Annotated in this window: 50 protein-coding genes (2 of these 50 running past the window's edge); 20 read left to right on the top strand and 30 right to left on the bottom strand. The window is 66.0% G+C overall.

What is annotated here, in order from left to right:
• The 5 genes in view from ctaD to ACIGJG_RS18805 are tightly spaced (at most 24 nt apart) and all read left to right on the top strand, a layout consistent with a single transcriptional unit that may run on beyond the window.
• Positions 1-1,254, top strand: partial view of a cytochrome c oxidase subunit I gene (gene ctaD / locus ACIGJG_RS18785; protein ID WP_011299758.1) — the 3' portion only. 504 nt of this gene lie to the left of the window's left edge; 1,254 of the gene's 1,758 nt are visible here — the last part of the coding sequence; its start codon lies beyond the left edge, outside the window; its stop codon occupies positions 1,252-1,254.
• Complete coding sequence (locus ACIGJG_RS18790) at positions 1,251-1,898, top strand: cytochrome c oxidase subunit 3 family protein (RefSeq protein WP_011299759.1); 648 nt, start codon at positions 1,251-1,253, stop codon at positions 1,896-1,898. The genes ctaD and ACIGJG_RS18790 overlap by 4 nt, the downstream gene beginning before the upstream one ends.
• A gap of 24 nt (positions 1,899-1,922) precedes the next feature.
• Positions 1,923-2,618 (top strand): heme-copper oxidase subunit III family protein, encoded by a 696-nt coding sequence (locus ACIGJG_RS18795; protein ID WP_011299760.1) that lies wholly within the window; start codon positions 1,923-1,925, stop codon positions 2,616-2,618.
• A gap of 8 nt (positions 2,619-2,626) precedes the next feature.
• Positions 2,627-2,992: a cytochrome C oxidase subunit IV family protein gene (locus ACIGJG_RS18800; RefSeq protein WP_011299761.1), complete on the top strand. Its 366-nt coding sequence runs from the start codon at positions 2,627-2,629 to the stop codon at positions 2,990-2,992.
• 9 nt (positions 2,993-3,001) lie between these two features.
• Positions 3,002-4,225, top strand: a complete 1,224-nt coding sequence (locus tag ACIGJG_RS18805; RefSeq protein WP_011299762.1) for a DUF2252 domain-containing protein — start codon at positions 3,002-3,004, stop codon at positions 4,223-4,225.
• Between the two features lie 15 nt (positions 4,226-4,240).
• Here the strand turns inward: ACIGJG_RS18805 and ACIGJG_RS18810 are convergent, their stop codons facing one another.
• On the bottom strand, positions 4,241-5,668 hold the full coding sequence (locus ACIGJG_RS18810) for an NAD-dependent succinate-semialdehyde dehydrogenase (protein ID WP_011299763.1): 1,428 nt from the start codon (positions 5,666-5,668) through the stop codon (positions 4,241-4,243).
• Positions 5,669-5,967: 299 nt separating this feature from the next.
• Here ACIGJG_RS18810 and ACIGJG_RS18815 point away from each other — a divergent pair, with 299 nt between their 5' ends.
• Complete coding sequence (locus tag ACIGJG_RS18815; protein WP_140949642.1) at positions 5,968-7,017, top strand: patatin-like phospholipase family protein; 1,050 nt, start codon at positions 5,968-5,970, stop codon at positions 7,015-7,017.
• Between the two features lie 27 nt (positions 7,018-7,044).
• Here ACIGJG_RS18815 and ACIGJG_RS18820 read toward each other — a convergent pair whose 3' ends face one another.
• The gene (locus ACIGJG_RS18820) at positions 7,045-7,659 is read right to left on the bottom strand and encodes an HD domain-containing protein (protein ID WP_011299765.1); all 615 of its coding nucleotides are present in this window, start codon (positions 7,657-7,659) and stop codon (positions 7,045-7,047) included.
• 25 nt (positions 7,660-7,684) lie between these two features.
• Positions 7,685-11,101: an adenylate/guanylate cyclase domain-containing protein gene (locus ACIGJG_RS18825; protein ID WP_483673735.1), complete on the bottom strand. Its 3,417-nt coding sequence runs from the start codon at positions 11,099-11,101 to the stop codon at positions 7,685-7,687.
• Positions 11,102-11,238: 137 nt separating this feature from the next.
• Between ACIGJG_RS18825 and ACIGJG_RS18830 the strand changes: the two genes are divergently transcribed.
• From ACIGJG_RS18830 to ACIGJG_RS18845, 4 genes are all read left to right on the top strand, one after another.
• Positions 11,239-12,729: an MATE family efflux transporter gene (locus tag ACIGJG_RS18830; protein ID WP_140949640.1), complete on the top strand. Its 1,491-nt coding sequence runs from the start codon at positions 11,239-11,241 to the stop codon at positions 12,727-12,729.
• Between the two features lie 423 nt (positions 12,730-13,152).
• Complete coding sequence (locus ACIGJG_RS18835; RefSeq protein ID WP_483673736.1) at positions 13,153-13,614, top strand: tripartite tricarboxylate transporter TctB family protein; 462 nt, start codon at positions 13,153-13,155, stop codon at positions 13,612-13,614.
• Between the two features lie 12 nt (positions 13,615-13,626).
• Complete coding sequence (locus ACIGJG_RS18840) at positions 13,627-15,129, top strand: tripartite tricarboxylate transporter permease (protein ID WP_011299769.1); 1,503 nt, start codon at positions 13,627-13,629, stop codon at positions 15,127-15,129.
• Between the two features lie 212 nt (positions 15,130-15,341).
• Positions 15,342-15,635: a helix-turn-helix transcriptional regulator gene (locus ACIGJG_RS18845; RefSeq protein WP_011299770.1), complete on the top strand. Its 294-nt coding sequence runs from the start codon at positions 15,342-15,344 to the stop codon at positions 15,633-15,635.
• 81 nt (positions 15,636-15,716) lie between these two features.
• On the opposite strand, the gene ACIGJG_RS18850 is transcribed toward ACIGJG_RS18845, so the two are convergent.
• From ACIGJG_RS18850 to ACIGJG_RS18885, 8 genes are all read right to left on the bottom strand, one after another.
• Positions 15,717-16,511: a DUF4397 domain-containing protein gene (locus tag ACIGJG_RS18850; protein WP_011299771.1), complete on the bottom strand. Its 795-nt coding sequence runs from the start codon at positions 16,509-16,511 to the stop codon at positions 15,717-15,719.
• A gap of 268 nt (positions 16,512-16,779) precedes the next feature.
• Positions 16,780-17,814 carry a response regulator gene (locus tag ACIGJG_RS18855; protein ID WP_041680394.1) on the bottom strand — a complete coding sequence of 345 codons (1,035 nt, stop codon included), beginning with the start codon at positions 17,812-17,814 and terminating at the stop codon, positions 16,780-16,782.
• A 92-nt stretch (positions 17,815-17,906) separates the two neighbouring features.
• Positions 17,907-18,932 (bottom strand): chemotaxis response regulator protein-glutamate methylesterase, encoded by a 1,026-nt coding sequence (gene cheB / locus ACIGJG_RS18860; RefSeq protein WP_011299773.1) that lies wholly within the window; start codon positions 18,930-18,932, stop codon positions 17,907-17,909.
• Positions 18,929-21,220 (bottom strand): hybrid sensor histidine kinase/response regulator, encoded by a 2,292-nt coding sequence (locus ACIGJG_RS18865; RefSeq protein WP_011299774.1) that lies wholly within the window; start codon positions 21,218-21,220, stop codon positions 18,929-18,931. Before ACIGJG_RS18865 ends, cheB begins: the two co-directional genes overlap by 4 nt.
• Positions 21,217-21,894, bottom strand: coding sequence for a chemotaxis protein CheW (locus tag ACIGJG_RS18870; RefSeq protein WP_011299775.1), 678 nt, complete (start codon positions 21,892-21,894; stop codon positions 21,217-21,219). The genes ACIGJG_RS18865 and ACIGJG_RS18870 overlap by 4 nt, the downstream gene beginning before the upstream one ends.
• A 2-nt stretch (positions 21,895-21,896) precedes the next feature.
• A complete protein-coding gene (locus ACIGJG_RS18875; protein WP_011299776.1) occupies positions 21,897-23,147 on the bottom strand; it encodes a CheR family methyltransferase in 1,251 nt (416 codons plus the stop codon).
• On the bottom strand, positions 23,144-23,632 hold the full coding sequence (locus ACIGJG_RS18880) for a chemotaxis protein CheW (RefSeq protein WP_011299777.1): 489 nt from the start codon (positions 23,630-23,632) through the stop codon (positions 23,144-23,146). The genes ACIGJG_RS18875 and ACIGJG_RS18880 overlap by 4 nt, the downstream gene beginning before the upstream one ends.
• 27 nt (positions 23,633-23,659) lie before the next feature.
• The gene (locus ACIGJG_RS18885) at positions 23,660-25,330 is read right to left on the bottom strand and encodes a methyl-accepting chemotaxis protein (RefSeq protein ID WP_181184397.1); all 1,671 of its coding nucleotides are present in this window, start codon (positions 25,328-25,330) and stop codon (positions 23,660-23,662) included.
• 203 nt (positions 25,331-25,533) lie between these two features.
• Between ACIGJG_RS18885 and ACIGJG_RS18890 the strand changes: the two genes are divergently transcribed.
• On the top strand, positions 25,534-26,862 hold the full coding sequence (locus ACIGJG_RS18890) for a putative bifunctional diguanylate cyclase/phosphodiesterase (protein ID WP_011299779.1): 1,329 nt from the start codon (positions 25,534-25,536) through the stop codon (positions 26,860-26,862).
• 261 nt (positions 26,863-27,123) lie between these two features.
• Positions 27,124-29,871 carry a DUF6600 domain-containing protein gene (locus ACIGJG_RS18895; protein ID WP_483673738.1) on the top strand — a complete coding sequence of 916 codons (2,748 nt, stop codon included), beginning with the start codon at positions 27,124-27,126 and terminating at the stop codon, positions 29,869-29,871.
• 105 nt (positions 29,872-29,976) lie between these two features.
• On the opposite strand, the gene ACIGJG_RS18900 is transcribed toward ACIGJG_RS18895, so the two are convergent.
• Genes ACIGJG_RS18900 through ACIGJG_RS18920 form a run of 5 tightly spaced genes read right to left on the bottom strand, consistent with a single transcriptional unit; the run spans position 29,977 to position 34,568 of the window.
• Positions 29,977-31,158 (bottom strand): ABC transporter substrate-binding protein, encoded by a 1,182-nt coding sequence (locus ACIGJG_RS18900; protein WP_011299781.1) that lies wholly within the window; start codon positions 31,156-31,158, stop codon positions 29,977-29,979.
• 59 nt (positions 31,159-31,217) lie between these two features.
• Positions 31,218-31,925, bottom strand: coding sequence for an ABC transporter ATP-binding protein (locus ACIGJG_RS18905; protein WP_140949633.1), 708 nt, complete (start codon positions 31,923-31,925; stop codon positions 31,218-31,220).
• On the bottom strand, positions 31,912-32,676 hold the full coding sequence (locus ACIGJG_RS18910; protein WP_483673739.1) for an ABC transporter ATP-binding protein: 765 nt from the start codon (positions 32,674-32,676) through the stop codon (positions 31,912-31,914). Before ACIGJG_RS18910 ends, ACIGJG_RS18905 begins: the two co-directional genes overlap by 14 nt.
• Positions 32,669-33,694 (bottom strand): branched-chain amino acid ABC transporter permease, encoded by a 1,026-nt coding sequence (locus tag ACIGJG_RS18915; RefSeq protein WP_011299784.1) that lies wholly within the window; start codon positions 33,692-33,694, stop codon positions 32,669-32,671. The genes ACIGJG_RS18910 and ACIGJG_RS18915 overlap by 8 nt, the downstream gene beginning before the upstream one ends.
• 10 nt (positions 33,695-33,704) lie before the next feature.
• Positions 33,705-34,568 carry a branched-chain amino acid ABC transporter permease gene (locus tag ACIGJG_RS18920; RefSeq protein WP_011299785.1) on the bottom strand — a complete coding sequence of 288 codons (864 nt, stop codon included), beginning with the start codon at positions 34,566-34,568 and terminating at the stop codon, positions 33,705-33,707.
• 573 nt (positions 34,569-35,141) lie between these two features.
• Between ACIGJG_RS18920 and ACIGJG_RS18925 the strand changes: the two genes are divergently transcribed.
• The 3 genes from ACIGJG_RS18925 to ACIGJG_RS18935 all read left to right on the top strand — a co-directional run bounded on the left by ACIGJG_RS18925 (position 35,142) and on the right by ACIGJG_RS18935 (position 37,956).
• Entirely contained in the window at positions 35,142-36,071 is a 930-nt protein-coding gene (locus tag ACIGJG_RS18925) for an IclR family transcriptional regulator (protein ID WP_483673740.1), read from the top strand.
• A 33-nt stretch (positions 36,072-36,104) separates the two neighbouring features.
• Positions 36,105-36,917: an SDR family oxidoreductase gene (locus tag ACIGJG_RS18930; RefSeq protein WP_011299788.1), complete on the top strand. Its 813-nt coding sequence runs from the start codon at positions 36,105-36,107 to the stop codon at positions 36,915-36,917.
• A gap of 64 nt (positions 36,918-36,981) precedes the next feature.
• Complete coding sequence (locus ACIGJG_RS18935) at positions 36,982-37,956, top strand: Bug family tripartite tricarboxylate transporter substrate binding protein (protein WP_483673742.1); 975 nt, start codon at positions 36,982-36,984, stop codon at positions 37,954-37,956.
• 25 nt (positions 37,957-37,981) lie between these two features.
• Here ACIGJG_RS18935 and ACIGJG_RS18940 read toward each other — a convergent pair whose 3' ends face one another.
• The 3 genes from ACIGJG_RS18940 to ACIGJG_RS18950 all read right to left on the bottom strand — a co-directional run bounded on the left by ACIGJG_RS18940 (position 37,982) and on the right by ACIGJG_RS18950 (position 43,537).
• The gene (locus tag ACIGJG_RS18940) at positions 37,982-39,382 is read right to left on the bottom strand and encodes an MFS transporter (protein ID WP_011299790.1); all 1,401 of its coding nucleotides are present in this window, start codon (positions 39,380-39,382) and stop codon (positions 37,982-37,984) included.
• A 110-nt stretch (positions 39,383-39,492) separates the two neighbouring features.
• Positions 39,493-42,882 carry an ATP-binding protein gene (locus ACIGJG_RS18945; RefSeq protein ID WP_140949630.1) on the bottom strand — a complete coding sequence of 1,130 codons (3,390 nt, stop codon included), beginning with the start codon at positions 42,880-42,882 and terminating at the stop codon, positions 39,493-39,495.
• A gap of 7 nt (positions 42,883-42,889) precedes the next feature.
• Positions 42,890-43,537 carry a response regulator gene (locus ACIGJG_RS18950; protein ID WP_011299792.1) on the bottom strand — a complete coding sequence of 216 codons (648 nt, stop codon included), beginning with the start codon at positions 43,535-43,537 and terminating at the stop codon, positions 42,890-42,892.
• A 443-nt stretch (positions 43,538-43,980) separates the two neighbouring features.
• Between ACIGJG_RS18950 and ACIGJG_RS18955 the strand changes: the two genes are divergently transcribed.
• On the top strand, positions 43,981-44,145 hold the full coding sequence (locus tag ACIGJG_RS18955; RefSeq protein WP_041680120.1) for an FmdB family zinc ribbon protein: 165 nt from the start codon (positions 43,981-43,983) through the stop codon (positions 44,143-44,145).
• A 132-nt stretch (positions 44,146-44,277) separates the two neighbouring features.
• Positions 44,278-44,529, top strand: coding sequence for a hypothetical protein (locus tag ACIGJG_RS18960; RefSeq protein WP_041680121.1), 252 nt, complete (start codon positions 44,278-44,280; stop codon positions 44,527-44,529).
• 23 nt (positions 44,530-44,552) lie between these two features.
• On the opposite strand, the gene ACIGJG_RS18965 is transcribed toward ACIGJG_RS18960, so the two are convergent.
• The 3 genes from ACIGJG_RS18965 to folE all read right to left on the bottom strand — a co-directional run bounded on the left by ACIGJG_RS18965 (position 44,553) and on the right by folE (position 46,231).
• Entirely contained in the window at positions 44,553-44,846 is a 294-nt protein-coding gene (locus ACIGJG_RS18965) for a nicotinamide mononucleotide transporter (RefSeq protein ID WP_011299794.1), read from the bottom strand.
• Positions 44,847-45,024: 178 nt separating this feature from the next.
• Complete coding sequence (locus tag ACIGJG_RS18970) at positions 45,025-45,468, bottom strand: BLUF domain-containing protein (protein WP_011299795.1); 444 nt, start codon at positions 45,466-45,468, stop codon at positions 45,025-45,027.
• A 19-nt stretch (positions 45,469-45,487) separates the two neighbouring features.
• Positions 45,488-46,231, bottom strand: coding sequence for a GTP cyclohydrolase I (gene folE / locus ACIGJG_RS18975; protein ID WP_011299796.1), 744 nt, complete (start codon positions 46,229-46,231; stop codon positions 45,488-45,490).
• A 259-nt stretch (positions 46,232-46,490) separates the two neighbouring features.
• Here folE and ACIGJG_RS18980 point away from each other — a divergent pair, with 259 nt between their 5' ends.
• Positions 46,491-46,646 (top strand): CAP domain-containing protein, encoded by a 156-nt coding sequence (locus ACIGJG_RS18980; RefSeq protein ID WP_235679908.1) that lies wholly within the window; start codon positions 46,491-46,493, stop codon positions 46,644-46,646.
• A 26-nt stretch (positions 46,647-46,672) separates the two neighbouring features.
• Here ACIGJG_RS18980 and ACIGJG_RS18985 read toward each other — a convergent pair whose 3' ends face one another.
• From ACIGJG_RS18985 to ACIGJG_RS18995, 3 genes are read right to left on the bottom strand one after another with little or no spacing between them, the layout of a single operon-like run.
• On the bottom strand, positions 46,673-47,932 hold the full coding sequence (locus ACIGJG_RS18985) for an arsenic transporter (RefSeq protein ID WP_483673743.1): 1,260 nt from the start codon (positions 47,930-47,932) through the stop codon (positions 46,673-46,675).
• Between the two features lie 55 nt (positions 47,933-47,987).
• Positions 47,988-50,027, bottom strand: coding sequence for a penicillin-binding protein 1A (locus tag ACIGJG_RS18990; RefSeq protein WP_140949628.1), 2,040 nt, complete (start codon positions 50,025-50,027; stop codon positions 47,988-47,990).
• Positions 50,028-50,037: 10 nt separating this feature from the next.
• Entirely contained in the window at positions 50,038-50,928 is an 891-nt protein-coding gene (locus ACIGJG_RS18995) for an alpha/beta hydrolase (RefSeq protein ID WP_011299799.1), read from the bottom strand.
• Positions 50,929-51,102: 174 nt separating this feature from the next.
• Between ACIGJG_RS18995 and ACIGJG_RS19000 the strand changes: the two genes are divergently transcribed.
• Positions 51,103-51,345, top strand: coding sequence for a hypothetical protein (locus ACIGJG_RS19000; protein WP_011299800.1), 243 nt, complete (start codon positions 51,103-51,105; stop codon positions 51,343-51,345).
• Positions 51,346-51,426: 81 nt separating this feature from the next.
• On the opposite strand, the gene ACIGJG_RS19005 is transcribed toward ACIGJG_RS19000, so the two are convergent.
• The 4 genes from ACIGJG_RS19005 to ACIGJG_RS19020 all read right to left on the bottom strand — a co-directional run bounded on the left by ACIGJG_RS19005 (position 51,427) and on the right by ACIGJG_RS19020 (position 55,067).
• The gene (locus ACIGJG_RS19005; RefSeq protein ID WP_011299801.1) at positions 51,427-51,837 is read right to left on the bottom strand and encodes a DUF779 domain-containing protein; all 411 of its coding nucleotides are present in this window, start codon (positions 51,835-51,837) and stop codon (positions 51,427-51,429) included.
• 8 nt (positions 51,838-51,845) lie between these two features.
• Entirely contained in the window at positions 51,846-52,874 is a 1,029-nt protein-coding gene (adhP, locus tag ACIGJG_RS19010) for an alcohol dehydrogenase AdhP (RefSeq protein WP_011299802.1), read from the bottom strand.
• Positions 52,875-52,990: 116 nt separating this feature from the next.
• Complete coding sequence (adh, locus tag ACIGJG_RS19015) at positions 52,991-54,511, bottom strand: aldehyde dehydrogenase (RefSeq protein WP_220630474.1); 1,521 nt, start codon at positions 54,509-54,511, stop codon at positions 52,991-52,993.
• Positions 54,512-54,749: 238 nt separating this feature from the next.
• Positions 54,750-55,067: a YnfA family protein gene (locus ACIGJG_RS19020; protein ID WP_011299804.1), complete on the bottom strand. Its 318-nt coding sequence runs from the start codon at positions 55,065-55,067 to the stop codon at positions 54,750-54,752.
• Between the two features lie 149 nt (positions 55,068-55,216).
• Here ACIGJG_RS19020 and ACIGJG_RS19025 point away from each other — a divergent pair, with 149 nt between their 5' ends.
• On the top strand, positions 55,217-56,212 hold the full coding sequence (locus ACIGJG_RS19025; protein WP_011299805.1) for a Vgb family protein: 996 nt from the start codon (positions 55,217-55,219) through the stop codon (positions 56,210-56,212).
• Positions 56,213-56,245: 33 nt separating this feature from the next.
• On the opposite strand, the gene ACIGJG_RS19030 is transcribed toward ACIGJG_RS19025, so the two are convergent.
• Positions 56,246-56,435 carry the 3' portion of an MFS transporter gene (locus tag ACIGJG_RS19030; RefSeq protein WP_220630472.1) on the bottom strand. 1,055 nt of this gene lie beyond the right edge of the window, so the window shows 190 of its 1,245 coding nt (coding positions 1,056-1,245); its start codon lies off the right edge, out of view; it ends in the stop codon at positions 56,246-56,248.

Here is a 56,435-nt window from a genome sequence, read left to right on the forward strand (position 1 = left end):
ATCTTTATCGTCGCGGCGACGATGGGCGGCCTCAACTACGTCACCACCGTGCTGCAGGCCCGCACCGAAGGCATGACGCTGCTGCGCATGCCGTTGTCGGTATGGGGCATCTTCATGGCGACCATCCTGGCGCTGCTGGCATTTCCGGCGCTGTTCGTCTCGGCCGTGATGATGCTGCTCGACAGGACGCTCGGCACGAGCTTCTTCATGCCGGCAATGGTCTCGATGGGCCAGCAGCTGAACTACAAGGGCGGCAGCCCGCTGCTGTTCCAGCACCTGTTCTGGTTCTTCGGGCACCCGGAGGTGTATATCGTCGCGCTGCCGGCGTTTGGCATCGTCTCGGACCTGGTCAGCGTGCATGCGCGCAAGAGCATCTTCGGCTACCGCACCATGGTGTGGGCCATCCTGGCGATCGGAGTGCTGTCGGTGGTGGTGTGGGCGCACCATATGTTCGTGAGCGGCATGAACCCGTACTTCGGTTTCTTCTTCGCGACGACCACGCTGATCATTGCGATTCCGACCGCCATCAAGGTCTACAACTGGGTGCTCACGCTGTGGCGCGGCGATATCCATTTCACGGTGCCGATGCTGTTCGCGATTGCGTTTATCAGCACCTTCGTCATCGGCGGATTGACCGGGCTGTTCCTCGGCAACGTGAGCGTCGATATCCCGCTGTCGAACACGTATTTCGTGGTCGCACACTTCCACATGGTGATGGGCGTGTCGCCAATCCTGGTGGTGTTCGGCGGTATCTACCATTGGTATCCGAAGGTGACGGGCCGCATGCTCGACGACACCATGGGCCGCGTTCACTTCTGGACGACGTTCATCGGCACCTACGCGATCTTCTTCCCGATGCACTACCTCGGCGTGCTAGGCATGCCGCGGCGCTATTACGCGTACGAGAACTACGCCTTCATTCCCGAATCGGCGCACGTGATGAACATGTATATCTCGATTGCCGCCTTCATCGTGGCAGCTGCCCAATTGCTGTTCGTCTTCAACCTTGCGTGGAGCCTGTGGCATGGGCGCAAGGCCGATGGCAATCCGTGGCGCGCGGCGTCGCTCGAATGGCAGACGCCCGAGACGCCGCCTGCGCATGGAAACTGGGGTCCGCACCTGCCGGTGGCGTACCGTTGGGCCTATGCCTACAGCGTGCCGGGTGCGAAAGAGGACTTCATCGCGCAGAACGCGCCGCCCGAAGCGGGCGGCGCCGAGCCTGAACCGCATGCAAGCCGTGGAGCCGTGGCATGAACGCCGAAGCCGTCTACAAGGTCAGCCGCGATGATTTCGGCGGCAATCCGTCGGGAGGCGGACATACCCGCAACGGGCAGGCAGGCGGCGCGCCCGCGAGCATTGGCCTGTGGGTCTTCATGGGCGTGGTCACGGTCTTATTCGCACTGTTCCTGACGGCGTATGCGATGCGCATGGACAGTCCGGACTGGCAGCGCATTGCACTGCCGTGGCAAGTATGGCTGTCCACCGCGCTGCTGACCGCCGGCAGCGTGGCCATGCAGGCTGCAGTACGCCTGGCACGCGCGGGCCGCATGGCCGGGGCGCGGCAGGCGATGCGTCTGGGCGGACTCGGTGCGGCAGCTTTTGTTGCGTCCCAGTTATGGGCGTGGCTGGCGCTGCACGCGGTCCATGTCGGTCCGGCGAGCAACCCCGCAGGCAGCTTTTTTTACCTGCTGACCGCCATGCACGGGCTGCACGTGCTTGGCGGCCTGGCGGGCTGGGCCTATGCGGCGGGATTCCGCGGCAGCGGTGAAGGTGCCGTGCTCCGCATGACGCTGTGCGCGCGCTACTGGCATTTCCTGCTCGCCGTGTGGGTGGTGCTGCTGGCCGCGCTGGGCTGGCTCACGCCCGAGATCGTGCGCTATATCTGCGGTACCGCGTAGCTCCCGGTGCCGAGGAGGATTCTCATGTCATCGAACGTCTCGACACAGCCCGACGCGCCAGGTGCCGTGGCCACGGGCCTGCGCGGCCTGGTGGCGGACTGGTCGTCGGACCAGCGCGCCTTCAAGGTGTCGTGGGGCAAGGCGATGATGTGGATCTTCCTGCTGTCCGACACCTTCGTGTTCAGCTGCTTCCTCACGGGCTACATGACGGTGCGCATGGCGACCACGGTGCCGTGGCCCAACCCCAGCGAGGTCTTTGGCCTGCGTATCGGCGGGCACGACGTGCCGCTGCTGCTGATCGCAATCATGACGTTCGTGCTGATCACCAGCAGCGGCACCATGGCCATGGCGGTCAACTTCGCGTACCGGCGGCAGCGGCGGCAATGCGCGCTGCTGATGCTGGTGACCGCGCTGTTCGGCGCTACCTTTGTCTGCATGCAGGCCTTCGAATGGACCAAGCTGATCGTCGAGGAAGGCGTGCGCCCCTGGGGCAACCCGATGGGCGCGCCGCAGTTCGGTTCCACCTTCTTCATGATCACCGGCTTTCATGGACTGCATGTGAGCTGCGGTGTGATCTACCTGCTGATCGTGGCAACCAAGGTGCTGCGTGGCCGGTATGAAGTCACCGGCAATTACCAGATCGTCGAGATCGCGGGCCTGTACTGGCACTTCGTGGACCTGGTCTGGGTGTTCATCTTTGCATTGTTCTACCTCTGGTGAGGCTTGCCATGGCTTCGACTCCGACTTCCGCCGCCCCGGCTCCCGCACACGGCCACGAAGACACCGCGCACACCGGCCAGCAGCATCCAATCGGCCTCTACCTGAAAATCTGGCTGCTGTTGTTCGTGCTGTCCACGCTCTCCTACATGGTGGACTATGTCGGTTTCACCGGCTACCTGCGCTGGACGCTGATCCTGCTGCTCATGGTGTTGAAGGCAGGGCTAATCGTCGCCGTCTTCATGCATATGGCCTGGGAGCGCATGGCGCTGATCTGCGCGATCCTGGTGCCGCCGCTGTGCCTGCTGATCCTTGTGTGGCTGATGGCGGAAGAGGCAAACTACACGTTCCTGACGCGCGGTATCTTCTTCCACTGACCATCACGCATGCATCCTGCCACCGAAGCCATCCTGCGTTTCAACCAGGGCAGGGACCCTGAGCGCTTCACGCGCAAGCTCGCCGCCATCGCCGCCGACCCGTTCGCATTCTTTCGCGGCACCAACCACCTGTACGTCGCGTCGCTGCGCAATGAGGACGCGCTGCTGGACGCGCCGACCACCTACGTTTGCGGCGACCTGCACCTGGAGAACTTCGGCAGCTTCAAAGGCGACAACGGCCTGGTCTACTTCGACCTCAACGACTTTGATGACGCGCTGCTGGCGCCACTGACCGTGGATGTGGTCCGCGTGCTGTCCAGCGTGATGGTCGCGGCCGGGCAGATCGGCTTGTCTGACGAGGATGCGCAGCGGGCCAGCGAGGCGATGCTGGCCGAGTATGCGGCGGTCCTGCAGCGAGGCAAGCCGCGCTGGCTCGAACGTGCCACGGCCATCGGCATGGTGGCGACGCTACTGCGCCGGGTCAAGCGGCGACGGCGCGGCGAACTGGTGGCGGAACGCGCGCAGATGCGAAAGGGGCGGCAGCGGCTGGTCTGCGATGGGCGGCACGCGCTGCCAGCCGACAAGGCGGCGCGTCAGCGGGCTCTGCAAATCCTGTCTGCCTATTCCGGGCAGGCACATGGCCACCGTTTCCGCGCCGAGGACGTCGCGCGGCGCGTGGCCGGCATTGGCAGCCTGGGACTGGAGCGCTACGTAGTGCTCGCGCATGACGAACGTGCGGGCGGCATGCCGCGCCTGATCGACATCAAGCGTGCCGCGCCATCTGCTTGGGATAACTTGCCCAACCGCGCGCAGCCACGCTGGAGCAGTGATGCACAACGCGTGGCGACTGTGCAGCAGATCATGCAGGCCGCATCGCCAGCATTGCTATCGCCGGTGGAAATGGGGAAGGCGTCGTACCTCGTGAAGAGCCTGCAGCCGACTGCGGACCGGGTCAACCTGGCGCACTGCGACAGCGCTGCGGCGCTGCGCGAAGTACTGGAAACCATGGCCCATGCCGCGGCCTGGGCACACCTGCGCGGGTGCGGGCACCACGCTGCCGATCGTATCGAGCAACTTCAGGAATTTGCCGCGGGAGCCCGCTGGCGCAAGTCGGTGCTGCGACTGGCGCGGCATGGCCATGCGGTGTCGCTGGCCCAATGGAAGGCCTATGCGGAGGACTATCGCAAGGCCATCAGCGGCGCCGCCCCGGAGTCGGCGGGCGGCGCGCAGTAGGTCGCGGGCGGGGCGTCAGACCTGAGTGATGAACTTGGTGACCAGGTAGCCGTCGAACGTCTCCTGGCCGCCTTCGCTGCCAATGCCCGAGTCCTTGATGCCGCCGAACGGCGTTTCGGCCAGCGCCATGCCGAAATGGTTGATGTTGACCATGCCGGCTTCCAGGCCGTTGGACACCTCGGTAGCCGTCTTCAGCGAATTGGTGAAGACGTACGAAGCCAGACCGAACGGCAGGCTGTTGGCGCGGCGCAGCACCTCGGCCGTGTCCTTGAATCGCGTGACTGGCGCGACCGGGCCGAACGGCTCGTCGACCATCAGCTTTGCGTCATCCGGCAGGTCGGTCACCACGGTCGGAGCGAAGAAGTAGCCTTTGTCGCCAATGCGCGAACCACCGGCCACGACCTTGCCGCCGCGCTGGTTTGCGTCGTCCAGGAATTGCTCCATCGAGAACACCCGGCGCTCATGCGCGAGCGGGCCCATCTGCGTGCCGTCTTCCAGCCCGTTGCCGACCTTGATCGAGCCGATCACCTCGGTGAAGCGTGCCAGGAACTTGTCATAGGCCTTTTCCTGCACGTAGAAGCGGGTCGGGGACACGCACACCTGGCCCGCGTTGCGCAGCTTGAAGCGCGCCAGCATTTCGGCGGCGGGTTCGATATCGGCATCATCGAACACCAGCACCGGCGAGTGGCCGCCCAGCTCCATCGTCACGCGCTTCATGTGCGCGCCGGCCAGTGCGGCCAGCTGCTTGCCCACCGGCACCGAACCCGTGAACGAGATCTTTCGCACGATTGGCGATTCGATCAGGTAGGTCGAGACCTCGCTCGGCACGCCCCAGACGATGTTCAGCACGCCCGGAGGCAGGCCGGCATCATGGAACAGCTGCGCCAGCGCGACCACGGCGCTCGGTGAGTCTTCCGGTCCCTTGAGGATCAGCGTACAGCCCGCGCCCACAGCCGACACGATCTTGCGGATGGCCTGGTTGAACGGGAAGTTCCACGGCGTAAAGGCCGCGCACACGCCGATCGGCTCGCGCACGACGATCTGGCGCACATTGGGCTGGCGCGGCGGAATCACGCGGCCGTAGATGCGGCGGCATTCCTCGGCGTGCCAGTCGGCATGCTCGGCGCAGACCAGCACTTCGCCGACCGCTTCGGCCAGCGGCTTGCCCTGGTCGAGCGTGATATTGCGGCCGATGTCCTTGGCGCGCTCGCGCGCCAGTTCGCCGACGCGGCGCAGGATCTTCGAGCGCTCCAGCGGCGAGGTTTTCTTCCAGCTTTCAAAGGCACGCTGAGCGGCGGCCAGCGCACGGTCCAGGTCGGCGCGGCTGGCGTGCGGCAGCTTGCCCAGGACTTCCTGGGTGGCGGGGTTGAGCACGTCCTGCTCTTTCCGGTCGCCGCCCTTGATGAATTCCCCGTCGATATAGAGGGCAAGATCCTGGTACATGCGTGTTCTCCTGGTAGTCGTGTCTGACGTTCCGGCCGCGCGTCGGTACGCGCGGCCAAGTCCGCTAGCTTAACGCGTCGGCGCGGAACGTGCTGACCACCGATGTCGGCACGGGGGTGGCACAAGCCGCAAGGGTGCAGGAGCGCCCGCAAACATACGGCGACAGGGCCACATCTTCACTACACTCTACGAAAACGGGTCGCGTCGGAGCCACGTCCTCCGGCGCATTGCCGGAACCCCGGGGCGAGGCAGGGCAGCAGGGTACCTCCGTGCCCCGGCCGCATACCAGGAGCCACGCCATGGATGGAAACACGGGCAGTCGTGCCGGCGGCGAACGGAAACCGATCGCACTGGCTCTGCAGGGCGGTGGCATGCACGGTGCGTTCACCTGGGGCGTGATTGACCGGCTCCTGGAGGATGGCAGGCTCGAGATCGAAGGCATCAGCGCCACAAGTGCCGGCGCCATGAATGCCGCCGTGCTCGCCTACGGCATGCTAAAAGGGGGGCCAGACGGCGGCCGCCAGGCGCTACATGACTTCTGGGAGGCCATCGCGAGTTCGGCCGAACGCTACAGTCCGTTTCGCTGGGTGCCGTCGTGGATGAAGGGCGGCCATAGCTTCGGCCTGGACAGTTCGCCGCTGTATGCGATGGCGGACATGGTGCTGCGCATCATGTCGCCATACCAGTTCAACCCGCACAACATGAACCCGCTGCGGGACGTACTGGCCAGCCAAGTGGATTTCGAAGCATTGCGCCGCCAGTGCCCGTGCCATCTGTTCCTGTGCGCGACCAATGTGGAGACGGGGAAGATACGCCTCTTCACCGGCCCGGAACTGTCCATCGAGGCCGTGCTGGCGTCCACCTGCCTGCCCACGCTGTTCCAGTCCGTGACCGTGGATGGCCAGCACTACTGGGACGGCGGCTACGTCGGCAATCCGGCCATTTTTCCGCTGATCTACCAGTGCAAGACGCACGATGTCGTGATCGTCCATATCAATCCGATCGTGCGTCCGGGCGTGCCGCGCAGCGCCGCTGATATCCTCAACCGCGTCAACGAGGTCAGCTTCAATTCGTCGCTGATGCGCGAGATGCGCGCCATTGCCTTCGTGACGTCGCTGATCCAGCAGGGCAAGGTCGACCGGGCCGAGATGAAGGAGATGCGCATCCATTCGGTCCGCAATGACGAGACCATGGCCGCGCTCAGCGTTTCGAGCAAGTACAACGCGGACTGGAAGTTCCTGTGCTCGCTGCGCGACAAGGGGCGCGACCATGCCGGCACGTGGCTCGAGCACAATTACGAGCACGTCGGGCAGCGGTCCAGCGTGGACATCAGCGGAGAATTTCTCTGAGCGTTTGCCTCGGTGCGTTTGCACTGCTCAGCCCGGCGCGGGCTGCGCCAGCCGCAACGCAAGATTGCGCCGCGCCGCCGCCTCGTAGCGGTCGTGGAACAGGTCGGTGTGGTAGAGGCGAGGGCGCGTCAGCAGCCTGCTCAGGTACTTGCGCTCGGCCTTGTCGTAAGCGGTGTCGTCCAGGTCGGGACGTTCGGCGCGCAGCAGCTTCGCGTTGCGGCGAAAGCGGGCGTTGTGGCTGCCCAGGGTCGCCAGGTCGATGTCCACCGTAAAGCAGCCGGCAGGGTCGGACGGTACGCGCATGTGCGTGGTGTCCAGGATCATGGCGGCAATGCGATCCGCCTCGGCGATCTGGCCGTCGGCCCGGCCCAGGAACCATTGCGCGCTGCGCGCCTCGTTGTCGGATGCACCCGGTACATAGATCACGTCATGGCACCAGAGTGCCAGCTCCACCGTGTCGACGTCCGGAATCCGCGTGTGTCCCCAGTCGAGGTCGCGCAGGCAGCGGCGCACGTGGTACAGGGTGTGGTAATACCTTCCCGGTCCCTCGTAATACTGTGCCAGCTCTTGGTACGTATCCTGCGCGCGGCGGCCGCCGCAGCGCGACCACAATGATTCGAAGCGGGTCTGGATCCGGTTCATGCGCGTTCTCCGCGGCGGCTGCCGTTCAGCCGACCTCGTCCAGAAAGGCCCGGGCCTGTTTCAGATCGAGCGTATCGAAGCCTTCGCGGAACACGCCATAGATGCCGGCTAGCACCTGGCGCGCGGCATCGGCCTTTCCCTTGCGGCGCCACAGCCGCGCGAGGCTTAGCGCCGCGCGCAGTTCGAGCGACCTGGCGCCCTGCTGGCGCGCCGTGGCGATGGCCTTGTGGAAGCAGTCTTCCGCCTCCTCGCAGGCCAGCGTGCCGTCGCCGGACTCGGCCAGGACCAGTTCTCCCTTCTGGCGCAGCAGGCCGGAAGCGTCGAGCCGTTCGCCGGTCTGTTCGGTGATCGACATGGCTTCATCCACCAGCGCCAGGCCGGTCCGGAAGTCGCCGGCCATGCTATGCGCATCGGCCAACAGCCCCAACAGGCTGGGTCTGGCCAGCGACGCGCCGGTGGCGGCGTAGGCGTCCAGTCCCTCCAGCATCAGGGCGATGCCCGCCTGGTGGATTCCGCGCTCGGCCATCGCCCAGCCCTGCAGCACTTTGCCCCATGCCAGGTAGATCGGAAAGCCCTGCTCGCCGGAAATGTCGGTGGCGGCTTCGGCGAACTCGCGTACCTGCTGCACCTCACGCCGGCACACGTGCACCTCGGCCGCAAAGATCAGGCAAAGGGCAAGGTTGAATGCGTCAGGGCGCTGCCGCGACAGCGCCAGGGCTTCCAGCGAGCGTGCGCGCGCCAGGTCCGGCAGACCCTGGTACCACAGGATCCACCCCAGCGTGGCCATGGCATGCACGGCCGGGTCGCGCCCATAGCCCAGCAGGAAATCATAGGAGGACTGGTCCGGCCGCTGTACGGTCAGCACCTGTTCCATGTGGTCGCGCGCAGCGCTGATCTGGCCCAGGCGGAAGGTCGTCGATCCCTGCACGCGATGCCCTTCGGCGAGCTGATCGGGCTTCTGCGAGCGTATGGCCATGCCGAGCAGCCGTCTGCCGAGCGGCAGCGACACGTTGTACTGCGCGCGCAGCTGGTAGAACGCCCATAACCCGAGCTGCGCGGAAAAGACCTGTGGCGTGGGCTCGCCCTGTTCGCACAGTGCCAGCGCGCGCCGGTAGTTGGCTTCGACCTCGGTGGCGGCCTGCCCGCGTGTCGCGATCAGCGCCGGTCCCAGCGTCAGCAGCAGCGAGAGTTCCTGCCGCAAGCGCTCGGGCGTGTCGGGCAGCCGCTTGAGCAGCGCAATGGCATCGCCAAGGTGGCCGATGGCTTCGGGCAGGGCAGAGCGTTCCAGCGCCTGCTGGCCGGCGTAGTGCAGGTATTCGATCGCCTTCGGCACATTGCCGCTGAGGCTGTAGTGGTGGGCGAGCTCGCCGCAGTAATCCTTGAGCCGGCCCGGAAACAGCGACTCGATCGCATGCGCGGTGCGCTCGTGCAGTGCGCTGCGCCGCTCGGTCAGCAGGCTGTGGCCAGCGACTTCCTGCGTCAGCCCATGCTTGAACGCGTATTCCACATCGGGGAAGGCCGGTTGCTCGTAGATGAAGTCCGCCGCCTGCAGTGCGGTCAGTAATGGCCGCAGCGCGTTGTCGTCTGCACCGGTGACATGGCGAATGAGGCTCAGCGAGAATTCCTTGCCGATGACCGCGAGCGTCTGCAGCAATTCCTTCTGCGCCACGGGCAAGCGGTCGATACGCGCGGCCAGCACGCCCTGCACGGTAGTAGGAATATGCAGCAGCGCGGGCGCCTGTTCGATGCGGAAACTGCCGGACACGCCCAGCAGTACCCCTTCCTCGGTCAGCGTCTGGACCACTTCCTCCATGAAGAACGGGTTGCCTTCGGTCTTGTCGAGGATCAGCCGCTTGAGCGGCACCAGGCTGCGATCGTCGCCGAGCAGCGCAGTCAGCAGTCCCTGTGCCTCGGCGGGGCCCAGTGGTTCGAGATGAAGCTGCGTATAGGCGCCCCGGCCGTGCCACTCGTGCGCATACTCGGGTCGGTAGTTCACCTGCAGCAGGATGCTGGCGGCTGGCACATGATCGACGAGGATATTGAGGAAGCCTTCGGTCTCGCTATCGAGCCACTGCAGGTCCTCGAAGATCAGGGCGAGCGGCTGGTTCTGGCTTTCGCGCACCAGCAGCTGCGCGATGGCTTCGAAGGTGCGCTGGCGCCGGATCGTGGCATCCATGGTCGGCAGCGTCGAGTCGGGATCGCTGCTGCCGAGCAGGTAGAGCAGGTAAGGCAGATGCGGTTCCAGCGAACGATCCAGCGTCAGCAGCCTGCCTGTGACCTTCTCGCGGCAGACGCGGTCGTTGTCCTGTGCCGCGACCTGAAAATAGTTCTTCAGCAGTTCGATTAGCGGCAGGTAGGCAAAGGCCTTGCCGTGCGAGACCGAGAACGTTTCCAGCACCAGGCAGCCTTGCCGCGATCTAGCCTTGAATTCGTGGAAGAGCCGCGACTTGCCTACGCCGGCCTCTCCGACCACGCCGACGATCTGCCCGCTGCCGGCCTTCGCCAGGTCGAGCGCGGCGTGCAATTGCTCCAGCTCTGCCTGGCGGCCCACGAACCGGGCCAGCCCGCGGTGCGCGGCCACCTGCAGGCGCGTGCGCAACGGGCCGAGTCCCAGTACCTCGTAGACTGGCAAGGGCTCGCGCACGCCCTTGACATGTGTGGTGCCGAGCGCCTTGAACTCGAAGTAACCCTCGGTGAGCTTGTGGGTCGACTCGCTGATCAGGATCGACGCCGGCGTGGCCACGCCTTCCATGCGCGAGGCGATGTGGATGGTATGCCCCACCGGGTCGTAGTCGGTGTGCAGGTCGTCCTTGCGGATCGAGCGCACCACGACTTCGCCGGTATGAATGCCAACCCGGATTTGCAAAGGGATGCCCAGCTCGAGCCGGACACGGTCGCTGTGGCGACGCATCGCCTCCTGCATGCGCAGTGCCGCATACAGGGCTCGCAGCGCGTGGTCCTCGTGAGCAATCGGCGCGCCGAACAGCGCGAGGATGCCGTCGCCGAGAAACTTGGCGACGTAGCCCTCATAGTGGTGCACGGCCTCCATCATCAGCGTGGCGACCGGGTCGATCAGGCGCCGGGCTTCCTCCGGGTCCAGGTCTTGCGTGAGTGCCGTGGAACCAGCCATGTCGGCGAACAGCGCCGTGATCGTCTTGCGTTCGCCCGCGGCTCCCCCGCGCGCTTCCATGGCCGCGCGTTCGGCAAGAATGCGCTCGGCAAGGTGGGGTGGGGTGTATTGGACCGGGGCGGCAACCTGGGCAGAAGCGGAAGGCTGCGAGGCGGCCAGGCCGGCCAGCGCGGCGCCGCAGCCGCGGCAGAATTTTGCAGTCGGGCCGGCGGGCTCGCCGCATTGCGGGCAGGTCCGTGGCAGCCCGGCACCGCACTCCTCGCAGAAGTTGGCCTTTGCGAGGTTCTCGAACCCGCAATTTGTGCAGCGCATATAGCCTCCTGCCGCCCTGGTCTGCCCGAGCCCGGCTTTATCCATTAGACGCGCGATCCGGGCGGTTGGCAAGGCACGCAACGCGAGCCGTCGGGATCGCGTATGCTGGCAGGCTAACCTGTTTGCGCAAGGACGCTATGAAGCCTGATGCCAGACTCACCACCGGCCCTATCGGCCGGACCCTGCTGATGTTTTCGCTGCCGGTGCTTGGCAGCAACATCCTGCAGTCGCTCAATGCTTCGATCAATTCCGTCTGGGTCGGGCGCTATCTTGGCGAAGCCGCGCTCACCGCCACATCAAACGCCAACATCATCCTGTTCTTCCTGCTGGGCGTGGTGTTCGGCATCAGCATGGCCAACACCATCATGATCGGGCAGGCGGTCGGCGCGCGCGACCTGGGTGAGGCGCGTGCGATCGTCGGCACCAGCACCACGTTCTTCGTGCTGTTGTCCGTGGCCGCATCGATCTTCGGCTTCATCTTCACCCCGGACATCCTGGCGGCGATGCAGACCCCGCACGATGCCGCGCCGCTGGCCGTGACGTACCTGCGCATTATCTTCGTTGCGCTGCCGTTCATGTACTTCTACAACTTCGTCATGATGACGCTGCGTGGCGCCGGCGATTCGCGCACGCCGTTCTACTTCATGCTGTTGTCGGCGGTGCTCGACGTGGTGCTCAATCCGTTGCTGATTTTCGGCGTGGGACCGCTGCCTGCGCTCGGCATCGCGGGCTCGGCGCTGGCCACGCTGATCGCGCAGCTCACGAGCCTTGTCGCGATGATTGCGTTGCTTTATCGCCGCCGCCATTTCCTGCTGCTGCACCGCGAACAACTGGCGCTGCTGAAGCCGGACCCGGCCATCATCCGCGCGCTGGTGGCCAAGGGCTTGCCGATGGGTTTGCAGATGGTGGTGATCTCGTCGTCGGCGATCGTGATGATGTCGCTGGTCAATGCCTACGGGTCGCAGACGACTGCTGCATACGGTGTGGCATCCCAGCTTTGGACGTACGTGCAGATGCCAGCGCTGGCGGTCGGTGCGAGTGTTTCATCCATGGTCGCGCAAAACGTCGGCGCGGGCCTGTGGCATCGCGTCACGCGCATCACGCGCGTGGGTCTGCTGTTCAACCTGGCAATGACTGGTGCGCTGGTCGGTCTCGTCTACCTGTTCGACCGCAACTCGCTCGGCCTGTTTCTCGGCACGGACAGCGTGGCCATCGGCATCGCGCAGCATATCAACCTCATTGTGCTGTGGTCGTTCATCCTGTTCGGCTTCACCATCGTGATCTTCGGCACGGTGCGCGCCACGGGTGCCGTCATGGCGCCGCTGGTCATCCTGTTCCTGTCGATGTGGGTGATCCGATTGCCGTTTGCATGGAGCGTTGGCAAGAACTGGGGTGCCGATGCGATCTGGTGGAGTTTTCCGCTGGGTTCCGTCGTGTCGGTCGCGCTGGCGGCTGGCTACTATCGCTTAGGCAACTGGCGCGCGAGCCATATCCTGCCCGTGCCGGCCCATGCGCCTGAGGCAGTGGGGCAGGCGCCTGATACCAGCATGGGCACGCCGTGCGAGGACGCCGGCCCGGTATCCGAAGCGGACGACATGCCGCCCCGAACCGTGGAAACCGTACGTTGAAAGGGAATCGAAAGATCGGCATGGCATCGTTGCGTCCGCTGCCGTTTTCCGCGGCACGGATGCACTCGTTCGCTGGTCCGCCGGTGGCATTCGCACCTACACGTTTTCCTTCCTGATACCGCGCCGATGCCGCATGGCAACGGCGCGCGTCTGTTGTTGTTCCTGTCTTCCTTCTTCGCTGTTTCTGCTGCCACACGAATGCATCATGGCGTGATGTATTCGTGTGCGAACTCGCATGCCTGGTTGGTTTCATCGTGGCGCATCGGTGAATACCCCTAATCCAACACAAATGAAAGGAGGCTGAAAGATCCCGTCTTTAAGGTTCCGATCAACCGTCGGGGCATGCGTTTGCATGCAGCACTCCGCGACTGAGCCAAGGCGCGGCACCGGCACGGCATTTTGTGAACTTTGAGGAGAATCGTTTTGCGCATACGTAGCCAAAAGGACTTTGCCTCCGGCCTGATGTTTATTCTGGTCGGTCTGGGCTTTTCCTGGGTCGCACGCGGCTATTCCATGGGAACCGCCGCGAAAATGGGGCCCGGATACTTTCCATTCCTGCTCGGGCTGGTCCTGGCCGTGCTCGGCGCGCTGGTGCTGATCTCGTCGCTGTCGAGCAAGGGCGAGCAAGACCACCTCGCACGCTGGGACCTGAAGACGCTGCTGTGGATTCTCGGCTCGGTCGTGCTGTTCGGCCTGCTGCTCAAGCCGCTCGGCATGGTGCTTTCCGTGTTCGTGCTGGTGCTGGTGTCGTCGATGGCCAGCCACGAGTTCAGCTGGAAGGGGGCGCTGCTAAACAGCGTCGTGCTGGTCCTGATCAGCCTCGCTGCCTTCGTGTACGGCATCAACCTGCAGATGCCGGTGTGGCCTGCATTCATCACCGGTTAAGGGAGCGCCGAGATGGAATTGATTGAACACCTTTCACTGGGATTCTCGACGGCGCTGTCGCTGCAGAATCTCGCCTATGCGTTCCTGGGCTGCGTGCTCGGGACGCTGATCGGCGTGCTGCCGGGCCTGGGGCCGCTGGCCACCATCGCCATGCTGCTGCCGGTGACGTACACGCTGCCGCCGGTGGCCGCACTGATCATGCTGGCCGGTATTTATTACGGCGCACAGTACGGTGGCTCGACCACCGCGATTCTGGTGAACCTGCCCGGTGAATCGTCGTCGGTGGTGACCACCATCGATGGCTACCAGATGGCACGACGAGGACGAGCAGGGGTGGCGCTGGCCACATCCGGCCTCGGCTCGTTCTTCGCCGGCTGCGTGGCCACGCTGATCCTGGCCGCGTTCGCCACGCCGCTGTCGGAACTGGCGTTCAAGTTCGGCCCCGCCGAGTACTTCTCGCTGATGGTGCTGGGCCTGATCGGTGCCGTGGTGCTGGCTTCGGGCTCGCTGCCCAAGGCGGTCGCGATGATCGTGCTGGGCCTGCTGATGGGCCTGATCGGTACCGACGTGAACTCGGGCGCGGCGCGCTTCTCGTTCGACGTGCCCGAACTGACTGACGGCATCGACTTCGTCGCGCTGGCAATGGGTATGTTCGGTTTCGCGGAAATCATCGCAAACCTCGAGCAGAAGGAAGCCCGCGAAACCTTCACCGACGCGGTGACCAATCTCTGGCCGACCAAGGACGACTTCAAGCGCATGGCGCCTGCCGTGCTGCGCGGCACGCTGCTGGGCTCGGCACTGGGTATCCTGCCAGGCGGTGGTGCGGCGCTGGCTTCGTTCGCGGCTTACTCGCTGGAGAAGAAGACCTCGAAGTACTCGCACGAGTTCGGCAAGGGCGCCATTGAAGGCGTGGCAGGTCCGGAATCGGCCAACAACGCCGCGGCACAGACCTCGTTTATCCCGCTGCTGACGCTGGGCATTCCGCCGAACGCGGTGATGGCGCTGATGGTTGGTGCCATGACCATCCACAACATCCAGCCCGGCCCGCAGGTGATGACCAGCAACCCGGCGCTGTTCTGGGGCCTGATCGCCTCGATGTGGATCGGCAACCTGATGCTCATCGTCCTGAACCTGCCGATGATCGGCATCTGGGTGAAGCTGCTGACCGTGCCGTATCGCTTCCTGTACCCGGCCATTCTCGTGTTCTGCGGCATTGGCGTGTACTCGGTCAACAACCAGACCTTCGATGTGTTCATGGCTGCCGGCTTCGGCGTGATCGGCTACCTGTTCCTGAAGCTCAAGTGCGAACCCGCTCCGCTGCTGCTGGGTTTCGTGCTGGGACCGATGATGGAAGAGAACTTCCGCCGTTCGCTGCTGTTGTCGCGTGGTGACTTCACCGTGTTCGTAACCCGTCCGCTGTCGATGGGCCTGCTGATCGCTGCTGCGGCACTGGTCGCTGTGGTGGCCCTGCCGTCGATCAAGGCCAAGCGCGAGGAAGCGTTCCAGGAGGAGTAGCCCCCCAAGCGCTCCGGAGCCGCGCCGCCCGACGGTGGCGTGCATACGCAAGCATTCGGGGTGCCTTCGTGCACCCCGTTTTTTCTTGCAGCGGAGCAAGTCTCCGCGACGATGGACCAAGAAGAGAGTGCCCGACTGCGGTTGCAGTCATGGGCCGCGCAAGATGAACAGTGACTCCGCTCCGTGACGGGGTGGGAGCTTCGCCAGCGCCCATGAAATCGCCTTCCCTTGACCGGGTCTTTTCCCGGATTTTTATCCTCAAGCTCGTACATGCGAGCCCGTCGACCGTGATGAACCTGGTCGACCGCTTGCGTGAGTATGGGATCGAACTGAACATCCGCTCGCTGCGGCCGATCCTGCGCAGCCTGATGATCGCGCGCGCGATTACGGCTGAGTTGGTGGAAGGCAGTGGCCGGGTGTATTGCATCACTGACAGCGGTCGCGACGAGCTTGATCGCTATCTGTCGCATCTGGATGTTCTTAAGAGGGATGGTGGGGTGGAATGATTGATCCGACCCGCAGTTCGGCGAGGCACCACAAAAAAGAGGCCCGCATTCGCGGGCCTCTTGCTTTTCAAGTCAACAACATCACTGCGATGGCTGCGTCACCAGTTCCAACCCAGCCTGCGACTCATCATCACCGCGTGCAACCAGCACCTTGATGCGGTTCGGCAGCGTGGCCTTGATGCCGTCCACCGGAAGCGTGGTAATCAGCCAGTCGGCATTGTTAGCCAGCGTCAGCGTGCCGGAATCGAAGATCACCGTCTTGCTGCCCGCCGTCGTGATACGCAGACGGTAGGTGCCACCGTTCAGGTCGATGGAGTCCTGGCCGGATGCCGGCACGGCAGACTTGAACGCGACAGCCGCGAACGTCGGCGTTACCGAGTTCAGGTCGACAGCCGGTGTCGTCAGGTAGATATCCACGTTCTGCGCATTGAACGATGCGTTGAGCGCGCGTACTCGTGCCTTGTCCGAAAAGAGTCCTTTCTCGAACGGATCATCGATCTGCACGACGTCCGCGGCGCTTTCGCTGCCCGGCATGGCTACCGCAGTGTACTTGTGGCCCGTATGGGTGTTGATGGTTGCCCGGCCGAGTTCAGTGCTCGTGCCGGCCACGTTGAACGAAAAGAGCTGGTTCCCTTCGTCAACGCTGCGGTAGGTCGACACGAACTTGTAGGGCTCGTTCAGCAGATTGGTCTTCGCGCCGTTCTGCAGAACGTCGACATTCGGGCCTCCCGGTATGGCATGGATCACTCGCACAGTCGGCTTGCTGAGGCCAACGCGGGCGGCCACACCATCATCGCCGCCTCCACCGCAAGCCGAGAGGGCTGCCGTAGCGGCAATCGCGAGGCTGAGAACAATACTGGTCTTTAAGCGGAACATAGTGTCACCTCTTCCGTTGCGTTGTATCAGGAGCGAGAGGCAGCACGGCCGCGCCAATGCGGCGGCTGCAGGAGGCAGGGCGTGCCAACAGGCCGATGAGACTTTTGCTTAATGCGTGTGGCCTTATTGCAACGATAGGAAGGAACTTTGGGAGGAGGCAGGCGCGGACCTCCGAAATCGGTGTCGGAGGATTCCGACAGGAGGATCGGCTAGCGGTGTTCCTGCCGGGCGACAGGAACAGCGAATCAATAAACGGCTCAGCGTCCCGCTATGCTCTGGGCCACGCCATGACCACCTGGTTGCGCCCGTTCCGCTTGGCTTCGTACAGCCCCGCATCCGCAACTTCCACCAGCCGGCTGCTCGGTTGGCCGTCTTCCGGCACGAGCACCGCGGCGCCGATGCTGACGGTCAGGAAGCCGCCGGTGTCCGCGCCGCTGTGCGCGATGCCGAGCGATTCAATCGCGCGCCTGACTTTCTCCGCAAACAGTCGCGCACCGCCTGGCGACGTGGACGGAAGGACCATCGAAAATTCCTCGCCACCAAAGCGCGCAGGCAGGTCGGCCGGGCGCGAACAATTGTCGCGCAGCACAGCGGCCACGCGCCGCAGGACTTCGTCGCCGGCTACATGCCCGTACGTATCGTTGTAGGCTTTGAACGCGTCCACGTCGATCATCAGCAGCGCGAGCTGGCTCTGCTCGCGCTGGGCTCGCTTCCATTCCGCGTTCAGGTACTCGTCGAAATAGCGCCGGTTGGACAGCCCCGTGAGCCCGTCCGAGTTGGTGAGCCGCTGCAGTTCGAGATTGGTTTCGAGCAGTTGCTGCTGGCTTTGCCGCAACGCGCGATAGGCCTCGTCACGCTGCAGCAGGTTCAGGTACGAGCGCGAGTGATAGCGGATGCGCGCAACCAGTTCGATGCTGTCCGGCAGTTTCACCAGATAGTCGTTGGCGCCAGCGGAAAACGCCGCGCTTTTCATCGCCGCTTCTTCCTTGGTGGATAGCACGATGATCGGGATGTCGCGCGTGGCCGCGTTGTCGCGGTAGCGGCGCACCAGTGTCAGGCCGTCCACGCCTGGCATGACCAGATCCTGCAGGATCACGGTCGGGCGGGTGCGCTCGGCGACGGCGACAGCATCGTCCGGCGTCGCACAGTAGTGGAAATCGATGTCCGGCTCTGAGGCCAGTGCGCGGCGTACGGCCTCGCCAATCATCGCCTGGTCGTCCACCAGCAGCACCATGACGGGATAGCTGTTGGCTGCGGGGGTGTCGGTGATAGCGGTGATGGCTGTGTTATCGGGTTGTTGCATGCTGGCTTCCTTGATGGCTCGGCCCCAAACGTCCTGGTTGAGCATCGGCGATCTGTGTCGTCTCGTTGATATCGGTTTTCTTGCTGCGCCTGTCAGCCCGGCGGCGGGCGCACGCTGCAGCAGGCCTGCACCAGGCGCGGCGCAATGGCCGTGAGCGGCAGGATCTCGCTGGCGGCGCCCATCGCTGCGGCTGCCTTGGGCATGCCATAGACGGCGCTGGTGGCCTGGTCCTGCGCGATGGTCAGGCAACCATGGTCCCGCATGGCCTTGAGGCCGCTGGCGCCGTCGCGGCCCATGCCGGTCAGCAGTACGCCGATGGCCTGTCCGCGCCAGTACTCCACCACGCTTTCGAAGAACACGTCGATGGACGGCCGATACAGATATTCGCTGGGCTGTTCGGTATAGGCCATGCGGTTTGACCCTAGCAGCCGCAGATGATTGTTGGTGCCCGCGATGAGTACCGTGCCGGCCTGTGGAGTTTCGCCCGGCGCCGCCACGCGTACCGGCAGCGCGCACTGGCTGTCGAGCCAGTCGGCCATGCCGGGAGCGAACGCTTCATCGACGTGCTGGACGGCGACCACCGCCGCGCAAAAGTCGGCGGGCAGGGCGCCAAGCAGCTTGGCCAGCGCCGCCGGCCCGCCTGCCGAGGCGCCGATGGCTACCAGGCGCGATGCCGCCAATGTGCCCGGCATTTCCGTGATGGCAGGGCGCGGTGCCGCACGGCCGGCGACCAAGCGCCCGATATTGCGCATCTTGCGCAGCAGCGGCCCCGCGGTCAGCTTGGCGTCGGACTCGGTCAGCGTGGGGGTGTCCACGGCGTCGATCGCGCCGTGGCCCATGGCGTCGAACACCTGCGTGGCGTTGCGGCCGAGGTCGGTCGTGACCACGACGATGGGGCACGGCGTGGCCGCCATGATGCGGCGCGTGGCTTCGACGCCGTCCATCACCGGCATCAGCAGGTCCATCAGGATCACGTCGGGCGTATGGGAGGCGGCGAGCTGTACCGCCTGCTCGCCATCGCCGGCGACCCAGACGATCTCGAACGCCGGGTCCAGCGCAATCGCGCGGCGCAGCGCGGCGACAGCCAGTGCCGAATCGTTGACGATGCCGACTTTCATGTGCTTGCCTCGCCGATCAGGTCGTGCACTGCGTCGAGCAGCGCAGCGTCGTGGAAACTGCCTTTGGCCAGGTAGTAATCCGCCCCGGCTTCCAGGCCGCGCTGGCGGTCCTGTTCGCGGTCCTTGTACGACACGACCATAACCGGCAACTGCTGCATGCGGGGTTCCTTGCGGATCAGTGTGACAAGCTCGATGCCGTCCATACGCGGCATGTCGATGTCCGTAATGACGAGATCGAATGGCTCGGCGCGCAGCACGTTCCAGCCGTCCATGCCATCGACGGCGACCGCGACGTCATAGCCGCGGCTGGCCAGCAGCTTGCGCTCCAGCTCGCGCACGGTGAGCGAGTCGTCGACGACCAGCACGCGCTTGCGCCGAACTTGCGCGATTGCCGTGCCGGTCTGGCGTACGTGCTCGATGCGCCCGTCGGTGACGAGTTTCTCCACCGAGCGTACGAGATCGTCCACATCGAAGATCAGCACTGGCGTGCCGTCGTCGGTCAGCGCACCAGCGGCGATGTCCTTGATCTTGCCAAGCGCCGGCGCAAGCGGCTGGACCACCAGCAGGCGCTCGCCGAGCATGCGGTCCACGGCAATGCCATAGACGCGCTCCTGTTCGCCGATGATGACGACGGGGATGTGGTCGCCATCGAGCGGATGTTCCGGACGCTGCAGCACCTGCGCGGCGCTGACCAGCCCTACCGCGCGGCCGGTGTACTGGAAATGCTGGTGGCTTTCGGTCTGCGCCACGTCGTGCCGGGGTACCGATGCCGCGCTCAGCACATGGCCGAGCGGAAACGCATACGCTTCGCCGGCCACTTCCACGAGCAAGGCGCGCACGACTGACAGCGTAAGCGGCAGTTCGAGGTGAAACTGCAGGCCGCCGCCCGGCGACTGCGCCAGCCGCAGGCTGCCGCGAACGCGGCGCACCATTTCCTGCACGGCATCCAGTCCGACGCCGCGTCCCGATACTTCGGACACGGTCTCGCGCATGCTGAAGCCGGGCAGCAGCAGGAACTCAAGAAGTTCAGCCTCTGACAGCCGCGCCGCGGTGTCCTCGCTGGCCAGGCGCCTGCGCACGATGGCCTGGCGCAGGGCGGCGAGATCGACGCCGGCACCGTCGTCGCCAATTTCGATCACCAGCCGGCCTGCATTGTGGCGCGCCTGCAGCAGGATGCGCCCCTCGGCGGGCTTGCCCTGCGCGACACGGACATCGGATGGCTCGATGCCATGGTCGACAGCGTTGCGCAGCAGGTGCGCCAGCGGCGCATCCAGTGCTTCAAGGATGTCGCGGTCGACCTGCGTGCCGGCGCCGACCAGTTCGAGGTGCGCCGCCTTGCCGAGCGAACGCGCGAGGTCGCGCACCATGCGCGCATAGCCGGCCAGCCCATCGGACAGCGGCCGCATGCGGCAGGCGAGAGCGGTGTCATAGAGCCGCCGCGCGAGGCGCGCGGTGCGGTGCTCGTACTGGTCCAGTTCTTCCTGCCGTTGCGACAAGTGTTGCGCGCCGTCTTCGAGCAACTGCCGTGCATCGGACAAGGCCGCCATGGCGCCTGCATCGGCGCCGCTGCCGGCCAGCGCATCGCGCAGTGTGTCGAGTGCCTGCAGCGCGCGCGCCTGTTGGCGACGCGCCTGCAGCATGGCCTTGGCGAACGGGCGCAGCCAGTGCGATTCGACCATGGCTTCACCGGACAACGCGAGCAACTGGTCGAGCGATTCGGCGCCGACGCGCAGCATGCGCTCCTGTTGCTCGGGGCCGGTTGCCGCCGATGGCATCGATGGCGGCGAGGGTGCCAGCGCGTCGGCCACAGGAAGCACAGGAAGCGACGGCGGTTCAGGCTCTGCGACGGATACGGGCGGAGCAACGGGTGCTGTGGGCAAGTTTCCGCCCGGCAGCGCCTGCAGGCGTTGCACCACGGCATCGATCTGGGTACGTCCTTGACGATCCGCCCAGGCCGGATCGCCATCGGGTGGCTGGCCGATGCGCTGCAGCAGGTCGGTGCCTTGCAGCAAGGCGTCGATATGCGCGGCGCTCAGCGGCATGCCGCCCTGCGCGGCTACCAGGCAGTCTTCCATCGCATGAGCAAGGCGCACACCGCCGTCGAGCCCGACAATGCGCGCCGCGCCCTTGATGGAATGCGCCGCACGCATGCAGGCATCGAGATGGCTTGCCGCAGCGGGGTCGCGCTCCAGCGCGAGCAGGCCTGCATTGAGGACTTCGGCCTGGGACTCGGCCTCTAGCGCAAACAGTTCCAGCAGCGAGGCGTCGCGCAACTGGTCGGCATTCATGCAAGGCTCCGTGTCAGTGCCTGGCGCACCAGCGCGGCGTCAAGCAGGCCCACGTTGCGGCCCTGGTCTTCGAACAACGCCTGGCTGTAGCGCGTGGACGCCCTGGCCAGCGTGGCCGGCAGCGGCAGCAGCGCGTTGTTGCGCAAGCGGCGTACGCCACTGACTTCGGCCACTGGCAGTGCAATGGCACCGCGGCCTTGCCCCAGCACCAGGAAGCGCTGCCCTTGCCGGGCGCCTGCCTGCGTATCGGATTCCTCCCCGGTGCCGAACAACCGAGCCAGCGACAGACAGGCCAACAGGCTGCCGCGCACGCTCGCCACGCCCAGCACGGCGGCGTCGCGGCGGTGCGGGAGCGAGTGCACGGGGCATGGCGCTGTGACTTCGCCAATGGCCTCTGTGGGCAGGGCCAGCCATTCTTCTCCGACGCGGAAGATCAGGCAGGACAAGCCCGACCCTGCAGGCTCGGCGTCCGGCTCGCTGTGCGGGCGGGCGACGGGAAGCCCGGTCATCGCCTGCCCATCGAGCAGCGCCGTGGCGGCGCGCGAATAGGTCGGGCAGTTGCGGCAATGGATATGCGTCGCGAGCAGCGTGCAACTGCCGTCGCCACGGACGCCGATGCGGCGCCAGCAATCGTCGATCTGCACGTTGGCGGGAAGGGTTTGAGCGTCGGCCATGGCTAGGCGGTACGGGTATGGCGCTGCGCGCGCTGGCGCAGGCGCGCGGCGCCGGCGTGGTCGCCCTCGGTATCGAGCAGCGCGGCCAGATGATGGAGGGCTTCCTGATGGCCCGGGTCAAGGTAGATCGCGCGGCGATATGCGTCGCGCGCGCTCGACGTGAGGCCGGCCGCGTCGTGGAGCACGCCGAGCATGCAGCAGGCATCGGCGCTCGGGCCCTGGCTGGCAATCAGTGCTTCGCACGCAGCGGTGGCGGCTGCGAGGTCGCCGCGGTCGGCAAGCGCCGAGATGCGAGCGAGCGGGGTAGGCGTCGGGGCAGCGGCGCGCGGCGCGCGAACCGGCGCAGGCTCGCGCACGGCCGGCGCTGGTTGCACACGCAGCGAAACCGGGCGCGGCGGCATGCCGGCAGGCGCCGGTGCGGCGCTGGCTTGCAGCGGTTGCTCGCTCCGTGCTTCGCCAGGCGTTGCCTTGCGAAACGCAAAGGCCAGCGGCACGCCGGCGGAGGGCAACCCTTGCGCGCTCAGCAGGCTCGCTTCAGCAGGGCCGACGAAGATCATGCCGTCGCTCGCGGTCAGCCGCGCCAGCGTTTGCACGGCACGCCGCTGCACGTCGGCATCGAAATAGATCAGCAGGTTGCGGCAGAACACGAAATCGTACGGTGCCTCGCCGGCCAGCAGGTTTGCGTCGACGATGTTGCCGAGCCGCAGCTGCACCAGCTCGCGCACGCGCGCATCCAGCGCATATCCTCCCGGACACGGCGTGAAGTAGCGCTCGCGGAAATCGAGCGGCGCGCCGCGAAACGCGTTGCTGCCGAAAATGCCGGCGCGCGCGCGGGCCAGCGCGCGCGCGCTGATATCCAGCGCGTCGATGCGAAAGCGCGCCGCCGGAATGCCAGCATCGAGCAGGGCCATCGCGATGGAATACGGCTCCTCACCGCTGGCGCAGGGCAGGCTCAGCACGCGTAAGTGCCGCGCGTGGTCGCCAAACACGCGCTCGGCGGCAAAGCGGCCAAGGGCCATCAATGCTTCTCTGTGCCGGAAGAACCAGGTTTCCGGAACCACCACGGCTTCGATCAGCGCCTGGAACTCGTCCGGCTGGCTGTGGAGCAGGTTCCAGTAGGCCGCCTCGTCGTGCGCCTGCAGCGCGGCCTGGCGCTCGCGCAGTGCGCGTTCGAGCGCGCCGGGTCCGATGGACCGCGCGTCAAGTCCGATGCGGGCCCTGAGCAGTGCTTCGATATGGGTGGCCGTGCTCATGGCGCGGATGCCTGGCAGACGTCGCGCGCCGCATCGAACAGATTGGCGTGGACGTCATCGGGCAGCAAGGCGTTGACGCGCACCCATTGCACCAGGCCGCGCTGTTCGTCGTGGCGTACCGGCCCGAGGTAGCGCGCCGTGCCGGCATCGATGCCGGTGTCGACGAACGACTCCGGCTCGCAACGCAGGGTCTCGGTGGCGTGCTCGAGGCGCAGCCCGAGCAGGCGTGGCGCGTCACAAGGTGTGCGGCGGTAGTGGACCAGCACGGTGCGCGTACTCGTGCGCAGTGCCGCGGGCACGCCCGTGGCGAGCGCGCGCAGGTCGATCACCGGCACGGATTGACCCTGGCGCGACAGCACCCCCGCCACCCATGCGGGGCTGCCGGGAATCTGCTTGAGCGCGGTCAGGGGCAGGACCTCGGCGACCTCGGTCGCATCCAGCGCATAGTGGTCATGGCCCAGCCGGAACAGCAGGAACAGTTTCATCGGCGCGTGGCCTCCCGCTCCACGGCGCTAGACCTTGAAGCGCGACACGCCGCTGCGCAGCTCGTTGGCCACCAGCGTCAGCTCGTCGATGGCCTGGCTCGACTGGCGCAGCGACTCGACCGTCTGCTGCGCGGCTTCGGAAAGCTGCATGAGCGCCTGGTTGATCTGCTCGGCGCCGCCAGCCTGTGCCTGCATGCCTTCATTGACCATCAGCACGCGGGGCGCGAGCGACTGCACCTGCCCGATGATCTGCGACAGCTGGTCGCCGACCTGGGTCACGTCGGACATGCCGCGGCGCACCTCTTCCGAAAACTTGTCCATGCCCATCACGCCCGCGGCGACGGCGGACTGGATCTCGCGCACCATCTGTTCGATGTCGTAGGTGGCAACAGCAGTCTGGTCGGCCAGCCGGCGGATTTCGGTGGCGACCACCGAAAAGCCGCGCCCGTATTCGCCGGCCTTTTCGGCCTCGATGGCGGCGTTGAGCGAAAGCAGGTTAGTCTGGTCCGCCACCTTGGCGATCGTCGTGACCACCTGGTTGATATTGCCGGCCTTTTCGTTGAGCGTGGCGAGCTTGGCATTGACCGAGCCAGCCGCGTCCATCACGTGCTGCATGGTGGCTTCCATGCGCGACAGTCCGACCTGGCCGGTACCCGCCAGCCCGGCGGTCTGCTCGGCCGCGTTAGACACCTCGTTGATGGTGCGGACCAGGTCGCGCGCGGTGGCGGAGATCTCGCGCGACGTGGCGCCGATCTGCGTCGTGGTGGCGGCGGTTTCGGTGGCCGTGGCCTGCTGCTGGCGGGCGGTCGCCGCAATCTCGTTGACCGAGGTGGTGACCTGGATTGCCGAGCGCTGTGCCTGGCCGACCAGCGAGGTCAACTCGCCCGTCATCTGGTTGAAGCCTTGTTCGACGTCCTGGAACTCGTCGCCGCGGCCCAGCGCCATGCGCAGGCGCAGGTCGCCGCCGCGGATGCCGGCCAGCAGGCCGACGATGGAGCGCATCGGCACGGTAATAGCGCGCAGCAGCAGGTAGCCGCAGATGGCCGACATGGCGACTGCCACGAGCAGGGCGACTTCGATGCCGATCTTGGCCGAACTGACGGCCGCATTGATGCCGTGCGCGGCCTTCTCGTTCACCGCGTTGTTGTCATCCACCAGGGTCTGGGCGAGCCTGCGCACTTCCGCCCAGTGCTGGTTCGCCTCGCCGCGCAGCAGCGCTTCGGCTGCCTCGCCACCCTTCCAGCTCGCGGATTGCGTGAGCGGCAGCGCCAGCTGGTCGTACCGGCTGCGCGCCGCCTTGTACTGGTTGAAGGTGGCGCGGTCGTTGTCACGCGTGATGGTGCTCTCGTATTGCTGCTCGAGCCGGTCCAGCCGCTGGCGGACTTCGGCGCTTTGCTGCTGGTACCCCTGGCGCTGGCTCTCGGTGCCGGCTTTGACCGTCTCCCAGGCGAGGACATAGACCTCGCCCCAGGCGCCGCGGATGCCGGTGCTGTAGTTCAGGCCCGGCAAGGCGTCCTTGAGCATCAGATTGGTTTCCCGTTCGATTGCCGACAGCCGGTTGTAGGCCACTACTCCCATCAGCGCCATGACCAGCAGGATGAAGGTAAAGCTTGCCAGGATGCGCGTTCGGATAGTCCAGTGGTTCAAGGTTCGGTTCCCGTTTCCGTTCTTTTTCAAAGGCAGCCGCGACGGCCTCATCGCCGGCTGCGTGGCGATGCGCGGTAGGGTACTGTAACGCCGGAGGCGTTTCAACGCCGGGGGCCGGTCGAACGCCGGGCGTTGCTAGGCTGCATTGGTGCGCGGGCCGGTTTGCCGGAAGCGCTTGCTTTTTTTATGGTTTTCGTCACACTTCCAGAATCGCAGATCTGGTAACAATGTCGATAATCGCAAATGAGGCAGGGATGGTGGCCAAGTCGGGGGCGAAGGCGGCTGGCGCTTCGCCAGACGGGGAGACCGATCCGCTGACCGGGGTCGGGAATCGCCTGGGATTCCTAAAACGGCTGGAGGCACGCCTGCATAGCGAGGCAGTGCCCCGCTGCGCATTGCTGCTGATCGGCATTGACGATTTCCGCGCCTTCAACGACATGCACGGCCATGCCGAGGGCGATCTGATCCTGCAGGGCGTGGCACGCCGGCTGCGCGATGCTTCCCCGCGCGATGCCGTGATCGGCCGTATCGGCAGCGACGAGTTCTCGGTGTTGCTGCCGTCCATTTCCGATCCGACCCTGGTGCGGCACGTCGGCGCCGCCATCCTTTCCATGCTGACCGCGCCGCACGAGCACAGCGGGCGCCGCCACCACGTGCTCGCCAGCGTCGGCGCATGCGTGATGCCGGCGGCCGGCGATCTTGCGTCGGACGCGCTCGCGGCCGCCAGCCTGGCGCTGGCCCGCGCCAAGCATGACGGCGGACGCACCATCCGGTTTTTCAAGCCGCAGATGCGGCAGGACGTGACCACGCGGCTGTCGCTGGTCCAGGCCCTGCACGAAGCGTATGCGCAGCGGCAGTTCGAACTGCACTACCAGCCTCAGGTCGATCTGCGCACCGGCCATATCCACGGAGCCGAGGCGCTGCTGCGCTGGCGCCATCCGACCCGCGGCCTGCTCGCGCCGGCCAGTTTTATCGATGCCCTGGCGGCCAGCAGCGTGGCCAGCGACGTCGGCATGTGGCTGCTGCAGACCGCCTGCGCGCAGGCGCGTGCCTGGTCGCTGACGCTGCCGCAGGCGCCGCGCGTGGCCATCAACCTGTTCGCGGCCCAACTGGCCGAAAGCCGGCTGGTGACCGAGGTGCGCCACGTCCTGCGCTCGCTCGAACTGCCGCCGGCCGGCCTGGAGATCGAGATCACGGAGACCATCGCTCTGCAGCAGGGCGACGAGGTGTCCGACCAGCTCCAGGCTCTGCGGCGCGACGGCGTGACCCTGACCTGCGATGACTTTGGCACGGGCTACGCCTCGCTGAGCTTCCTCAAGTCGTTCCCGGTCGATCGGCTCAAGATCGACCAGTCCTTCGTGCGCAACGTGACGCAAGACCCAGTGGACGCCGCCATCGTACGGTCCGTGATCAACGTCGGGCAAAGCCTGCAGATCGGCGTGGTGGCCGAGGGCGTGGAAACGGTCGAGCAGCGAGACTTCCTGCTGGCCAATGGCTGTTGGGAGGCGCAGGGCTACCTGTATGGGCGGCCGATGCCAGCCGAGCGCCTTACGGAGCACTTGCGGGAGCAGTCTGGGAATTGAGGAAAGGGGGGCATGCCGGGCCAATAGGGGCGCCACATTCGGCCGCCTGAACTGCCGGCAGAGAACGGCCGGCACAGAGCGGCCGTGACTGGCGGAGTTGTTTCCACCTTTGACTTCCCGCGGCGCAGCTGACGCCATCCGCACTGCGATTCCCCGCACCCGTCCTGCCTCCGCAGCGCAGCCGCGGCCGCCATGCCCCGTTCAGGGGAAATACCCGCTTACAAAGTCTTGTCCGCGCAGGACATCCCCAAGCGTTGGGCCATGTATGGTGACATCAGGCGGCTGTCCGCCGTCACGGGTCTCGCTCTCCAGTTTCTCGATTCCATGCCGCGCTTCCTTTCACCTGACCGCAACTCCGTCTCCCGCCACCGCAGCCTGAAAGCCGGTGCCGCACCCTTGCTGCCGATGCTCGCGGTGATGGCGGGCGTGGCCCTGACGCTGGCCCCATGGCCCGTGCAGGCCCAGCTATCGCCACTTGGCGACCCCGGCGCGCAGGTAGGGCAGGTCGATCCGCCCACGCGCGTGGCGACATTGACCGATGCAGCGGGCAATCTCAGCTTTGCGCCGGCCGGGTCGGACGAATGGGCAGCAGCGGGCCTGAACCGGCCCATCACCACCGGCGACCGGCTGTGGGTGGATAACGGCGGCCGCGCCGAAGTCCATGCCGGCTCGGTGGCGATCCGGCTCGGCAGCGCGACTGCCGTCAGCGTGCTCAACCTGGACGACAACGCCACCCAGGTCAAGCTCACGCAAGGCACGCTGCAGCTGCGGGTCCGTGCCTTGCCCCCGGACCAGCCTGTGGAGATCGATACCCCCAACCTGGCGTTCGTGCCGCGCGAGCCTGGCGACTACCGCATCGATGTGGCGCCCGACGGCAGCACCACGACGGTGACCATGCGCCACGGCCGGGCCGCGATCTACGGCGAAAGCCGCTCGCTGGAAATGCAACGCGGCCAGCGCATGCGCTTTGCCGGAACCGACCTGGCCGATGCGGGGCAGGGCGACCTGCCGCCCGAGGACGAATTCGACCGCTGGACCGCCTCCCGCGATGCGCGCGAGGACGCCTCGCCATCCGCCCGGTATGTGCCGCGTGACATGCCCGGCTATGCCGCGCTTGACGGTTATGGCGACTGGCAGGACGACCCGGGCTATGGCGCCGTGTGGTATCCGCGCGTGGTGCAAACGGGCTGGGCGCCATACAGCACCGGGCACTGGGCCTGGATCGCGCCCTGGGGCTGGACCTGGATCGACGATGCGCCGTGGGGGTTCGCTCCCTTCCATTACGGGCGCTGGGCCTACATTGGCACGCGCTGGGGCTGGGTGCCGGGGCCGCGCGTGCCACGGCCGTGCTATGCGCCGGCGCTGGTCGGTTTCGTCGGCGGCGCAGGCCCTTACGGTGGCGTGCGTGTGGGCGGCGGACCGGGCGTGGCCTGGTACCCGCTTGGCCCGCGCGACGCGTACCGGCCCGTGTACCGCGCCAGTCCCGGCTATGTCACGCGGATCAACCGGGTGACCGTCAACAACGTCACGATCGACAACCGTTTCCGACGCGAGCCGCACCCGAACCGCGACGTGCCCGGCGCGATCAGCGGCATGCCGGCGCGCAATTTCGTCGAAGGCCGGCCGGTACCGCGCAATATGCGCGGCAATGAATGGCGCAACCTGCCGCAGGGCGAGGGCCGCGGCGCGCCACCGGTGGCGCCGGTCAAGGGCAGCTTGCTTGGCGCGGCACCATCCCGCTCCCTTCCGCCGCAGGCACGCCAGGGCTTCGAACGCCAGGCGATCGCGGCGCGCCCGCCCGGACAACCCGCGCATGACGACCTGGCGCGACGCTTTGCACGCGAAGGCGGCGTGGTCTCCGGCGCTGGCCCGGTATGGCGCGGTGGAGACGCGCGGCCCCGCGGCATGGACGGGCACGGTGCCGCAAATGTGCGGATGAGCCAGGTAGCCCCGACTGCGCGGCCCGGCCTGCCGCCGCCGCGTCAGGACGACAATGCCATGCGCCGCCCGCCAGCCGGTGCCGAGCGCGGCTCCCCGCCGTCCGGTGGCGACGGGTGGCGCGGCAATGGCCGTGGTCAGACCACGCGGCCCGACCAGGCTCAGGGATTCGCGCAGATGCCCGACGCTCAGCGCCAGGCGCAGGACATGCAGCGCCAGCAGCAACAGGCGATCCAGCGCCAGCAGATGGAGCAGCAGCGCCAGCGCCACGACGCGCAAGACCAGGCCCAGGCGATTCAGCACGACCAGCAACAAGGGATCCAACGGCAGCAGATGGAGTCGCTGCGCCAGATGCAGGAGCAGCAGCGTCAGCAGTCCGACCAGCGCAACATGCAGTCGCAACGCCAGCAGGCCGATCAGCAACGTCAGCAAGCCGATCACCAGCGGCAGATGGCTGACCAGCAGCGGCAGCAGGAGGCGGTCCAGCGGCAGCAGGTCGAACAGCAGCGTCAGCAGGTCGAGCGACAGCGTCAGATGCAGGACCAGCAACGCCAGCAGATGGACCAGCAGCGGCAGCAGGAGGCGGCCCAGCGCCAGCAGATAGACCAGCAGCGCCAGCAGGCGGAGCGGCAGCGCCAGATGCAGGACCAGCAGCGCCAGCAGATGGAGCAGCAACGCCAGCAGGCGGAGCGTCAGCGCCAGATGCAAGACCAGCAGCGCCAGCAGATCGAGCAGCAGCGGGCCATGCAGGAGCAGCAACGTCAGCAACAGGCAATGCAGCGCCAGCAGATGGAGCAGCAGCGCCAGATGCAGGAGCAACAGCGGCACGCGCAGGAACAGCAACGCGCGGCCCAGGAGCAGCAACGCGCCATGCAGGAACAGCAGCGGGCCGTGCAGGAGCAGCAGCGCAGGCAGCAGGACCAGCAGCGGCAGATGCAGGAGCGCCAGCGGCAACAGCAGCAACAACAGCAACAACAGCAACAGCAGACGGATCAGCAGCGCCAGCAGCAGCGCGCGCACCATGACCGCGGACAGACGGAGGCTCGCAACGAAGGAGACCGCCGCCAGTAGCCGCTCGCCTCCAACAGCGCTGGCAAGCGCGCAAAAGCAGCGCGGGCCATCAGGGCGTTGCCTGATGGCCCGCGTTCCGCAGGCGGCCGCGTTACCTGTACCTGGTTACTTGGCCAGTTCCGACAGGCGTACCGGCGAGATCTTGCCGTTCTGCACCCAGCCCACCACGGTATCGGCGACCGAACCGCCCTTGGCATCGATGCCTTCCACCTCGTTCGGGTTGACGTCCTTCGGCAGTGCCTTCATCGCGTCGGGCATCTTTGCGCGGATGGCGACGGCATCGCTGGTGGTGCCGGCCAGCTTCATCGCGCCGGCCAGCGCGTACACCATGGTGTAGTTCAGCGACATCTCGGTGGTCGCGTCGCGCCCGTCATGCAGCTTCTTGTACTTGGCGTTGAAGTTCTGCGCCGCCGGGCGGCCGTCATTGACGAGCGGCAGCACGCCGATCGAGCCTTCCAGCATCGACAGGCCATTCGTGACCTTGGCCATCTCGTCCATCTTGGCCTGGTCCATGATGATGAATCCGCCCTTGAAGCCAAGTTCGCGGGCCTGCTTGACCACCAGTGCTGTCGGCTCCGACGGGCCGCCGACGAACATCACGTCCGGCTTGTCGGTGATGGCGCGCGATACGCCGCTGTAGAAGTCGGTGGCCTTGGTGTAGGACATCGGATTGTTGCCGACGACTTTGCCGCCCGCACCCTCCCAGGCCGGCACAAAGGCCTGCACCCACGCCTTGGCGTAGTCGTGGTCGGCCGGCGCCAGCGCCACGTTCTTGCCATAGCGCTTCATCTGCGCCTTGACGAAGGGCTCGATATAGCCGGTGTAGGCGGGCGGGATGCGGATGGTCAGCTTGTTGCCGGCATCGGTGATGCGCGGCACGCTCGAATAGGCCATGACCAGGAATTTCTCCTGCTCGTTGAAGGCCTGCAGCGCGAAGATGCCGCCCGAATGCGGCACGAACACGGCCGGTGTCTTGTGCTGCTGCACCAGGCGGCGCGCATTGATCGCGGCCTCGGCGGGCGAGTACTTGTCATCAAGCGCCACGACTTCCAGCTTGACCTTCTTGCCCTTGACGTCGAGACCAGCGGCATTGATTTCGTCGACGGCCATCTGCACGCCGGACAGCACGTTCTTGCCATACAGCGCGGCGCCGCCCGAAAGCGGGCCGGTATAGCCGATCTTGACGACTTCCTGGGCGAGCGCGGCGCCCGAGGCCAGCATGGCGGCAGCGATGGTGGCGGCGGTGGCGGCCAGCGGGAAGAGTCGGCGGAAGGTCTTGTTCTGCATGTCTGTCTCCTCTATGGATGCTTACTACGCTTGTCCTGATCTTTTTGAATGGCGGCTTCCTAGCCGCCGATGTACGCCTTGCGGATCCCTTCGTCCTTCAACAGCGAATCGCGGTCGCCTTCCATCACGATGCGTCCGCCTTCGATCACATAGGCGCGATGCGCGATGCCCAATGCCGCGTAGGCGTTCTGCTCGGCCAGCAGCACCGTCGTGCCCGCGCGGTTGATGCGCTGGATGATCTCGAACATCTGCTTAACCACCAGCGGCGCAAGGCCCAGCGACGGCTCATCGAGCAACAGAGCACGCGGACGGCTCATCAGCGCGCGGCCGAGTGCCACCATCTGTTGCTGTCCGCCTGACAGCGAGCCAGCGGCGTCGTCCTTCTTCTGGCGCAGGATCGGGAACATCTCGTACACCTCATCGAGCGTCTTGCGGATGCCGGCACTGTCGCGGCGATGCACGTAGGCACCCAGCGTCAGGTTCTTCTCCACGCTCATGGCCGGGAACAGCTTGCGGCCTTCGGGGCAGTGCACGAGTCCGGCTTGCACGATCTGCGACGGCTTCATGCCCGACAGCTCGCGGCCATCGAAGCGCATGCTGCCGCCGCTAATACGGTGGATCGCGCTCATCGCGAGGAAGATCGAACTCTTGCCGGCACCGTTGGCGCCGAGCAGCACCACCAGTTCGCCCGCGCCGGCATGCAGCGTGATGTTGTCGAGGGCACGGAAGCTGCCGTACGACAGCGAGACGCGTTCAAGCTGCAACATGGTCGGCTCCCAGATAGGCTTCGATGACATGCGGATCCTGCTGGATCTGCGCGGGGGTGCCTTCGGCGATCTTCTCGCCGTAGTTCAGCACCATGATCTTGTCGGCCAGGCGCATGATCATGTCCATCTTGTGTTCGATCAGGCAGACCGTCTTGCCGTGGCGAACCATCTTGCGGATCAATTCGGCCAGGCCCACGGTTTCTTCGGGGTTGACGCCGCCGGCGGGCTCGTCGAGCAGCAGCATTTCGGGATCGGTCGCCAGCGCGAGCGCAAACGCCACGCGCTTGCGCGCCTCCTGCGTGATGTCGGCGGCGATCTCGTGCGCCAGGTGCGTGAGGCCGACAAAGTCGAGCGCGGCTTCGGCCTTGTCGCGACACAGGCGCTCTTCTTCGCGCAGGCGCCGCGTGTTGAACAGCACGTCACCAAGGCCCGAGCGCGTGCGCAGCCGGTGGCCGACGATCAGGTTGTCCAGCACGGTGGCGCGGTCGAACAGCGCGGTGGCCTGGAAGGTGCGGGCCACGCCGAGCCGTGCGATCTGGTCGGCGCGCAGGCCGGCGACGTCTTGCCCCTTGAGCAGGATCTGCCCCGAGCTGGGTGCATGCGTGCCGGCGATCAGATTGAAGAACGTGGTCTTGCCAGCGCCGTTGGGCCCGATGATCGCGTTGATATGGCCCTGTTTGAACTTCACGGATACATCGTTGACCGCCGTCAGGCCGCCAAACTTCTTCGTCAGGTTGCGGATCTCAAGCATGGTCGGCTCCGGCGCGGGTAGGGACGGGGGCAGCGGCAGGCGCAGCGGCGGTCGGACGGTTGCCGCGTCGTGCCGCCGCCGCCTTGCGCGCCTGCTTCTTCAGCCACGAGCCGACGATGCCGTCAGGGAAGAAGATGATCAGCAGGATCAGCACCGGGCCGAACACCAGCATGCGGTAGTCCTGCAGGAACTGCAGCGTCTGCGTGACCCACGGCACCAGCACCGCACCCAGCAGTGGCCCGAACAGCGTGCCGGTGCCTCCGACCAGCATCGCCATCACCATGTCGAAAGTCAGGTCGGTGCGCGCGATATCGGGGCCGAGGAAGCGCACCTGGCCCGCGTAGAGCGCACCGGCAAAACCCGCGTAGCCGACCGACAGCACGAACGACAGTACCTTGGTGCGCATCAGGTTGATGCCGAGCGCCTCGGCCAGCGCGTCGCTGTTGCGCACGGCCATGAAGCTGCGGCCCAGCAGCGAGGTGACGATGCGGTGCATCAGGAACGTGCCGATCGCCAGGAAGGCCAGCACGAGGTAATACTGCGCGGGCACGCTGTCGAAGGTGACCGGACCGATTGCCGCCGGCACCGGAATGCCGATCAGGCCGACCGTGCCGTGCGTCAGGCTTTCCCACTTCTCGATCAGCAGATAGATGATGTAGCCGATGCACATCGTGAAGATCGAGAAGTAATGACCCTTCAAACGCAGCGATACCAGTCCCACGAAATAACCGACCACCATGCAGACCACGCCCGACAGCGCGAACGCCAGCCAGAACGGCACCTGGTGGTCCACCGTCAGGATGCCCAGCGTGTAAGCGCCGATTGCCATGAAACCGCCGTGCGCGAGGTTGAGTTGGCCCGTGTAGCCGGTGATGAGATTGAGCCCGAGGGTGGCGATGGCGTAGATGAACGCCAGCGTCATCACGGTCAGGTAGTAGCTGTTGGGCGCGATCTGCGGGAACGCGATCGCCAGTGCCAGCAGCAGGGTCCAACCGGTCTTTCCTTGCAGTGCTTTCATGCCGTACTCCTCAGGCCGCCTTGCCGGCGAACAGGCCTTGCGGCCGGATCGACAGGATCACCACCAGCAGCACGAACGCGATGATGTCCTTGTAGTCGGTGGAAACGTAGAAACCGCCGAAGCTCTCGGCCATGCCGATGATGAGCCCGCCCGCAATCGCGCCGGGGATGCTGCCCATGCCGCCGAGGATGATGATCACGAAGGCCTTCGTGATGACCAGGTTGCCCATGCTCGGGTAGACCAGGTTGATCGGCGCGTAGAGCGTGGCGGCGATGGCGGCCAGCGCGCCGGAAATCGCGAACACCAGCAGCGTCACGCGCGTCGCATCGATGCCTACGAGCGCGGCACCTTCGCGGTTCTGCGCCATCGCCATGATGGTCGCGCCTGTCATGGTGCGCGTGAGGAACAGGTGCAGCAGCACCATCAGCGCGAACGCGGCGACGATGATCAGCAGGCGCTGCAGCGGCGCGGTCAGGCCGAACAGGTCGACCACCTGGCCGTACGGCGTCGGCATGCGATGGAAGTCCGCGCCCCACAGTGCCTGCGCGCCGGCTTCCAGGAACAGCAGGATGCCGATGGCCGCGATCATGTCGTGCAGTTCGGGCGCGTTGCGCAGCGGATGGAACACCAGCCGGTCGGCCAGCATCGACAGCATCGCGACGACGACTGCGGCGCCGACCATCGCGAGCCAGTAGTTCACGCCGAACGACGTCATCAGGAAGTACGAGACGTAGGCGCCAGCCATGTAGAACGCGCCGTGCGCGAAGTTCGGCACGTGCAGGATGCCGTAGACCAGCGTCAGGCCAAGGGCCACCAGGCTGTACACGCCGCCCAGCGTCAGGCCGTTCAGGATCTGTTGAAGGAACAATGCCACGGGTTCACCTCGTGTGGTTCACGAAACAGGGCACGCGCCGGCCGCAAGCGGGCGCGCGGATTCACGGCGACAGCCTGATGGCCGCCGCGCATGCGGGTGTGGATCAGTCGGGGGCGTGGGCCGCGGCAAGCGGTGCCGCGGTCGGAGCGGCGCCGTGCGCCGGTCGAGCGTTGCGCTCGTGGACAGGTACGTACTGCTGATGTTGCATGGTTTGTCTCCTATGCGATGCGGTCTGCGCAGTTGCGCCGCGGTTCCGGTCATGGCCGGCGACGCCGTGGCGTGGAAGTGTGATGATTCCCGCACGGTCGTTCGTTTTCATCGACTTTTGCATAGGGCTGAAGGGCCAGTCAAGGAAACCGGTCCAGTATTCCGCACAGCGAAATAGCCGGCGAGTCATTGCCGCCAGAAGGGCACGCGGCATAGAGGTAATCCCTGACGAGCAGCCATGACGCGGGTTACAGGGCAGCGGCACTTACCATCCATGGCACCTATGACCCCTATGTTTTAGGTACATAGCCGGTGCTGCGGTCCCGGGAACTGGTATCTAGTCAGTCAGGACAACGCCCAGCCCGCATGAAGCGCTCGACCTCCATCCCGGCACCACCGCCCGACGCGGCCCATGTCATGCCCGCCATGCCGTGCGCTGCCGCCCATCTTGCCCATAACGCCTATACCGCCGACGACCGCAACTTCGTCACCGCGCTGGCGCGCGGCATGGAGTTGCTGCGCGCGTTCGGCCCCCACGACGACTATCTCGGTAATGCGGAGCTGTCCCGGCGCACCGGCATTCCGCGGCCCACGGTGTCGCGGCTGACCTATACGCTGGCTTCGCTCGGCTATCTCTCTTACATCGAATCGATGGAGAAGTACCGGCTTGGGCAAGGCGCGATGGTGCTCGGGCACCGCTACATTTCCGGCGCGGGCATCCGCGATATCGCGCAGCCGCTGATGCAATCGCTCGCATTTGCGACGGACTGCACGGTTGCGCTGGCCATGCCCGACCGCCATGCGATGGTCTATCTGGAATCGTGCCAGCCGCGCGGCGCGCTGGTGATCCGGCTCGCGCCCGGCGCGCGGCTGCCGATGGCCACGTCGGCCATGGGGCGCGCGTGGCTAGCGGGGCTCGACAGCGCGCACCGAGAAGCGGCACTGGCCGAACTGGAGCGCCACTATGGCGCGCGCTGGGCGTCGGTGCGCAGCAAGATCGAGCGCTCGTTGCGCGACCACGCGCGGCGCGGCTTCTGCGTGGCGCATGCCGAGTGGGACCGCACTGTCAGCGGCGCGGCGGCGCCGCTTCGGCTCGAAGGCAGCGGCGAGGTGCTGGCGCTGAACATCGGCGGCGCCGCGACGCGTCTGTCGCCGGAAATCCTGGAAAGCAACCTGGGCCCGCGCATTCGCGATCTTGCGCAGACGCTGCAGGCGCGGCTGTGGCAGGCCGGTGCCGGACGGCAGGGATCGACACGTACGGCGGCGGCAACGTCCGACGCCTGTGAATCATACTGAGCAAACCATCAAGCAGAGATAAGGAGACAACGCATGCAAGTCAAAGACAAGACCGTCGTCGTGACGGGCGCCGCCACGGGCATCGGCCGCGCGCTGGCGCTGGCATTTGCCCAGGCCGGTGCGCGTGGCGTGGCCATCGCCGATCTCAATGCCGCTGGTGCCGCGACGGTGGCGGCCGAAGTGCAGGCCGCTGCGCCAGATTGCAAAGTGTTTGCTCAGGCCGTTGACGTGAGCGATGAAGCGGCGGTGCAGTCGCTGGCCGACGAAGCGACGCGCCGCTTCGGCCGAATCGATGTGTTCTGTTCCAACGCCGGCATCATCCTGCGCAAGGGCCTGGACGCCAGCGCCGAGGAGTGGCAGCGCATCTGGGACATCAACGTCATGGCGCATATCCACGCGGCGAAGGCGGTGCTGCCGCAAATGCTGGAGCGCGGCGACGGCTACTTCGTCAATACCGTATCGGCGGCGGGCCTGCTGTCGCAGATCGGCTCGGCACCGTATGCCGTGACCAAGCATGCCGCGATCGGCTTTGCGGAATGGCTGTCGATTACCTATGGTGACCGCGGCATCAAGGTCAGCTGCATCTGCCCGCAAGGCGTGCAGACCAATATGCTGTTCGGCGAGAGCGGCGAGCGCAAGGGGTTCTTGCAAGAGGGCTCGGTCACGGCCGAGCACGTCGCAGCCGCCACGCTGGAAGGCATTGCCGGCGAACGCTTCCTGATCCTGCCGCATCCGGAGGTACTGGAATACTATCGCCGCAAGGGACAGGACTACGACCGCTGGCTGCGCGGCATGCGCCGCCTCCACGATAAGGTCATGCAGGAGTTCGGCGGTATCGCAGTGTAGTTCCCAAGCTCTTCCCCAGAACAGCCGGTGCCCATGCAGGCACCGGACAGCCAGGAGACAACCGATGCGAGTCAGTTCCGTTGCCGCGGTGGCGCTTGTCGCCGCTGCCGTGTTCAGCGCGCCCGCCGTCCAGGCGCAGGCCTATCCGAACAAGCCGATCCGGATGGTGGTCGGGTTCCCCAGCGGTGGGGCGCCGGACACGCTGGCCCGCATCGTCTCCGAAAAAATATCGCCCTCATGGGGCCAGCCGGTGGTGGTCGACAACAAGCCCGGCGCCGGCGGCAATATCGGCGCCGAGGCTGTGGCCCACGCGCCGGCCGATGGCTACACGCTTGCCATGGGCACGGTGGGCACGCACTCGATCAACGGTGCGCTCTACAGCAAGATGCCGTACGACATGGTCAAGGACTTCACGCCCGTGATCCTGGTCGCGACGACACCGAATGTGCTGGTGGTCCATCCAGGTGTGCCGGCGAAGAACGTGGCGGAGTTGATCGCGCTGGCCAAGGCAAAGCCTGGTGGCCTGACGTTCGGCACGCCGGGCGTCGGCACATCGCTGCACGTCGCCGGCGAGTTGTTCAACTCCATGGCCGGCGTGAAGATTACCCATGTGCCATACAAGGGCAGGGCGATGGCGATCCCAGACCTGCTTGGCGGCCATATCACGATGATGTTCGACAACCTGCCGTCGGCGCTGCCCGTGGTGAAGGAGGGCAAGCTGCGCGCGCTGGGCGTCACCAGCGCGAAGCGTTCGCCGTCGGCGCCGGATATCCCCACGCTGGCCGAGCAGGGCTTGCCCGGTTTCGAGGCGGACTCGTGGTTTGCCATCTTCGCGCCGGCCAACACGCCCAAAGACGTGGTGGCAAAGCTCAATGCGGAATTCAACCGCATTTACTCGCTGCCGGATGTGCAGGCAAAACTCAAGACACTGGGGCTGGATCCGGTTCTCGGCACGCCAGAGAAGCTGGCGGATTACCAGCGGTCTGAGATCGCCAAGTGGGCGAAGGTGGTGAAGGAGTCGGGCGCGAAGGCTGAATAGCCGAACGGTGGTGCTGACGCGTCCACTACGCGTCAGGTTCGTCCCGTATAACGGCAGTTCCCGCATGTCGAGGGCTGCTGCCATCGCGCAGGCGGCTCAGGCTGATGACCGCACCGAGCGTCGCCATGCCAACGGCCGCGTACAGCGCGAGTCGCCCGGCACCGGTCTGGTCGAAGCTGAACAGCAGCGCCACCACGGCCGTGCCGGTGGTCTGCCCGAGCAGCCGCGTCGTGGCCTGCGCGCCGCTGGCGCCGCCGCTGCGCTCGGGGGGCGTGGCGCCAATCATCGCGCGGTTGTTGGGCGACTGGAACAGGCCAAAGCCAAGCCCGCAGATCGCCATGCGCCAGGCGATGTCGAGGCTGGTGGCATCGCGTCCCAGCAATGCCAGGCCAAGCAGGCCGGCAGCGAGCAGCGCCAACCCGGCGCCAGCCAGGATGCTGGCCGGGTAGCGGTCCGACAGCCGGCCAGAGAGCGCAGCCATCAGGGCCACCGTCAGCGGCCACGGTGTGATCAGCAGGCCGGTTTCATGCAGCGACCGGCCAAGCTGGTATTCGAAATAGAACGGCAGCGCCACGAAGGACAGCATCTGCGTCATGAACGAGCAGAACGACGTGCCGACCGCCAGCGTGAAGGCGCGGCTGGCAAACAGGTCCACGGGCACGAGCGGCGACGGGCGGCCGTGCTGGCGGCGCACCAGCACCCAGCCCAGCACGATGGCGCCGCCTACCGCGGCCGCGCCGGCGATACGCAGGCTCGCATGGCCAAGGCCGTCGACGCCAAGAATGAACAGGCCAAACACCACCGCCGACAGCACCGCGCTCGGGTAGTCGAACTCGCGTGGCTGCGGCGCCGTGTCAGGCAGCGCGCTGCGACTGAGTGCCAGCGCAAAGATGGCCACCGGCACATTGACGGCGAACAGCCATTGCCAGCTCGCCAGCGACAGGATCAGCGCCCCGAGCGAAGGGCCGATTGCGGTGGTCACGCCGACCACCAGCGCGTTCAGCCCAATGCCGCGGCCCAGGCGCGTAGGCGGATAGATAAAGCGCACGAGCGCCGTGTTCACGCTCATGATCCCGGCGCCGCCCAGGCCCTGCAGCACGCGCGCCGCTACCAGCATGGGCAGGTTGACGGCCAGCGCGCACAGCAGCGATCCGACCAGGAAGGTGGCGAGCCCCGCTCGGTACACACGCTTGTAGCCGAAGATATCGCCCAGTGACGACAGCGGCAGCAGGCAAACCGTGACCGTGAGCTGATAGGCGTTCACGACCCAGATCGTGTTCGACGGCTCGGACTGGAGCTGGCGCGCGATCGACGGCAACGCAATATTGGCGATGGAGCCGTCCAGCACGGCCATGATCAGGCCGCAGAAGACGGTAAGGATGGCCCAGCTGCGCTGTGGGTGCGGAAGCCCTTGATGTGACGACATGCGGGAGACAGTGGCGGCGAGGCCGCATCCGTGGAACCGGGCGCGGCGCCGTCATTATCGGCGCGCGGGGCGTCGCGCGCAAATGCACAGAATGTGGTAGTTGGCCGCGATCAGGCCATCGCCGTGGGTGAAACTGGCGGGCCTTCGCCGGCATAGCGCTGCGCGAGCACCCGTAGTACATCGCCGGCCGCGGCAATCGCCGGACTCCAGCGGCCGGCGTCCAGGCAGAGCCGCTCGACTTCGCGGCAGTGGGCATACAGGTTGTTCTGGCGGACGATCCTGAAGCCACTCGCGGCGCGATGTGCCCACGCCTGCAGTGCATCCACATCATTCGCACCGAGGACTTGCGCAAGCGCTGGCAGGTCGCTTTGCAGTTGCTTGCGCAGGAGCCGCGCGTAGCGTTCCTGGTTGGCCGACGCGATCGACGCTTCGCGCACCCCCTGCAGCGCCTGTCCCAGCTCATGCAAGGACGCCGGCTTCGTGACGTAGCCCTTGAAGCCGCGTTGCTGCCAGTCCTCGGAATGTTCCTGCTGAGCCAGCGCACTGAAGGCAAGCACGGGCAGGTCCGGGCGCAACTCGCGCAGCGCATCGAGCAGGGCATGGCCATTCATGACCGGCATGTGGATGTCGGTCAGCACCACATCGACATGGGTCGATTCGACAACGGCGAGCGCCTGCTTGCCGTTGTCGGTGATGATGGGCTGGTAGCCCAATATCCGCAGTTGTTCGCTGACCAGCGTCTGATTCAGCGGATTGTCTTCGGCCACGAGGACGGTCAGCCCGGTAGTGTCGGGCAATGACGCCGACACGACGGGGCCGCCCGCAATGCCGGCGGTGGAGGCGAGTGCCGGCGGATCCGGCAGACCCGCAGTGGCCGTGGCCACGCAGGCGAGTAGCGCCTCATGACTGAAGCTGGACACCTCGACGACGCCGGGCGCCCGCCGCCGGGGCCGGTGGGGGCCATCGGGCGTCATCCAGATCACGGGAGCGCAACTCACTGCATGCAGCGATTCCAGTGCGCCAGGATCGAATTCCTCCGTGGCGACGATCGCCTGGGGCCGGTGGGTTTCAAGGTGCTCGCGTGCCGCGGCCAGCGAAGCCAGCACATGCGGGCGCCAGCCCGCAGTCGTCAGCCACGCTTCAATGCAGTCCCCGGTCTTGCCGTCCTGGCTCAGCACCATCACGCTGCCATGCCGGGCGGGCGGGATATCGGAGACAGTGGCGAACGCGGCATCGTCGACGGTGGGCGCCAAGGGCACGAGGATAGTGAAAGCGCTCCCGACGTCCTGCACGCTTTGCACACCGATGCTGCCACCCATCAACTCGCACAGCCGTGCGCAGATGGACAGGCCGAGACCGGTGCCACCGTAGCGACCGGTCGCAACGTCATCACCCTGCACGAAAGGCTGGAAGATGCGTTCGACCAGCGCCGCCGGCATGCCGATTCCCGTGTCGCCGACGCGGCAGGTCAGCATGTGCCGCCCATCCGCGCCAGCGCCGTAGCTGCCACTGAGCGTGATGCGCCCGCTGGTGGTGAACTTGAATGCGTTGTTCAACAGGTTGTTGACGACCTGCGTCAGCCGCATACCGTCTCCGCAAACTTCCCGGTCCAGTTCAGGCGCCAGTTGCAGTTGCAGCCGGATGCCGCGAACAGTCGCCATGGGCGCGTAGGTCAGTGCCAGTCCTTCGAGCGCTTCGGCCAGGCGAAACGGCTTGTCGACCAGTTCGAGCTTGCCGGCATCGATCTTCGAGAAGTCGAGGATGTCATTGACGATGCGCCGCAGTCCCTCCGCCGCGGTACCCAGCACGTGCAGGCGTTGCGCATGGCCTTCCAGGCCGGGGCTGCGCGCAAGCAACTCGAGGTTGCCGATCAACGCGTTCAGGGGCGTGCGGATTTCATGGCTCATGGACGCAAAGAAGCTCGAGCGTGCACGCATCATGGCCTCGGTCGCTTGTTGTGCCGTGCGTAACTGCTGCTCCAATGCCTGCTGCGTCGTAATGTCCTGCACGGCGCAGAACAGCACCTTATCGTCGTGGTAGCGTGCCGGTGCGTACGTGACCTGCAGATAGCGCTGCGCGGCAGCGTCGTCGCCCGGCGCCGGGACGGTGAAGTTGTTGATCGGCGCCGGCTGGCTCGCCTCCGCACCGGGCGGCTGGCGCTCGAAGGCCTCCGTCACCTGCGCGGGCAAGGCGTTGGCCTTGTCAAGCCGCAACAGTGCCTGCGCGAGCTGGTTCGAAGTCAGTACGGAGTAGTCGCGTTGCCGGACGATGCACAGCCCGACCGGAGTGGCGCTGACAAGGATCTGGTTCAGGATCTCGTTCTCGAGCGCGCGCGCCGCTTCCGAATGGGTTCGGCGCAGCATCTGGCGGTCCCAGTAGCGTGCGCTCAGGACGATGGCGCCGATCAGCAGCAATGCCACGCTGAGGATCACGGCGAGCTCTGGTGCAAGTGCGGGCACCAGCAGGCCATACGGCAGGAAGCAGACGAGTACGCCGAACCCGGGCTGCAACGGCTGGACCATCAGCACGCCACGACGCGTGTAGTGCGATACGTTGTGTGGCTGTCGGCGCGCCTGTGCCATGACGGCGCTGACCACCGGGCCCTCAACGGGCAACGCGGGTGCCGCGACATCGATAGCCGCGTCGGCCGGATTGAGCAGCGCCAGCAGCGCGGTATCGCCGGGTCGATCCAGTTGCGCGAGAAAATCGACCACGGGCACGCACGCCGCCAACAGCACGGTGGGCGTGTCGCCCGTGTAGGCGGCGCCGAGGCTCAGCATGACCATCGCACCGGTCAGCGGATCGCGCACGGGGCCGGCCCAGAGCTGCTCGCCGCCGGGCGGCACTGCATGGCCGGTGCGGTCCAGCAGCGCCTGCGTAATGATGCCGCGAAGCGTATCGATCAGCGCGGGCTGGATCGGGACTGTCACCTGCGCCGCGGAAGGCTGCCGCGCGAGAATGGCGGCACTGTCGTTCTCGAGCGAAAGGACATAGACCCAGTGATCGAGGCCAAAGGCCTGCTGTGTCGCGAGCGTGCCAAGCGCTATCTGTTGCAGGCGCGCAAGCTGCGTAGGCATGGCCGGGCCCCAGGCATGGCGCGTGGCGGCCGTTGCCAGCAGGTAGTAATCGTGTCCGGCGATCTTGTCCGAAATTCGTGCGACGCCGGTTGCGCGCACGGACTGGACTGTGGCGGCATCCGGCGACTGCGCGGAGCCGGACTCGTGGTAGCGGCGCACGCTTAGCACGCTGCGCCGCAAGAAGGCGGCCTCGCTTTCCAGGCGCTGCGAGATCGACCCTACATAGCCGGCGACCTGGTTATGTTGACGGCTCAGATGCTTGTCGGCTTCCAGTGCCACCAGCACGATGGCGGCGAACACCACCAGGGCGATCAATACGGCGATGGTCGCCGAATAGAGATGCTGTTGCCGGCGGGCATTGTCCGCGAGCGTGTCGAAGGCGCTTGCCAGCGACACGCGGGTACTGTCGAAGAGCTGCTGCATGGGGCGCTCAGATCAGACCGTTCTCGTACGCGTACCGGATCAGGTCGGTGTTGGTGTTCACGCCCAGCTTGCGCATGGCCACGGTCTTCTGGCTAGAGATGGTGCTGACCGACCTGCCAAGCTTGGCGGCAATCTCATTGAGCTGCATGCCTTGCGCATACAGGCGGACCACTTCGAGCTCGCGCAGCGTGAGGTCGGTGGCGGGGGCATCGACCATCGCCGCGTCATCGAGGATCGCGCGGATCGACGGCGAGTAGTAGCAGCTTTCGCTGGTCATGACGTGAAAGCACGCCCGCAAGGTTTCTTCGAGTTCGTCTTCCTTGCTGACGAACGCGCGTGCGCCGAGCTTCACCGCGCGCCGGATGATGGCGGCGTTCGACTGCGCGCTGACCACGACGATGCGCGTGCCACGATGGCGCCGCGCCAGGCGGTTCAGCAGGTTGAAGCCGTCCAGCGTGGCATCGCCGTGGCCCATGCAGAAGTCGGTGATCGCGATATCGGCTGGCTGCCGGTCAAGCGCCTGCACCAGTTCGGAGCCGCCGGTGCATTCGCAGGCAATGTGGAAACGCGCGGAGCGATGCAGGCAATCGCGCAGTGCGGTGACGACGAGCGGGTGGTCGTCCGCAACCGCAACGCGGATGAGCGGTCCGTTCATGACTGTCCCCCATTTCTGGTGCGCACGCTGCGCGGCGGTGCACCTGCTGTGGTGCGGAGAAGGGAGGAGGAAGGGGGGATGGTGCTGCGTTGCGACCGGCGCACGGAAGCCGGAAGTTGTCTACACGCAAGGAACATTTGACGAAGACCTCGGTAATTGTGGACGCCAACCGGCAAGGGCCGATTGATACGGACTATTGCATCACCACAATCCCCGAAATTTTGGCTATCTTATGCGCGCCGTTGAATCGTATTTCGGCTAGATTCCGGGGCGATTTGAGCGTTGTTCCGTATCTGCGCGCACGAATACTGAGGCAGCGCAAAAGCTGAGTGGCGTGCCGGGCGCTGCAGTGGTATCGGGCTTGCCACTTGCCGCCTTGCGCCTAGAATGAATTCGGCACGCGAAACATGCCGCTGGGCACGTGTGCCGCCTGGAGGTGCGTCATGCCTGTCTACCAGTACCGTTGCGACAAATGCGGGCACGTGTTCGAGCATACCGAACATGTGGCCGAGCACGCGACCGCACACCCCAGTTGTCCGAAGTGCGGTAGCCAGACAGTGCAACATGCGCCCACGCCGTTCGTGGCGAAGACCGGGCGCAAGAGCTGAACCCTCAAAACACAACTCACAGTGGGTCGATGCATGCCGCCGGCATGCACATTTTTTTGCGTGGCGCAATCCCGCGCCGCGCACGCTCCCGCTGCGCGCATGCGGCGATCTCATGACCTGACGGAGGATGCCATGGCTACGAGACCGTTTTCCGAGTTTTCACCCGAGGAGCAGCAACAGTTCGCGCAGGTATGCGGGCAGATGGGAATGGCCCCGGACGACTTCGACGTCACCGACGAGTTGAACGGCAACGCGTTGCGCCGCATCAGCGTGCGGCGCCTCAGCACGGAAGCCAGCAGTGCCTACCAGGCTGGCGGCACTGAATGGGTCGAAGAGTTCGAGAGCGATCTCGAATGCGGCCTGTTCGGCCGCGTGACCGTATAGCGTAGCCCGGCGGAGTCTCTCGATCAGGCGGCGGCGTGTGCCGCCTTCTGGTCGAGTTCGCGATGGTATTTCGTGTGGCGATACAGTCCATAGCAGCTCGTCGCCGTGAAGCCGAGCTGCTGCACGAACAGGCCATAGGTGCCGGTCACGAGCGCAAACACGCTCCACACCAGGTTCGAGCACAGGTACGCGATCCATCCCCAGCGCGAGGCCCGGTTATGCAGGGCCACCAGCAGCGAGCCGCTCATGGCCAGCGCGCAGCCCGACCATTCGAGTCCGTTGAGCAAATTGGGAACGATTTGGGGCGTGAAATCCATGCCGCGTGTCTCCTGATTTTGTGTTCATTTTTTGCATACAATCGGACGCGACTTTAGCCGGGAACGCACGCGTGTGCAAGTGTTTTCCGGTTTTCGGGAAAAGGCGAAAGACAAGACGAGTGACAGGCGGTCGCCTCAGGAATGACGTTTGCGGAACAGCAGAATACGCAATGGTCGGTCAGGGACGGCCGCGTTCGGCAGTGCGCGCGACGACGGACGCCCCGGCGATCAGTTCCTTGAGCAGCGCCAGGGAGGCCTGGCCGGACGTGCAGAACGGATCCAGTTCGGCCCGCGCGGAGAACTTCAGCAGCGTGGCGGTATTGATGCGCGCGGCATTGACGTGGCCCATGGCCCAACCCGCGAATTCGCGCTCGCAAATGTCTTCGTACTGAAGCAGCACCAAGTCATGATGACGCGGGTCGCGCGTAATGGCCTGGAACAGCCGCGACACTTCCTGGCGGTCGCCCTCCAGCGCCTGCAGGAAGATCCCATTGCCATGGCACAGCACGCCGGTGATGCCGTGGCGCGGATTGCGTTCCAGGCTGGTGGTCAGGATCGCGTCGAGCGTCGCGGCGTCGATGGCCTGGCGGGCGCGGCTGGCATAGAGCAGGCGGACGAGCATGCTGGCAGCTCCGGGATGGCTATTTGCCGTTGCGATTGAGCAGGGCGAGGAATTCGCGGCGCAGGCTGCCGTCCTTCAGGAAGGAGCCGCGCATCACGCTGTTGGTCATCTTGGCATCGGTATCGCGCACGCCGCGCCAGTGCATGCAGAAGTGCTCGGCTTCCATGACGATGGCCAGGCCGTCCGGGTTCATCTTTTCCTGCAGCAGGTCGGCTACCTGGGCCACCGCTTCTTCTTGGATCTGCGGCCGGCACATGATCCACTCGGCCAGCCGCGCGTACTTGGACAGGCCGATCAGGTTGGAATGCTGGTTCGGCATCACGCCCACCCACAGCTTGCCGATGATCGGGCACAGGTGGTGCGAACAGGCGCTGCGCACGCGGAGCGGCCCGACGATCATCAGTTCGCTGAGTTGCTCGACGTTCGGAAACTCTGTCACTGCCGGCGCCTTGGCGTAGCGTCCCGCGAAGATTTCCTTCAGGTACATCTTGGCCACGCGGCGCGCGGTTTCGCGCGTGTTGTGGTCCTGGTCCACGTCGATAACGAGCGCGCGCAGTACCTCTTCCAGCCGTGCCTGCACTTCTTCCTGCAGCGCGTCGAGTTCGCCCGGCTCGATGTAGCGGGCGATATTGTCGTTGGCATGAAAGCGCTCTCGCGCCGCCAGCAGGCGCGAGCGGATGCGGTCCGATACGCTCGACTCGCCGGGGGCGGCATCACTGGTCTTGTGCTTCGCGCCGTGGTGTGCAGCGTCCTTGTCTGTCATGGAGAGCCGCTTTCAGGTAGGAGAGGGATGGTGCACCGTGCTTCACTATATGGCAGATGTCAGGCTCTCACAACCTGCGCCCCTCCCTGGCGAGCGTCGCGCACTGCACTTGGCGAGCGCGCTCCGTGAATTGTTGATGACAAGCCTTAAGCCCGTCACGCAGCAGGCCGACAAGCGAACATAATGCTTCCCCATCGACGCGGTATCTTCCAGGGACCAGCCAGTGATCTTGCCGATTGCGTTTCCGTGCAGCAGCCTGATGTTGCTCCATGTCGCCACGGTGCCGCTGCCCCAGGCGACGATGGAACCCGGCGTCGTCGAACACCATAGCCGCGCCGTGCGTCATGGCGCGCCGCCGCTGCGCTGGCACGGCGTGCTGTCGCAGCGCGCCGCGCAGTCCGCCAGCCGCGACTGACGCTACGCGGCAGACGCCCGCGACAGTCAGCGCGCGAGCGCGAGTACGGCCAGTGTCGGCACCATGGCTGCCGGCATGACAACCGCGCCGAGCCGCAGGAACTGGCCGGCGGTGACCATATGACCATCGCGGCGTAGCGCGGTCAGCCACAGCAGCGTGGCCAGGGAACCGGTTGCGGAAAGGTTAGGGCCCAGGTCGATGCCCACCAGCACGGCACCTGTCACGGTGTTGGACGCATGACCCGCAGCCAGTGCCGAGGACGCGATGAGCCCTGCAGGGAGATTGTTGGCAACGTTGCCGATCAGCGCCACAGCCGCCCCGATACCCCAAAGCCGCGCAAGGCTGTCCTGGCGGGACGCCGCCTGGATGATGTCGGCAAGCCAGTGGATCACGCCGGTATGCTCGAGCGCCGCCACCAGCACGAACAACCCCGCCACCATTGGCAACACGCCCCACGAAATCTCGCGCAGGGCCGGCGCGAGCAAGTCGCGCTTGGTCGCGCACACGATCAGCAGCGTAGCCGCGCCCGCCGCGCATGTTGGCCAACCCAGGTCGCTGCCGCGCAGCGATGCCGCCAGCAAGGCCACCCCGGTCAGCACGATGCCAACCGCCGTCAGCCACGCCTGCAGGCTCAGCGGCGGCACTGGCACGTCGCTGGCGATTCGCTCGGCCAGTGCCTCGCGCTGCGTCCAGTACAGCGCGGCCAACGTGGTCACCACGGCAACCAGCGATGGCAGCGCAAAATGCGCGAGCCATCCGGCCAGCGGCGGCATGCGCGTCCCGAAGATCACGAGGTTGGCTGGATTGGAAATCGGCAACACGAAGCTGGCCGCATTGGCGATGAAGGCGCAGGCAAACAGGTGCGGCAGCGGGTTCTGCACCTTTGCCGCGCGCGTGGCGGCCAGCACGGCAGGCGTCAGCACCACGGCGGTCGCGTCGTTGGACATGAACGCCGTGACCAGCGTGCCAAAGCCATAGACCAGCAGGAACAGCGCTCGGGCGGAACCGCCTGCGCGCCGCACGGCCAGGGCCGCGACGTGGTCGAACAGCCCGGTCTTGCGGGCCAGTTCGGAAATCACCATCATGCCGGCCAGGAACAGGTAGACATCCAGGCCGCGCATGACCGCGGCGAGCGCGTCCGGCACTGCCAGCAGTCCGCCCACGCACAGCAGCACCGCGCCCGCGACCGCCCAGAAGGCCTCCGAAAGGCGAAACGGCCGCAGCAGCACGCCAGCGGTGGTGAGGGCAGCAATTGCCCAGATCAATACCGCGCTGACGCTCGACATTGTGGTTCTTGTTGTTGAGAGGTTGAAAGGAGGGCGCTGCAGCCCAGATGCTTGACTACAGGCTTGCCCTGTCGTCGCGGCTCGCGGCCGGTGCTGCGGGCTGGCCGGGCAGGCCCACGGCTTCGCTGGCTACCGGTGTGGCGGCGGCATCCTGTGCTGGCGCGGGTAACGGCGCCGGGAAGCCGAGCGAGGCGATACCTTGCCTGCCGTCGGCATATTCCGCATACGTCCAGTCGCCGCTGCTGCGCACGACCCCGGACGGTGCGGCCCGCTCGGCCACCGGGGTGCCTGCCATCCGGCCTTCCATATACGAAGCCCAGATCGGCAGCGCGGTGGTGGCGCCGAATTCATGGGTGCCCAGGCTATGGTTGTCGTCATAGCCCATCCAGGCCACCGTGACCACGTTGCCGGCGTAGCCCGCGAACCAGCCGTCGACCGAGTCGTTGGTGGTGCCGGTCTTGCCCGCCACATCCTCGCGGTGCAGATAGCGGCGCACGCCCGCGCCAGTGCCGTCGTCCACCACGCTGCGCAGCAGGCTGTCCATCACGAAGGCATTGCGTTCGCTGATGACGCGCGGCGGCTCCGTGGCATTGTCGGCCGCGAACAGCACGTGGCCTTCGCTGTCGGTAATGCGCGAGATCAGGTAAGGCTCCACGCGATGGCCCTGGTTGGCAAACACCGCATACGCCGACGCGAGCCGCAGCGGCGACGTCGTGCCGGTGCCCAGCGCCAGCGGCAGGAAGCGCGGCAGCCGCTTGGTCGAGAAGCCGAAGCGGCTGGCGAACTCGACCGCATACGGAATGCCGATGGCCTGCAGCGTGCGGATGGCCGGGAGGTTGCGCGACTCGGCCAGCGCCTGGCGCACCGTGACCGCGCCCAGGAATCGGCCGTCGTCGTTGGACGGCTGCCAGCGCGAGTTGTTGTCGAGCGGCGCGTCGTTGATCAGCGTGCCTGGCGACACGCCGTGCTCGAGCGCCGCCGCATAGATGAACGGCTTGAACGTCGAGCCGGGCTGGCGCAGTGCCTGCGTCGCATGGTTGAAGCGGTTGGTGTCGAAGTCGGCGCCGCCGACCATGGCCTCGATCGCGCCGGTGTCGCCATCGAGCGAAACCAGTGCCGCCTGCGGCGCGCCCGCCGGGCTGGCCAGGCGATGGCGCTTCCCGTAGCCTTCCAGTCCGCGCCGCACGGCGTCATAGGCCATGGTTTGCCGCACCGACGACACCGTGGTGTAGACATTCAGGCCGCGCGTGTAGGCTTCATCGCCGAAGCGGTCGCGCGCAAGCTGGCGCGCCAGTTCGGCGACATATTCGGCGTGCCCGGCGAACTGGCCCGCATTGTCGGGGGCGATGTCCAGCTGCGCCGATCGGGCGTCGCGGTACTGGTCCTGGCTGATCATGCCGAGCGCCAGCATCCGCCCGAGCACATACTCCTGCCGGCGCTTGGCGCGCGCGAAGTTCACCACCGGGTTCATCGTGGAAGGCGCCTTGGGCAGCCCGGCCAGCATCGCGGTCTCGGCCAGCGACAGGCCGTCCAGCGGCTTGCCGAAGTACGCGTGGGCCGCGCTGCCGAAACCGTACGCATGCTCGCCCAGGTAGACCTGGTTCATATACAGCTCGAGGATGCGGTCCTTGGACAGCGTACGGTCGATCTGCCACGCGAGCAGGATCTCGTACCACTTGCGCGCAAGCGTCTTCTCGCGTGACAGGTAGAAGTTGCGCGCCACCTGCATGGTGATGGTAGAGGCGCCCTGCGAATAGCCCTTGCCCAGATTGGCCAGCGCCGCGCGAAACATGCCGGGGATGTCGATGCCGTCGTGCTCGTAGAACTGGTCGTCCTCGGCGGCGAGCAATGCCTGCGTCATCTGGCGCGGCATCTTGTCGAACGCGATGAATTCCCGGTGCTCGCTGCCGAATTCGCCGATCTGCACGTTGTCACTCGTGAAGATCCGCAGCGGCACGTCCGGCCGGTACTCGCGCAGGGCGTCGACGGGGGGAAGCTGCCGCAGGCTGACGACCGCGGCGAAACCGGCGAGCAGCACGCCGGCTGCAGCCAGCGCCAGAGCGGCGCCGCCTGCCTTGACTGCGAATTTTTTCATGCGCGCAATTCTAGCGGAACCGGGGCAGCGGCAGAGGCACACCGGACTCGTCATGGTCTGTCGGAGCCGTGCGCGGTGTGTCCGGCAGCGGATCATGCTGCACCTGGCGAGCAAATTCGCACAACGCCAGCCAGGTTTCCTGACGCTCCACGATCGTGAAGTGATCGGTACCGTGCATGGTTTCCAGCACGACCGGTGCCGGCCATGCGGCCACCAGCCGTTCGGAACACGCATGCGGCACCACGTCGTCGGTTTCCGCCAGCAGCACCTTGGTGCTCTGCACGACTTTTTTGCAATGCGAAATGGAGTCGAAGTGGTGGCGCATGAGCTGGCGCAGCGGCACGAGCGGAAAGCGCTTGCGCACGAGCTCAAGCATCGAATCGTACGGCGTGATCAGCTGCAGGCTTTCGAAGTCCTGCAGGTCGGCGAGCTGGATGGCGACGCCCGTTCCGAGGCTGCGCCCCACGACATGGGCCCGCGTGCCGGGAAAGACGCGGCGCAGATGCAGCAGGAACTGGCTTGCGTCGGCGACTGCCGCGGCCTCGGACGGCTGCCCGTCGGAGTGGCCGAGTCCGCGGTAGTCAAAGGTCGCGAAACCCATGCCGGGCGGCAGCCAGCGGGCGAACTGCAGCGTTTCGAGTACATCCTCGCCGCGGCCCGGCAGGTAGAAAAGCAGATCGCGCACCCTCTCGCCGGGCGCATGATAGATGTAGCCGCGCAGCATGCCGCCAGGCACGATATGCGAGTAGCCGATGATGCCGTCGGGCAGGTCGCGTGGAGGGCGGCGGCGCGCGTCGAACAGTAGGCGCGCCTGATTGACAGTGAGATAGGTCCAGTAGCAGGCAAAGCCGCTGGCGGTCACCAGCGTGGCGGCCAGCGCCCGGCGCATGAGGGATGACATGTTTGGGTTGCGGGTTCCTTGGCGCGGGGCGGCGGGCGCCCCTAAGGTGGAGCCTAACCGATTTTCGCGCAGGACGACGCGGGTTCCGGTGCCTGCGGGGTCAGTTCTTGTACGATATCGCCCATAACGCTGATAACGCTGCGCCACCGCAGGGCGCGGCCAGGAGCCAATGGCATGAGCGAACAGAAACACGAGCAATTGCGCGCCGAAGAGGCGCAGGCCATGCAGCGGGTGGTCGACGCGACCCGGCAAGTCCAGGTCGCCTTCTCCGCGCTGCAATCCCAGTATCCGCCGCAGGGCAGCGGCAAACCGTCCAAGATGGCATTGCAGACCTTCGACGCCGCACTGCAGGCGCTGGAAGATGCGCAAGCCACCTTCGACGAAATCCTCAACGATCTGCTCGACGAGAAACGGTAGCCTCCGCCACGAGACGCGCTTCCCGTACCGCGTGCGACAGGGTCGTCCGAGTCCGCCGCACGGCGGCGGGTCGCGCAAGCGCTACAGCGGAGGCTGGGCCGCCAGCACCGCCGCTTCCTCGTCGCTGAACAGTTCCGAGCGCGTCAGGAATCGCTTTCCGGTCCCGCTTTCGAGCGAGAACATGCCGCCCGCGCCCGTCACCACGTCGATCACCAGGCGCGTGTGCTGCCAGTACTCGAACTGCGCGCGCGTCATGTGGAAGGGCGCGCCGCCGATCTCGCCAAGGCAGACATCCGAATCTCCCACGATCAGGTCGCCTGCGCCAAAGCACATCGGCGCGCTGCCGTCGCAGCAGCCGCCGGACTGGTGGAACATCAGGGGACCGTGCCGCGCGCGCAGCTCGCCGATCAGCGCGAGCGCCGCCGGCGTGGCGACCACGCGGGTCACGGTCACGGGAGTTGCACCTGCAGAATCGGCGCTGACGCGGGGCATGACTGGTCTCACCGCGAGAAGTCCAGCACCACGCGGCCTTCCACCTTGCCTTCGCGCAGCCGTCCGAACACATCGTTGACGTCGTCCAGCTTCGCTGTCGAGACCGTGGCTTTCACGTCGCCATGCGCGGCAAAATCAAGCGACTCTTGCAAGTCGCTGCGCGTGCCGACGATCGAGCCTCGGATGGTGATGCCCTTGAGCACCACGTCGAAGATCGGCGTGCCGAAATCGCCCGGCGGGAGACCGTTCAGGGCAATGGTTCCACCACGCCGCACCATGCCGATCGCCTGCGAAAAGGCCTTGGGCGACACGGCGGTGACCAGCACGCCATGCGCGCCGCCGATTTCCTTCTGCAGCCATGCGGCCGGATCCGTATCGCGCGCGTTGACGGCCACTTCCGCGCCGAGCCGTCTGGCGAGGTTGAGCTTGGCATCGTCGATGTCGACAGCCGCCACGCGCAGGCCCATCGCCCTGGCGTACTGCACGGCCACATGGCCCAGGCCGCCGATGCCGGAGATCACCACCCACTGGCCGGGGCGCGTATCCGTGACCTTCAGGCCCTTGTACACCGTGACGCCCGCGCACAGGATCGGCGCGATTTCGACGAAGCCCACCTTGTCGGGCAGCAGGCCAACGTAGTTCGGGTCGGCCACCACATACTCGCCGTAGCCGCCGTTGACCGAATAGCCGGTGTTCTGCTGCTTTTCGCACAGCGTTTCCCAGCCTTGCAGGCAGTGCTCGCAATAGCCACAGGCGCTGTACAGCCACGGAACGCCGACGCGGTCACCTTCCTTCACGCGGCTGACGCCGCTGCCGACGGCCGATACATAGCCGACGCCTTCATGGCCGGGGATAAACGGCAGCGTGGGTTTGACCGGCCAGTCGCCGTCGGCGGCGTGCAGGTCGGTATGGCAGACACCGGAGGCTTCAATCTTCACCTGGACCTGGCCGGGCCCGGGCTGCGGCACGGGCACTTCATCGATCGTGAGCGGCGCGCCGAATGCACGCACCACCGCAGCTTTCATCATCGCTGGCATATCGACTCCTTGTTGGAAGCGGTGCCCCGGGGAGGAGGGCACCGTTACGATAGTGGCACGCGCTTCGCGGCTCGGGACTACGAATTCACCAGTAAAACGCGATGCCTTGCGTATCGTCAGAAAAATCCGAGAGCGTTGGGGCTGTAGCTGACCAGGAGGTTCTTGGTCTGCTGGTAGTGGTCGAGCATCATGCGGTGGTTCTCGCGGCCGATGCCGGACTGCTTGTATCCCCCGAATGCGGCATGCGCGGGATACGCGTGGTAGCAGTTGGTCCACACACGGCCCGCCTGGATGCCGCGGCCCATGCGGAACGCGCGCGCGCCGTCGCGCGTCCAGACACCGGCGCCGAGGCCGTAGAGCGTGTCATTGGCGATAGCCAGCGCTTCTTCCTCATCCTTGAACGTGGTAACCGACACCACGGGCCCGAAGATTTCCTCCTGAAAGATGCGCATCTTGTTGTGGCCCTTGAACACGGTCGGCTTTACGTAGTAGCCGCCCGCGAGATCGCCATCGAACTGGTTGCGTTCGCCGCCTGTCAGGCATTGCGCGCCTTCCTTGCGGCCCAGGTCGATGTAGGACAGGATCTTCTCGAGCTGCTCGGCCGATGCCTGCGCGCCGATCATGGTGCCCTTGTCGAGCGGATGTCCCTGGCGGATCGCTGCCACACGCTTGAGCGCGCGTTCCATGAATCGGTCGTAGATCGATTCCTGGATCAGCGCGCGCGACGGGCAGGTGCAGACCTCGCCCTGGTTCAGCGCGAACATGGCGAAGCCTTCCAGTGCCTTGTCGAAGTACGCATCGTCAGCGGCCAGCACGTCCTCGAAGAAGATGTTCGGCGACTTGCCGCCGAGTTCCAGCGTGACCGGGATCAGGTTCTGCGACGCGTATTGCATGATCAGGCGGCCCGTCGTGGTCTCGCCCGTGAACGCCACCTTGCTGATGCGCGGGCTCGATGCCAGCGGCTTGCCCGCTTCCAGGCCGAAGCCGTTGATGACATTGACCACGCCCGGCGGCAGCAGGTCGCCGATCACCTCCATTAGCGCGAGGATCGACGCGGGCGTCTGCTCGGCCGGCTTGAGCACCACGCAGTTGCCCGCGGCCAGCGCCGGCGCGAGCTTCCAGGTGGCCATCAGCAGCGGGAAGTTCCACGGGATGATCTGGCCCACCACGCCCAGCGGCTCGTGGAAGTGGTAGGCGATGGTCTCCGCGTCGATTTCCGAGATGCCGCCTTCCTGCGCGCGGATGCAGCCGGCAAAGTAGCGGAAGTGGTCCACCGCCAGCGGCAGGTCCGCGGCCATGGTCTCGCGCACGGGCTTGCCGTTGTCGATAGTCTCGGCCACGGCCAGCAGGGTCAGGTTGGCTTCGATCCGATCGGCGATGCGGTTCAGGATGTTGGCGCGCTCGGTAGTCGAGGTCCGGCCCCAGGCCGCCTTGGCTGCATGCGCAGCATCGAGCGCGGCATCGACATCTTCCTGCTTCGAGCGCGGTACGCGCGTGAACGGCTTGCCGGTGATCGGCGTGATGGCCTCGAAGTATTCGCCGCCAGCGGGCGGCACCCAGGCCCCGCCGATATAGTTTTCGTACTGCTGCTTGTAGGGGTTGGTGACGCCCAGCTGGGCGATTTCGGCCATGTTCATGTCTCGCTCCGTCTTGTGAAGTTCGTTGGCTGGCGCGGCGAGGTGCCGCACGCGACAGGGAACATCGCAAGAGGTGTGCCGGTGCGAGAGTGTCTGGCGAAAACTGTCGTGAAAACAGGACTCTGCAGACGTTCTGGCGCTTACGCCCCTATCTCACGTGTATCGCGCGGCCGGACCGATTGTTCCGTGTCGGCGCAACTGTGGCAAAACGGAACAGTTGCCGCGCTGGCGCACGCCTTCAGCGTGGCTGGAACACGATGATGGCCATGCCCCCGAACGCCACGCCCACGCCGGCGAGATCCCAGGCGCTGGGCCGCACGCCATCGACGAGCCACAGCCACAGCACGGCCACGCCGATATAGACGCCGCCATAGGCCGCATACACGCGACCCGAAGCGTCCGGATGCAACGACAGCAGCCATGCGAACAACGCCAGCGACAGCGCGCCCGGCAGCAGCACCCACGCGCTCGCACCCTGGCGCAGCCACAGGTAAGGCAGGTAGCAGCCGAGGATTTCGGCGACGGCGGTGAGCAGGTAGAGCGCGATGGTGTTCATGCGGCAGTGTGGTCTCGGGTCAGGTGCCGCACTGGGTAGTGGCGGGGGCTGGAGGATCAATCGCGCAGTATACGGGCACGCGTGTCCCCGTCTGGCCGTGGCTGGCCTATGCTTGGATCGAAGTTTCTTGGACTGATCAGGAGATGGCGATGCCCCTGCGCTCGCTCCGCGCCGTACTGGCTGCCGGCATCATGGCCGTGTCGGTCACCACGGTCTGTGCCCAGGGCACAGTGCCACCACGCGTCCAGAGCTATCCAGTGCCGGCCGGCGCGCATCCGCACGACGTTGCGCCCGCGCCCGATGGCGCGGTGTGGTACACGGCCCAGAGCACGGGCGAGCTCGGGCGGTTGGACCCCGCAACCGGCAAGACCATCCATATCCCGCTCGGCGAAGCCTCCGCGCCGCATGGCGTGATCATCGGACCCGATGGTGCTGCGTGGGTGACGGACGGCGGCCAGAACGCGATCCTGCGGGTCGACCCCGGAACCCATGGCGTGAAGCGTTTTCCGCTCCCTGCCGGACAGGCCAATGTCAATCTGAATACCGCCGTGTTCGATACGCGCGGACGTCTGTGGTTCACGGGGCAGAACGGGGTCTACGGTGAACTGGACCCCGCCAGCGGCCACATGCGCATGTTCGATGCGCCGCGAGGCCGGGGCCCGTACGGCATTGCCGTGACGCCGAAAGGCGATGTCTATTTCGCCTCGCTGGCCGGGGATTACATTGCCCGCATCGACACCGCCACCGGCGCCGCGCAGGTCATGACGCCACCCACGCCAAAGTCAGGGCCGCGCCGCATCTGGTCCGACTCGAAGGGGACGCTGTGGATCAGCGAATGGACCGCCGGCAAGCTGGGCGCCTATGATCCCGGCACGGCCCGCTGGCGGGAATGGAAGCTGCCAGGCGATAGTCCGCATGCCTATGCGATGTATGTGGATGAGCAGGACAAGGTGTGGCTGAGCGACTGGGGCAGGAATGCCGTGCTGCGCTTCGACCCGCAGGCCGGCAAGTTCGAGACCTTTACCAGTCCACGGCCGGATGCCAATGTGCGACAGATGTTGGGTCGACCGGGAGAAGCGTGGGCGGCGGAGTCAGGTACGGATCATCTGGTTGTCTATCGCTTCGGCACTGGTGCGCCAAGATGAACCTGCGGACAGGATGTCGACTGCCCTGCGCGTCTATGCGCGATCCACCGGCCGGGGCGAGATAAGCGGGGCGCGCCGGCGCTGCAGCACAATCATGGGTAGTAGCGTCATCAGATACGCGGCGCAGACAAAGGCATAGGTGTATTGCAAGCCCGCTGTCTGGCTCAGCCAGCCGCCGAGCGTAATGCCGGCTATCGCGGACATCTGGGTCACGCTCTGTGTC

The organism is Cupriavidus sp. C1SS-2L (genome assembly GCF_057073735.1).

Coding starts and splice junctions, on each gene's coding strand:
- ACIGJG_RS18865 (WP_011299774.1), bottom strand. CDS start 21,220: ATGAATGCCGACCAGTTGCGCGACGCCTCGCTGCTGGAACTGTTTGCG.
- ACIGJG_RS18790 (WP_011299759.1), top strand. CDS start 1,251: ATGAACGCCGAAGCCGTCTACAAGGTCAGCCGCGATGATTTCGGCGGC.
- ACIGJG_RS18845 (WP_011299770.1), top strand. CDS start 15,342: ATGAAATCGCCTTCCCTTGACCGGGTCTTTTCCCGGATTTTTATCCTC.
- adhP (WP_011299802.1), bottom strand. CDS start 52,874: ATGCCAGCGATGATGAAAGCTGCGGTGGTGCGTGCATTCGGCGCGCCG.
- ACIGJG_RS18870 (WP_011299775.1), bottom strand. CDS start 21,894: ATGGCCGACGCTCAAACCCTTCCCGCCAACGTGCAGATCGACGATTGC.
- ACIGJG_RS18945 (WP_140949630.1), bottom strand. CDS start 42,882: ATGCAGCAGCTCTTCGACAGTACCCGCGTGTCGCTGGCAAGCGCCTTC.
- ACIGJG_RS18915 (WP_011299784.1), bottom strand. CDS start 33,694: ATGAAAGCACTGCAAGGAAAGACCGGTTGGACCCTGCTGCTGGCACTG.
- ACIGJG_RS18965 (WP_011299794.1), bottom strand. CDS start 44,846: ATGGATTTCACGCCCCAAATCGTTCCCAATTTGCTCAACGGACTCGAA.
- ACIGJG_RS18900 (WP_011299781.1), bottom strand. CDS start 31,158: ATGCAGAACAAGACCTTCCGCCGACTCTTCCCGCTGGCCGCCACCGCC.
- ACIGJG_RS18855 (WP_041680394.1), bottom strand. CDS start 17,814: ATGCAACAACCCGATAACACAGCCATCACCGCTATCACCGACACCCCC.
- ACIGJG_RS18815 (WP_140949642.1), top strand. CDS start 5,968: ATGGATGGAAACACGGGCAGTCGTGCCGGCGGCGAACGGAAACCGATC.
- ACIGJG_RS18820 (WP_011299765.1), bottom strand. CDS start 7,659: ATGAACCGGATCCAGACCCGCTTCGAATCATTGTGGTCGCGCTGCGGC.
- folE (WP_011299796.1), bottom strand. CDS start 46,231: ATGACAGACAAGGACGCTGCACACCACGGCGCGAAGCACAAGACCAGT.
- cheB (WP_011299773.1), bottom strand. CDS start 18,932: ATGAAAGTCGGCATCGTCAACGATTCGGCACTGGCTGTCGCCGCGCTG.
- ACIGJG_RS18960 (WP_041680121.1), top strand. CDS start 44,278: ATGGCTACGAGACCGTTTTCCGAGTTTTCACCCGAGGAGCAGCAACAG.
- ACIGJG_RS18950 (WP_011299792.1), bottom strand. CDS start 43,537: ATGAACGGACCGCTCATCCGCGTTGCGGTTGCGGACGACCACCCGCTC.
- ACIGJG_RS18905 (WP_140949633.1), bottom strand. CDS start 31,925: ATGTTGCAGCTTGAACGCGTCTCGCTGTCGTACGGCAGCTTCCGTGCC.
- ACIGJG_RS18985 (WP_483673743.1), bottom strand. CDS start 47,932: ATGTCGAGCGTCAGCGCGGTATTGATCTGGGCAATTGCTGCCCTCACC.
- ACIGJG_RS18930 (WP_011299788.1), top strand. CDS start 36,105: ATGCAAGTCAAAGACAAGACCGTCGTCGTGACGGGCGCCGCCACGGGC.
- ACIGJG_RS18890 (WP_011299779.1), top strand. CDS start 25,534: ATGGTGGCCAAGTCGGGGGCGAAGGCGGCTGGCGCTTCGCCAGACGGG.
- ACIGJG_RS18800 (WP_011299761.1), top strand. CDS start 2,627: ATGGCTTCGACTCCGACTTCCGCCGCCCCGGCTCCCGCACACGGCCAC.
- ACIGJG_RS18970 (WP_011299795.1), bottom strand. CDS start 45,468: ATGCTCGTCCGCCTGCTCTATGCCAGCCGCGCCCGCCAGGCCATCGAC.
- ACIGJG_RS18850 (WP_011299771.1), bottom strand. CDS start 16,511: ATGTTCCGCTTAAAGACCAGTATTGTTCTCAGCCTCGCGATTGCCGCT.
- ACIGJG_RS18895 (WP_483673738.1), top strand. CDS start 27,124: ATGTATGGTGACATCAGGCGGCTGTCCGCCGTCACGGGTCTCGCTCTC.
- ACIGJG_RS18880 (WP_011299777.1), bottom strand. CDS start 23,632: ATGAAACTGTTCCTGCTGTTCCGGCTGGGCCATGACCACTATGCGCTG.
- ACIGJG_RS18980 (WP_235679908.1), top strand. CDS start 46,491: ATGTTGCTCCATGTCGCCACGGTGCCGCTGCCCCAGGCGACGATGGAA.
- ACIGJG_RS18955 (WP_041680120.1), top strand. CDS start 43,981: ATGCCTGTCTACCAGTACCGTTGCGACAAATGCGGGCACGTGTTCGAG.
- ACIGJG_RS18875 (WP_011299776.1), bottom strand. CDS start 23,147: ATGAGCACGGCCACCCATATCGAAGCACTGCTCAGGGCCCGCATCGGA.
- ACIGJG_RS18885 (WP_181184397.1), bottom strand. CDS start 25,330: ATGAGGCCGTCGCGGCTGCCTTTGAAAAAGAACGGAAACGGGAACCGA.
- ACIGJG_RS19020 (WP_011299804.1), bottom strand. CDS start 55,067: ATGAACACCATCGCGCTCTACCTGCTCACCGCCGTCGCCGAAATCCTC.
- ACIGJG_RS18810 (WP_011299763.1), bottom strand. CDS start 5,668: ATGTACCAGGATCTTGCCCTCTATATCGACGGGGAATTCATCAAGGGC.
- adh (WP_220630474.1), bottom strand. CDS start 54,511: ATGAACATGGCCGAAATCGCCCAGCTGGGCGTCACCAACCCCTACAAG.
- ACIGJG_RS18910 (WP_483673739.1), bottom strand. CDS start 32,676: ATGCTTGAGATCCGCAACCTGACGAAGAAGTTTGGCGGCCTGACGGCG.
- ACIGJG_RS18795 (WP_011299760.1), top strand. CDS start 1,923: ATGTCATCGAACGTCTCGACACAGCCCGACGCGCCAGGTGCCGTGGCC.
- ACIGJG_RS19025 (WP_011299805.1), top strand. CDS start 55,217: ATGCCCCTGCGCTCGCTCCGCGCCGTACTGGCTGCCGGCATCATGGCC.
- ACIGJG_RS18940 (WP_011299790.1), bottom strand. CDS start 39,382: ATGTCGTCACATCAAGGGCTTCCGCACCCACAGCGCAGCTGGGCCATC.
- ACIGJG_RS18990 (WP_140949628.1), bottom strand. CDS start 50,027: ATGAAAAAATTCGCAGTCAAGGCAGGCGGCGCCGCTCTGGCGCTGGCT.
- ACIGJG_RS18840 (WP_011299769.1), top strand. CDS start 13,627: ATGGAATTGATTGAACACCTTTCACTGGGATTCTCGACGGCGCTGTCG.
- ACIGJG_RS18830 (WP_140949640.1), top strand. CDS start 11,239: ATGAAGCCTGATGCCAGACTCACCACCGGCCCTATCGGCCGGACCCTG.
- ACIGJG_RS18925 (WP_483673740.1), top strand. CDS start 35,142: ATGAAGCGCTCGACCTCCATCCCGGCACCACCGCCCGACGCGGCCCAT.
- ACIGJG_RS18935 (WP_483673742.1), top strand. CDS start 36,982: ATGCGAGTCAGTTCCGTTGCCGCGGTGGCGCTTGTCGCCGCTGCCGTG.
- ACIGJG_RS18825 (WP_483673735.1), bottom strand. CDS start 11,101: ATGCGCTGCACAAATTGCGGGTTCGAGAACCTCGCAAAGGCCAACTTC.
- ACIGJG_RS19005 (WP_011299801.1), bottom strand. CDS start 51,837: ATGCCCCGCGTCAGCGCCGATTCTGCAGGTGCAACTCCCGTGACCGTG.
- ACIGJG_RS18995 (WP_011299799.1), bottom strand. CDS start 50,928: ATGTCATCCCTCATGCGCCGGGCGCTGGCCGCCACGCTGGTGACCGCC.
- ACIGJG_RS19000 (WP_011299800.1), top strand. CDS start 51,103: ATGAGCGAACAGAAACACGAGCAATTGCGCGCCGAAGAGGCGCAGGCC.
- ACIGJG_RS18805 (WP_011299762.1), top strand. CDS start 3,002: ATGCATCCTGCCACCGAAGCCATCCTGCGTTTCAACCAGGGCAGGGAC.